At 69.9% G+C, this 57671-nt stretch carries 48 protein-coding genes, 1 tRNA gene, 2 pseudogenes and 1 riboswitch (2 of these 52 running past the window's edge); of the genes and pseudogenes, 31 read left to right on the forward strand and 20 right to left on the reverse strand.

Annotated elements, in window-relative coordinates; translation table 11 throughout:
• Positions 1 to 780, forward strand: partial view of an ABC transporter permease gene (locus OHA88_RS27490; protein WP_328627461.1) — the 3' portion only. The gene continues 1806 nt to the left of window position 1, outside the view; the window shows 780 of its 2586 coding nt (coding positions 1807–2586); its start codon lies off the left edge, out of view; the stop codon is at positions 778 to 780.
• Between the two features lie 406 nt (positions 781 to 1186).
• On the forward strand, positions 1187 to 4717 hold the full coding sequence (gene mfd / locus OHA88_RS27495; protein ID WP_328627462.1) for a transcription-repair coupling factor: 3531 nt from the start codon (positions 1187 to 1189) through the stop codon (positions 4715 to 4717).
• Here mfd and OHA88_RS27500 read toward each other — a convergent pair.
• Positions 4695 to 5270: a TetR/AcrR family transcriptional regulator gene (locus OHA88_RS27500; protein ID WP_328627463.1), complete on the reverse strand. Its 576-nt coding sequence runs from the start codon at positions 5268 to 5270 to the stop codon at positions 4695 to 4697. The two genes, mfd and OHA88_RS27500, sit on opposite strands and share 23 nt — an antisense overlap.
• 105 nt (positions 5271 to 5375) lie before the next feature.
• Here OHA88_RS27500 and OHA88_RS27505 point away from each other — a divergent pair, with 105 nt between their 5' ends.
• The 4 genes and pseudogenes from OHA88_RS27505 to OHA88_RS27520 all read left to right on the forward strand — a co-directional run bounded on the left by OHA88_RS27505 (position 5376) and on the right by OHA88_RS27520 (position 8774).
• Entirely contained in the window at positions 5376 to 6242 is an 867-nt protein-coding gene (locus OHA88_RS27505) for an SCO6745 family protein (RefSeq protein WP_328627464.1), read from the forward strand.
• A 157-nt stretch (positions 6243 to 6399) separates the two neighbouring features.
• Positions 6400 to 6726 (forward strand): annotated as a pseudogene (locus OHA88_RS27510) (HNH endonuclease); the annotation flags it as partial.
• Positions 6727 to 6808: 82 nt separating this feature from the next.
• Positions 6809 to 7582 (forward strand): HNH endonuclease family protein, encoded by a 774-nt coding sequence (locus tag OHA88_RS27515; protein WP_328627465.1) that lies wholly within the window; start codon positions 6809 to 6811, stop codon positions 7580 to 7582.
• Positions 7583 to 7628: 46 nt separating this feature from the next.
• On the forward strand, positions 7629 to 8774 hold the full coding sequence (locus OHA88_RS27520) for a DUF6183 family protein (RefSeq protein ID WP_443044297.1): 1146 nt from the start codon (positions 7629 to 7631) through the stop codon (positions 8772 to 8774).
• Positions 8775 to 8892: 118 nt separating this feature from the next.
• On the opposite strand, the gene OHA88_RS27525 is transcribed toward OHA88_RS27520, so the two are convergent.
• The 3 genes from OHA88_RS27525 to OHA88_RS27535 all read right to left on the reverse strand — a co-directional run bounded on the left by OHA88_RS27525 (position 8893) and on the right by OHA88_RS27535 (position 12808).
• The gene (locus OHA88_RS27525; RefSeq protein WP_328627467.1) at positions 8893 to 9492 is read right to left on the reverse strand and encodes a DUF6262 family protein; all 600 of its coding nucleotides are present in this window, start codon (positions 9490 to 9492) and stop codon (positions 8893 to 8895) included.
• Positions 9489 to 11249 (reverse strand): tyrosine-type recombinase/integrase, encoded by a 1761-nt coding sequence (locus OHA88_RS27530; protein WP_328627468.1) that lies wholly within the window; start codon positions 11247 to 11249, stop codon positions 9489 to 9491. The genes OHA88_RS27525 and OHA88_RS27530 overlap by 4 nt, the downstream gene beginning before the upstream one ends.
• Before the next feature lie 437 nt (positions 11250 to 11686).
• The gene (locus tag OHA88_RS27535; RefSeq protein ID WP_328627469.1) at positions 11687 to 12808 is read right to left on the reverse strand and encodes a tyrosine-type recombinase/integrase; all 1122 of its coding nucleotides are present in this window, start codon (positions 12806 to 12808) and stop codon (positions 11687 to 11689) included.
• Positions 12809 to 12931: 123 nt separating this feature from the next.
• Between OHA88_RS27535 and OHA88_RS27540 the strand changes: the two are divergent.
• Both OHA88_RS27540 and OHA88_RS27545 read left to right on the forward strand, forming a co-directional pair.
• Positions 12932 to 13354: pseudogene (locus tag OHA88_RS27540) on the forward strand (HNH endonuclease family protein); the annotation flags it as partial.
• 185 nt (positions 13355 to 13539) lie between these two features.
• Complete coding sequence (locus OHA88_RS27545; RefSeq protein ID WP_328627470.1) at positions 13540 to 14286, forward strand: N-acetyltransferase; 747 nt, start codon at positions 13540 to 13542, stop codon at positions 14284 to 14286.
• Positions 14287 to 14370: 84 nt separating this feature from the next.
• Here the strand turns inward: OHA88_RS27545 and OHA88_RS27550 are convergent, their stop codons facing one another.
• Positions 14371 to 15090, reverse strand: coding sequence for a hypothetical protein (locus OHA88_RS27550; RefSeq protein WP_328627471.1), 720 nt, complete (start codon positions 15088 to 15090; stop codon positions 14371 to 14373).
• Between the two features lie 38 nt (positions 15091 to 15128).
• Positions 15129 to 15980: a DUF4190 domain-containing protein gene (locus OHA88_RS27555; protein ID WP_328627472.1), complete on the reverse strand. Its 852-nt coding sequence runs from the start codon at positions 15978 to 15980 to the stop codon at positions 15129 to 15131.
• A 234-nt stretch (positions 15981 to 16214) separates the two neighbouring features.
• On the opposite strand from OHA88_RS27555, the gene OHA88_RS27560 reads away from it, so the two are divergent.
• From OHA88_RS27560 to OHA88_RS27575, 4 genes are all read left to right on the forward strand, one after another.
• Positions 16215 to 18389: an N-6 DNA methylase gene (locus tag OHA88_RS27560; RefSeq protein ID WP_328627473.1), complete on the forward strand. Its 2175-nt coding sequence runs from the start codon at positions 16215 to 16217 to the stop codon at positions 18387 to 18389.
• Positions 18390 to 18518: 129 nt separating this feature from the next.
• Positions 18519 to 19163, forward strand: coding sequence for a hypothetical protein (locus OHA88_RS27565; protein ID WP_328627474.1), 645 nt, complete (start codon positions 18519 to 18521; stop codon positions 19161 to 19163).
• Complete coding sequence (locus OHA88_RS27570; protein ID WP_267004776.1) at positions 19160 to 20692, forward strand: serine/threonine-protein kinase; 1533 nt, start codon at positions 19160 to 19162, stop codon at positions 20690 to 20692. The genes OHA88_RS27565 and OHA88_RS27570 overlap by 4 nt, the downstream gene beginning before the upstream one ends.
• 326 nt (positions 20693 to 21018) lie before the next feature.
• Positions 21019 to 21852: a glycoside hydrolase domain-containing protein gene (locus OHA88_RS27575; RefSeq protein ID WP_328627475.1), complete on the forward strand. Its 834-nt coding sequence runs from the start codon at positions 21019 to 21021 to the stop codon at positions 21850 to 21852.
• Positions 21853 to 21968: 116 nt separating this feature from the next.
• On the opposite strand, the gene OHA88_RS27580 is transcribed toward OHA88_RS27575, so the two are convergent.
• Complete coding sequence (locus tag OHA88_RS27580) at positions 21969 to 24503, reverse strand: YfhO family protein (RefSeq protein ID WP_328627476.1); 2535 nt, start codon at positions 24501 to 24503, stop codon at positions 21969 to 21971.
• 134 nt (positions 24504 to 24637) lie between these two features.
• Between OHA88_RS27580 and OHA88_RS27585 the strand changes: the two genes are divergently transcribed.
• The 13 genes from OHA88_RS27585 (at position 24638) to OHA88_RS27645 (ending at position 38734) form a co-directional block, all read left to right on the forward strand.
• A complete protein-coding gene (locus tag OHA88_RS27585) occupies positions 24638 to 25597 on the forward strand; it encodes a glycosyltransferase family 2 protein (RefSeq protein WP_328627477.1) in 960 nt (319 codons plus the stop codon).
• A complete protein-coding gene (locus tag OHA88_RS27590) occupies positions 25594 to 25995 on the forward strand; it encodes a GtrA family protein (RefSeq protein ID WP_328627478.1) in 402 nt (133 codons plus the stop codon). Before OHA88_RS27585 ends, OHA88_RS27590 begins: the two co-directional genes overlap by 4 nt.
• A gap of 138 nt (positions 25996 to 26133) precedes the next feature.
• Positions 26134 to 26790 carry a SurA N-terminal domain-containing protein gene (locus tag OHA88_RS27595; protein ID WP_328627479.1) on the forward strand — a complete coding sequence of 219 codons (657 nt, stop codon included), beginning with the start codon at positions 26134 to 26136 and terminating at the stop codon, positions 26788 to 26790.
• A 236-nt stretch (positions 26791 to 27026) separates the two neighbouring features.
• Complete coding sequence (locus tag OHA88_RS27600; protein ID WP_328627480.1) at positions 27027 to 27989, forward strand: nucleoside triphosphate pyrophosphohydrolase; 963 nt, start codon at positions 27027 to 27029, stop codon at positions 27987 to 27989.
• Between the two features lie 9 nt (positions 27990 to 27998).
• On the forward strand, positions 27999 to 29312 hold the full coding sequence (locus tag OHA88_RS27605) for a cytochrome P450 family protein (RefSeq protein WP_328627481.1): 1314 nt from the start codon (positions 27999 to 28001) through the stop codon (positions 29310 to 29312).
• Between the two features lie 105 nt (positions 29313 to 29417).
• Complete coding sequence (locus OHA88_RS27610; RefSeq protein ID WP_328627482.1) at positions 29418 to 30353, forward strand: transglycosylase family protein; 936 nt, start codon at positions 29418 to 29420, stop codon at positions 30351 to 30353.
• Positions 30354 to 30653: 300 nt separating this feature from the next.
• Positions 30654 to 30824, forward strand: a riboswitch (cyclic di-AMP (ydaO/yuaA leader).
• A gap of 3 nt (positions 30825 to 30827) precedes the next feature.
• A complete protein-coding gene (locus OHA88_RS27615) occupies positions 30828 to 31526 on the forward strand; it encodes a transglycosylase family protein (RefSeq protein ID WP_328627483.1) in 699 nt (232 codons plus the stop codon).
• A 282-nt stretch (positions 31527 to 31808) separates the two neighbouring features.
• Positions 31809 to 33089, forward strand: coding sequence for a phosphopyruvate hydratase (gene eno, locus OHA88_RS27620; RefSeq protein WP_267004786.1), 1281 nt, complete (start codon positions 31809 to 31811; stop codon positions 33087 to 33089).
• 102 nt (positions 33090 to 33191) lie between these two features.
• Positions 33192 to 33662 carry an FtsB family cell division protein gene (locus tag OHA88_RS27625; protein WP_328627484.1) on the forward strand — a complete coding sequence of 157 codons (471 nt, stop codon included), beginning with the start codon at positions 33192 to 33194 and terminating at the stop codon, positions 33660 to 33662.
• Positions 33663 to 33731: 69 nt separating this feature from the next.
• A complete protein-coding gene (locus OHA88_RS27630) occupies positions 33732 to 34346 on the forward strand; it encodes a DUF501 domain-containing protein (protein ID WP_328627485.1) in 615 nt (204 codons plus the stop codon).
• On the forward strand, positions 34343 to 35284 hold the full coding sequence (locus tag OHA88_RS27635) for a Ppx/GppA phosphatase family protein (RefSeq protein WP_328627486.1): 942 nt from the start codon (positions 34343 to 34345) through the stop codon (positions 35282 to 35284). The genes OHA88_RS27630 and OHA88_RS27635 overlap by 4 nt, the downstream gene beginning before the upstream one ends.
• Before the next feature lie 460 nt (positions 35285 to 35744).
• Positions 35745 to 37130, forward strand: a complete 1386-nt coding sequence (locus OHA88_RS27640; protein WP_328627487.1) for an NAD(P)/FAD-dependent oxidoreductase — start codon at positions 35745 to 35747, stop codon at positions 37128 to 37130.
• A gap of 299 nt (positions 37131 to 37429) precedes the next feature.
• A complete protein-coding gene (locus tag OHA88_RS27645; RefSeq protein WP_328627488.1) occupies positions 37430 to 38734 on the forward strand; it encodes a cyclopropane-fatty-acyl-phospholipid synthase family protein in 1305 nt (434 codons plus the stop codon).
• A gap of 93 nt (positions 38735 to 38827) precedes the next feature.
• Here OHA88_RS27645 and OHA88_RS27650 read toward each other — a convergent pair whose 3' ends face one another.
• Positions 38828 to 41353 (reverse strand): ABC transporter permease, encoded by a 2526-nt coding sequence (locus tag OHA88_RS27650; protein ID WP_328627489.1) that lies wholly within the window; start codon positions 41351 to 41353, stop codon positions 38828 to 38830.
• Between the two features lie 55 nt (positions 41354 to 41408).
• Positions 41409 to 42179 carry an ABC transporter ATP-binding protein gene (locus OHA88_RS27655; protein WP_267004794.1) on the reverse strand — a complete coding sequence of 257 codons (771 nt, stop codon included), beginning with the start codon at positions 42177 to 42179 and terminating at the stop codon, positions 41409 to 41411.
• Between the two features lie 117 nt (positions 42180 to 42296).
• Between OHA88_RS27655 and OHA88_RS44685 the strand changes: the two genes are divergently transcribed.
• The 3 genes from OHA88_RS44685 to OHA88_RS27670 all read left to right on the forward strand — a co-directional run bounded on the left by OHA88_RS44685 (position 42297) and on the right by OHA88_RS27670 (position 44219).
• Positions 42297 to 42845: a hypothetical protein gene (locus tag OHA88_RS44685; RefSeq protein WP_443044298.1), complete on the forward strand. Its 549-nt coding sequence runs from the start codon at positions 42297 to 42299 to the stop codon at positions 42843 to 42845.
• A gap of 252 nt (positions 42846 to 43097) precedes the next feature.
• Positions 43098 to 43183: transfer RNA gene (locus tag OHA88_RS27665), tRNA-Leu, on the forward strand.
• A gap of 148 nt (positions 43184 to 43331) precedes the next feature.
• The gene (locus OHA88_RS27670; RefSeq protein ID WP_326629734.1) at positions 43332 to 44219 is read left to right on the forward strand and encodes a Bax inhibitor-1/YccA family protein; all 888 of its coding nucleotides are present in this window, start codon (positions 43332 to 43334) and stop codon (positions 44217 to 44219) included.
• A gap of 77 nt (positions 44220 to 44296) precedes the next feature.
• Here OHA88_RS27670 and OHA88_RS27675 read toward each other — a convergent pair whose 3' ends face one another.
• Positions 44297 to 44524 (reverse strand): DUF4287 domain-containing protein, encoded by a 228-nt coding sequence (locus OHA88_RS27675; protein ID WP_030976961.1) that lies wholly within the window; start codon positions 44522 to 44524, stop codon positions 44297 to 44299.
• 100 nt (positions 44525 to 44624) lie between these two features.
• On the opposite strand from OHA88_RS27675, the gene OHA88_RS27680 reads away from it, so the two are divergent.
• Complete coding sequence (locus OHA88_RS27680; RefSeq protein WP_328627490.1) at positions 44625 to 44942, forward strand: hypothetical protein; 318 nt, start codon at positions 44625 to 44627, stop codon at positions 44940 to 44942.
• A gap of 94 nt (positions 44943 to 45036) precedes the next feature.
• Here OHA88_RS27680 and OHA88_RS27685 read toward each other — a convergent pair whose 3' ends face one another.
• The 3 genes from OHA88_RS27685 to OHA88_RS27695 form a co-directional block, all read right to left on the reverse strand.
• Positions 45037 to 45867: a hypothetical protein gene (locus OHA88_RS27685; protein WP_267008078.1), complete on the reverse strand. Its 831-nt coding sequence runs from the start codon at positions 45865 to 45867 to the stop codon at positions 45037 to 45039.
• 298 nt (positions 45868 to 46165) lie between these two features.
• Positions 46166 to 47386: an acetyl-CoA C-acetyltransferase gene (locus OHA88_RS27690; protein WP_328627491.1), complete on the reverse strand. Its 1221-nt coding sequence runs from the start codon at positions 47384 to 47386 to the stop codon at positions 46166 to 46168.
• Positions 47387 to 47584: 198 nt separating this feature from the next.
• Entirely contained in the window at positions 47585 to 48739 is a 1155-nt protein-coding gene (locus tag OHA88_RS27695) for an SGNH/GDSL hydrolase family protein (protein ID WP_328629810.1), read from the reverse strand.
• Between the two features lie 156 nt (positions 48740 to 48895).
• Here OHA88_RS27695 and OHA88_RS27700 point away from each other — a divergent pair, with 156 nt between their 5' ends.
• The gene (locus tag OHA88_RS27700; RefSeq protein WP_267004805.1) at positions 48896 to 50299 is read left to right on the forward strand and encodes a cystathionine beta-synthase; all 1404 of its coding nucleotides are present in this window, start codon (positions 48896 to 48898) and stop codon (positions 50297 to 50299) included.
• A 297-nt stretch (positions 50300 to 50596) separates the two neighbouring features.
• Here OHA88_RS27700 and OHA88_RS27705 read toward each other — a convergent pair whose 3' ends face one another.
• Positions 50597 to 51433, reverse strand: a complete 837-nt coding sequence (locus tag OHA88_RS27705) for a helix-turn-helix transcriptional regulator (protein ID WP_328627492.1) — start codon at positions 51431 to 51433, stop codon at positions 50597 to 50599.
• 151 nt (positions 51434 to 51584) lie between these two features.
• On the opposite strand from OHA88_RS27705, the gene OHA88_RS27710 reads away from it, so the two are divergent.
• Positions 51585 to 52346, forward strand: coding sequence for an SDR family oxidoreductase (locus OHA88_RS27710; RefSeq protein ID WP_328627493.1), 762 nt, complete (start codon positions 51585 to 51587; stop codon positions 52344 to 52346).
• A gap of 11 nt (positions 52347 to 52357) precedes the next feature.
• Here OHA88_RS27710 and OHA88_RS27715 read toward each other — a convergent pair whose 3' ends face one another.
• The 6 genes from OHA88_RS27715 to OHA88_RS27740 form a co-directional block, all read right to left on the reverse strand.
• A complete protein-coding gene (locus tag OHA88_RS27715) occupies positions 52358 to 52780 on the reverse strand; it encodes a hypothetical protein (RefSeq protein WP_267004808.1) in 423 nt (140 codons plus the stop codon).
• 194 nt (positions 52781 to 52974) lie between these two features.
• On the reverse strand, positions 52975 to 54381 hold the full coding sequence (locus OHA88_RS27720; protein WP_328627494.1) for a purine-cytosine permease family protein: 1407 nt from the start codon (positions 54379 to 54381) through the stop codon (positions 52975 to 52977).
• 18 nt (positions 54382 to 54399) lie between these two features.
• Positions 54400 to 55359, reverse strand: coding sequence for an ABC transporter substrate-binding protein (locus OHA88_RS27725; RefSeq protein ID WP_267004810.1), 960 nt, complete (start codon positions 55357 to 55359; stop codon positions 54400 to 54402).
• Between the two features lie 11 nt (positions 55360 to 55370).
• Positions 55371 to 56033 carry an ABC transporter permease gene (locus OHA88_RS27730; protein ID WP_267004811.1) on the reverse strand — a complete coding sequence of 221 codons (663 nt, stop codon included), beginning with the start codon at positions 56031 to 56033 and terminating at the stop codon, positions 55371 to 55373.
• 3 nt (positions 56034 to 56036) lie between these two features.
• Positions 56037 to 56681, reverse strand: coding sequence for an ABC transporter permease (locus tag OHA88_RS27735; RefSeq protein ID WP_030926916.1), 645 nt, complete (start codon positions 56679 to 56681; stop codon positions 56037 to 56039).
• Positions 56678 to 57671, reverse strand: partial view of an ABC transporter ATP-binding protein gene (locus OHA88_RS27740; protein ID WP_326814515.1) — the 3' portion only. It continues 137 nt past the right edge of the window; 994 of the gene's 1131 nt are visible here — the last part of the coding sequence; its start codon lies off the right edge, out of view — the gene reads right to left on this strand; it ends in the stop codon at positions 56678 to 56680. The genes OHA88_RS27735 and OHA88_RS27740 overlap by 4 nt, the downstream gene beginning before the upstream one ends.

Here is a 57671-nt window from a genome sequence, read left to right on the forward strand (position 1 = left end):
ACGGTCTCCGGGAACCTGGCCGACGCCTACGGCAAGGACGCCATGTCGGTCGGCGACGCGTACGCCACCCGGCACAAGGTCGAGGTCGGCGACCGGATCACCGTCGCGTTCAGGGACGGCGGGACGGCGAAGCTGAAGGTCGCCGCGATCACCTCGGACGACACGAACGTCGACAAGGGCGCGATGTACACCAACATCACGACCGCCGAGAAGTACGTCCCCGCCGACAAGATGCCGAAGAACATGCTCATGTTCGCCGAGGCGCAGGACGGCAAGGAGAAGGAGGCGTACGCCGCCCTCAAGGACGCCCTCGCCGCGTACCCGCAGTACACCGTGCAGAACCAGGCCGACTTCAAGCAGGACCTGAAGGACCAGATCGGCCAGCTGCTGAACATCGTCTACGGCCTGCTGGCGCTCGCGATCATCGTCGCGGTGCTCGGTGTGGTGAACACTCTGGCCCTGTCGGTGGTCGAGCGGACCAGGGAGATCGGCCTGATGCGTGCCATCGGCCTCTCCCGCCGCCAGCTGCGCCGCATGATCCGCCTGGAGTCGGTGGTCATCGCCCTCTTCGGTGCCCTGCTCGGCCTGGGCCTGGGCATGGGCTGGGGCACGGCCGCGCAGAAGCTGCTGGCCCTGGAAGGCCTCGGCGTGCTGGAGATTCCGTGGCCGACGATCCTCACGGTCTTCGTCGGCTCGGCCTTCGTCGGCCTGTTCGCGGCACTGGTCCCGGCGTTCCGGGCGGGCCGGATGAACGTGCTGAACGCGATCGCCACCGAATAGCGGCCGCGGAGATCCACGTAGGATGACTGGTCCGGCCCCGGGTGTTCCTCCAAACACCCGGGGCTGGATGCGTTGCCGCTGCTCCCGGTGCGGCGCCCCTGCGCGCCGGGAGAGAACGCGGGGAGAGGACGCGGGGAGAGGACGCCGGAGGACGTGGTCACCCTCAGGGGGACGGCCGGGGTGCGCAGCGGGTGCCGCCGGGGTACGACGTGCCGTCGGAGGTCGCCGGTCCGTGCCGGAGGGCGACCGGATCCGGCCCGCCGAACCGGATTGCGGGCGCGGGTGTCACAGGGGAGTCGTACGCTGGGAACCCCCGGCCCGTGAAACGTGTCGGGCCCTTCGCGTTGCCCCCTGGCAGCAGCCGGCTGCCGGAACCTCGCCCTCGTAACCCGGACGGAAGCCCTTCATGAGCCTGCACGGTCTGCTGGATGTCGTCGTACGTGACCCGGCACTCGCCGAAGCGGTGAAGGCCGCCACCGACGGCCACCGGATGCATGTCGACCTCGTCGGCCCTGCCGCTGCCCGCCCCTTCGCCGTGGCCGCACTGGCCCGCGAGGCCGGGCGGACGGTGCTTGCCGTCACCGCGACCGGACGGGAGGCGGAGGATCTGGCCGCCGCCCTGCGGACGCTGCTGCCCCCGGACAGCATCGCCGAGTTCCCGTCCTGGGAGACCCTGCCGCACGAGCGGCTCTCACCGCGCTCCGACACGGTGGGCCGCCGCCTCGCCGTGCTGCGCCGGCTCGCGCACCCGAGGGCCGACGACCCGGAGACCGGCCCGGTCAGCGTCGTCGTGGCACCGGTGCGTTCCGTACTGCAGCCGCAGGTCAAGGGGCTCGGCGACCTGGAGCCCGTGGCGCTGCGCATCGGCCAGAGCGCCGATCTCGGCAAGACCGTCGAGGCGCTCGCGGCGGCCGCGTACTCCCGGGTCGAACTGGTCGAGAAGCGCGGTGAGTTCGCCGTCCGTGGCGGCATTCTGGACGTTTTCCCGCCGACCGAGGAGCACCCCCTCCGGGTGGAGTTCTGGGGCGACGACGTCGAGGAGATCCGCTACTTCAAGATCGCCGATCAGCGGTCGCTGGAGATCGCCGAGCACGGGCTGTGGGCGCCGCCCTGCCGTGAGCTGCTGCTCACCGACGAGGTACGCGAACGGGCCGCCGCCCTCGCCGAACGCCACCCGGAGCTGGGCGAGCTGCTCGGCAAGATCGCCGAGGGGATCGCGGTGGAAGGCATGGAGTCCCTCGCCCCGGTCCTTGTCGACGACATGGAGCTGCTGCTCGACGTGCTGCCCAAGGGGTCGATGGCGCTGGTCTGCGACCCCGAGCGGGTCCGCACCAGGGCCGCGGACCTGGTCGCCACCAGCCAGGAGTTCCTCCAGGCGTCCTGGGCGGCGACGGCCGGTGGCGGCGAGGCCCCGATCGATGTCGACGCCGCCTCCTTGTGGGGCATCGCGGACGTCCGCGACCGGGCCCGCGAGCTGAACATGATGTGGTGGTCGGTCTCCCCGTTCGCCGCCGACGCCGAGCTCGACGAAGACACGCTGAAGCTCACGATGCACGCCCCGGAGTCGTACCGCGGCGACACCGCCCGGGCGCTCGCCGACACCAAGGGTTGGCTCGCCGAAGGCTGGCGCACGGTGTACGTCACCGAGGGCCAGGGGCTCGCCGCCCGTACCGTCGAGGTGCTCGGCGGCGAAGGCATCCCGGCCCGCCTCGACGCGGACCTGGCGGAGATCTCGCCGTCCGTCGTCCATGTCTCGTGCGGTGCGATCGACCACGGCTTCGTCGACCCGACGCTGAAGCTCGCCGTCCTCACCGAGACGGACCTGACCGGTCAGCGCACCGCCACCAAGGACCTGGGCCGGATGCCGGCCCGCCGCCGCAAGACCATCGACCCGCTGACGCTGGAGACGGGCGACTACATCGTCCACGAGCAGCACGGTGTGGGCCGCTACATCGAGATGGTGCAGCGCACGGTGCAGGGCGCCACCCGCGAGTACCTCCTCGTCGAGTACGCGCCCGCCAAGCGCGGCCAGCCCGGCGACCGCCTCTACATCCCGACCGATCAGCTGGAGCAGGTCACCAAGTACGTCGGCGGCGAGGCCCCCACCCTGCACCGGCTCGGCGGCGCCGACTGGACGAAGACCAAGGCGCGCGCCAAGAAGGCCGTCAAGGAGATCGCAGCCGACCTCATCAAGCTGTACTCGGCGCGGATGGCGGCGCCCGGCCATGTCTTCGGCCCCGACACCCCGTGGCAGCGCGAACTGGAGGACGCCTTCCCGTACGTGGAGACGCCGGACCAGCTCACCACGATCGCCGAGGTCAAGGAGGACATGGAGAAGTCGGTCCCGATGGACCGGCTGATCTGCGGCGACGTCGGCTACGGCAAGACGGAGATCGCGGTGCGCGCCGCGTTCAAGGCGGTGCAGGACGGCAAGCAGGTGGCCGTCCTCGTCCCCACGACGCTCCTGGTCCAGCAGCACTACGGCACGTTCACCGAGCGCTACTCCCAATTCCCGGTCAGCGTGCGGGCGCTGAGCCGCTTCCAGTCCGATTCCGAGTCGAAGACGACCCTTCAGGGTTTGCGCGAGGGCTCCGTGGACCTGGTCATCGGCACGCACCGCCTGTTCTCCTCGGAGACGAAGTTCAAGGACCTGGGGCTGGTCATCGTCGACGAGGAGCAGCGCTTCGGCGTCGAGCACAAGGAGCAGCTGAAGAAGCTACGGGCCAACGTCGACGTCCTCACCATGTCCGCGACGCCGATCCCCCGCACGCTCGAGATGGCTGTCACCGGCATCCGCGAGATGTCGACGATCACCACACCTCCCGAGGAGCGCCACCCGGTTCTGACCTTCGTCGGCCCGTACGAGGAGAAGCAGATCGGCGCGGCCATCCGTCGCGAACTGCTGCGTGAGGGGCAGGCGTTCTACATCCACAACCGTGTCGAGTCCATCGACCGTGCGGCCGCCCGCCTCCGCGAGATCGTCCCCGAGGCGCGGATCGCGACCGCACACGGGCAGATGTCGGAACAGGCCCTGGAGCAGGTCGTCGTCGACTTCTGGGAGAAGAAGTTCGACGTCCTGGTCTCCACGACGATCGTCGAGTCCGGCATCGACATCTCCAACGCCAACACGCTGATCGTGGAGCGCGGCGACAACTTCGGTCTCTCCCAGCTCCACCAGCTGCGCGGCCGTGTCGGCCGTGGCCGAGAGCGCGGTTACGCGTACTTCCTGTACCCGCCGGAGAAGCCGCTCACCGAGACGGCCCACGAGCGGCTGGCCACGATCGCCCAGCACACGGAGATGGGTGCGGGCATGTACGTGGCCATGAAGGACCTGGAGATCCGCGGCGCCGGAAACCTTCTGGGCGGCGAACAGTCCGGCCATATCGCGGGCGTCGGCTTCGACCTGTACGTACGCATGGTCGGCGAGGCCGTCGCCGACTACCGGGCCTCGCTCGAAGGCGGCGTCGAGGAGGAGCCGCCGCTGGAGGTCAAGATCGAGCTCCCGGTCGACGCGCACGTCCCGCACGAGTACGCGCCCGGCGAGCGGCTGCGCCTCCAGGCGTACCGCGCGATCGCGTCCGCCACCACGGAGGCCGACATCAAGGCGGTCCGCGAGGAGCTCACCGACCGGTACGGCAAGCTCCCGGAGCCGGTCGAGAACCTCCTGCTGGTCGCGGGCCTGCGGATGCTGGCCCGGGCCTGTGGCGTGGGCGACATCGTGCTCCAGGGGCCGAACATCCGGTTCGCCCCGGTGGAACTGCGTGAGTCGCAGGAACTGCGCCTGAAGCGCCTCTACCCGAAGACGGTGATCAAGCCGGCTCTCCACCAGATCCTGGTCCCGCGTCCGACCACCGGAAGGGTCGGCGGCAAGCCGGTCGTCGGCCGCGAACTGCTGGCCTGGACCGGCGAGTTCCTCACGACGATTCTGGGGTCGTGAACAACAGCCCGGTGAGCGACCGGAACACCTCCTCGGGGTTCCGGTCGCCCAGCGGGTCGTTCAGATTGCCGCTCAGGAGCAGGGTGGCGTAGCCGTGGGCCAGGGACCAGGCGGCGACTCCGGCGAGCCGCTGGTCGTCACCGCGTCCCTCGGCGGGGAGACCGGTGACCCCCGCGCGCAGCGCCTGTGCCGCGCGAGTCTTCGCCGCGAGGAGCTCCGGGTCGTCCGGGTGGTGGAGCTCCGGCTGGAACATCACCTGGAAGTGCGCGGGGTGGCCGGTCGCGAACCGTACGTACCGCACACCCCTCTCCCGTAGGTCCGGCGCGTCGGCGAGGGCGTCGGAGAAGAGCCCGTACCCCTCGGCGGCGATGGCGGTGAGCAGGCCCGTGCGGTCCTTGAAGTGGTGGGCGGGGGCGGCGTGGGAGACGCCGGCCCGGCGGGCCAGGTCGCGCAGGCTCAGGGCGCCGGGGCCCTCGGTGCGGATGACGTCGAGTGCGGCGGTGAGGACGGCCCGTCGCAGGTCGCCGTGGTGGTAGGTGCGATCGCTGCTCATGGTCAGCACATTACGCGGAATCTAGTCATTGACAAGTTCGAGTGGGGAGAGCATTCTCTGGAACTAGTCAGCGACAAGATGATGGATCGGCCGGAGGGTGGAGACATGTCCGAGGAGTTGGGTCGCGTACGTCAGATGTGGCACCTGCTGGAGCCTCTGCACGCGGTGCTCTATTACGCGCCGGAGGCGTTCGAGGAGGCCGCAGTGCTCGGCTACCGCACCGATGAGCGCTGGCCCAGCTACTTCGCCTGGCGCGCGGCGCCGCTGGGGGCGGTCGACGCGGAGCGGGTCGCCGAAACCTTCTACAGCTTCAGTCCGCGGATGGTGCGGGAGCACATTCCGGCCGCCTGGTCCGTCGCCTCTCCCGATGCGGTGGTCGCGGCCCGAACGAAGGCGGTCGACCGTACGTACCGGACGCTGTTCGGCGAACAGGCCACCGGCCCGGAGATCACCGAGGCCGCCACGCTGGCCCGGCGCGTCGCGGAGGCCGCGGACGTGGCCGGTCGTCCGCTGGCCGAGGCCAATGCCGCTCTGCCGTGGCCGGACGAACCGCATCAGGCGCTCTGGCACGCGGCGACGGTTCTGCGCGAACACCGCGGGGACGGGCACATCGCCGCGCTCGCCGAGGCGGGGCTCGACCCGGTCGAGTCGCTGGTCTCGTTCGCCGGTATCGGTGCCGCACGCCCGGAGGTGTTCGAGAGCCGGGCCTGGAGCGACGAGGAGTGGAGCGCGGCCCGTGGACGACTGGTGAAGCGAGGGCTGTTGGAGGAGGACGGTTCGGCGACGGAGGCGGGCCGGGCGCTGCGTACCGAAGTCGAGCGGCGCACCGACGAACAGGCGGCCGCACCCTGGCGGGCGCTCGGCGAGGGGGAGCGGGAGCGTCTCGTGGAGCTGCTGGGGCCGTTGTGGGTCGCGGCGATCGGGTCCGGGCTGCTGCCGTCCGAGACGACGCTCGGCATCGGGAAGGTGTGAGGCGGGAGGTATGAGGCGGGGAGTGTGATTCGGGCCGCATCCCTCGGGTGTCGCGGCCATGAACGTCCGTCAGCGGGGAAGACATCCGTAGGATTCCCGGGTTCTACTTTCCCCGTCAGGACGGCTTCGAGTGATATCTCCCCACGCGTACCGAGTGATGCTGCCTGCCCTGGGCGTGGCGGCGGTCCTGGCCCTGGCGGGCTGCGACCCCAATGACGTGGCCGCCGGTGGCAGCGGATCGGCGGGCGGCGGGCAGTCGACGGGCGGCTTCGGCGCCGGCCCGCTGAGCAACCCCGACGGCACGAAGCCCGGCCTCGCCCCTCTCACCTCCGACGCGGACCGGGCCGCCGCCCGGAAACTCATCGAGAAGGTGAGCACGAAGGGCCGCGGACCGAAGACCGGTTACGAGCGGGACAAGTTCGGCTACGCCTGGAAGGACTCGGTCGACGGCATTCCGCTGTCCCGCAATGGCTGCGACACCCGCATTATCTCTATGCTTCGCCGGGTGATTGAGGCATTTGCGCAGCTCATGCCGGGAGGGATGAGTTGTGCTTTCTGAGAGGCACATGAGCCACAAGGCGACAGAGAGCGCGCGCTTCTTCCGTGCGGTGGCGGTGGCGGCGACTGCCGTACTTCTCGTCTCGGGATGCGAGGGTCTCGGCGAAGACGGCTCCTCCCCGGGACCCGGTCCGGCTGCGTCGGACGGACGGGCGGTCAGCCCGCTCAAGAACCCGGACGGTACGAAGCCCGGCCTGGCGCCCGTGACGGCCGACGCGGACAAGGCGGCGGCCAGCCGACTCATCAAGGAGCTGTCCACGAAGGGGCGAGGGCCGAAGACGGGGTACGACCGTGAGAAGTTCGGCTACGCGTGGATGGACACGGCGGACGGTGTGCCGCTCGCGAGGAACGGGTGTGACACTCGAAACGATCTCATTCGCCGTGATGGCCAGAGCCTCCGCTTCCGAGCTGGCTCGGACTGCGTGGTCATCGCAATGACGCTGGATGACCCGTACACCGGGACGACCATCGAGTGGCGCAAGCAGCAGGCCTCCGAGGTGCAGATAGACCACGTGGTGCCGCTGTCGTACAGCTGGCAGATGGGTTCGTCGCGCTGGCCGAAGAGCAAGCGCGAGCAGCTCGCCAACGACGTGCTCAATCTGATCCCGGTCCAGGGCCGGGCCAACTCGGCCAAGGGCGATTCCGGACCCGCGTCCTGGCTGCCGCCCAACAAACAGATCAGGTGCGCCTACGCGGTCCGCTTCGCACAGGTTGCCCTCAAGTACGGCCTGGCGGTGACGATGGCGGACAAGGCGATGATGCTGAAGCAGTGCCAGGGCTGACAGCGTCCTGCGGCCTGAGGAAACGCGTTCGATCCAGGGCTGCCGGATGCGTACGCTCCATGCCGTGGCTGATCGCATAGAGAAGATCGTGACGAAGCTGCCGGATTTGAAGAGCGTCACCGACGTCTGGAAGGTGGCCGACCGTCGTCTCGCGCAGGGGGACGCTGCCTTCCTCGCGGACCTCGGCATCGCGCTCGCCGGGACCTACGGCTCCGACCCCAGGCCGATCTGGCAGTACAGGAGCGTTTTCGACCACCTGCTCCGGCTGCTGGCCACCACCCCCGGCCCCGGGAACGTCGTCCAGGTGCTGCGGTTGGTTTCCTCGGCGGAGGCCGCCGACAGGAAGCTGGACCGCTACGCAGCCTCGTTGCTGGCCTCCGGCCACCCGGCAGAGGAACTCGCCGCGGCGTTCACCGGGAACGCCTCCGAGGAACTGCGTGCCTGCCTGGTCCATGAGCTCGTGCTCAGGGGCGTCGCAGTCACGGAGACGCCGGGGATCGCAGGGTGGGTGACGTCGCCGCACTGGAAGCACCACCCGTTGGGATGGCTGCCGTTGGCGTTGTCGGACGTGGAGGGACAGCCGGATCTGCCGAGCTACAGTACCCGAGGCAGCAGCCACTCAATGCCGTACGGCCCGTCGGAGAACGGTCGCGTGGCAGTCGAACGCGGGGCGCATGTGCCGCCGGCCGAGGAGACGACGACCCCTGCCGTTGCCAAGGGCATCAGCGCGGCCGTGGTGAACTGGGCCGAGGAGTCGAACGGCCGGATCGAGGCACGAGTCTTCGACCTGGCGGCTCCTCTGAACGCCGAGTCGGTACCGAGCGCGTTGCTGGCGCTGGGGCTGGAGTGCCTGAAGGATGCGGGGAAGAAAACCGCCTTCTCGGTCGTGGCCTGTCCGCCGGACCAGGCATGGCGGGTGCTCTTCGCCGCCGCCTCCTCGGGAGGGGCGTACAACTCGGGTGCTCGCGGCGCCTACGGCCGACTGGCCGCGTGGCAGTCCATGGCCAGCCTCGCCGGGGCTGCGGAGGGTGTCCCTGCTGAGATGGTCGAGGCACGTGCACGGGAGTGTGCCTGGTACGGCTTCGACGCCGACACCAAGTGGTTCGAGCGCGTGGCCTGGGACATCGGCCTGGCCGCAGTGTCTCCAGAACGCCGACGGCTGGCGGCGTTGGCCGTGACGGACACCGACTGAGCATGCCCCGGCATTGCTTCGGTGAAGCTTGACCCCTGTGCAGACGTCCCTCGTGGCTGTCCAGCCGACGGCATGGGAGCCGGCCGGACAGCCACGAGCCGCGGTCGTGCGGAGCACGCTACGGGGACGGAACGGCCCGCATGGCACGGCGGAGACCGGCCCGTGCGGCGGTGAGATCGTCTTCCGCCTCACGCAGCCGGCCCTCCAGGGCGGCGATCCGGTTCCTGGCCTCTGACAGTTCTTCGTTCAGGGTGGCGTTCCGCTGCTCGAGTTGTTGCACCCGTTGGATCAGTTCGTTCTGGTCCACTCCGTCCAGCTCGGCACCGAGAGACAGCCGGACCCGGTTCAGGAGCCGGTCACGTTCCCTCTTGAGATCCTTGATCTCTTCGCGCGCCAGGGCGAGGTCCGTCCGCAGCCCGGCAGGAGACACCTGTCGAGCCGGCGGAACGGGGGAGTCCTGACGTACCTGCTCTCGCTGGGCGGTGATGCCCTCCTTGACAGCCTGGTGCACCTGGGGCTGGTTGTAGACGAACCACGTGGACACCGCCGCGTCCCGAGCCACCTGACTGACGGTGATACGCCTTCCGGAGCGGAGAAGGCCGTCCACTGCATCGAGCGCGCGCTTGGTCTTGTCCTCGCTGTCCTTGGCGCGGCTGGCGCGCAGGCGCTCGACCCGTGAGTTCCGGTCATTGCTGCCGGAAGCGGCGGGACTTTTCATTCGGGGCTCCGTGTCGTCAGTGCCTGCAGGGGGACGAAGGCCGCTGCGGAGCGGGCCTTGCGCAGCTCGCGCGAGGCGGATTCGACGACCGCGCGCTCCTCGGCGGGCAGCGCGTCGAGCTTCCTCCGCATCTCGTCGGCCGACTTCGAGTACGCGCGGATCTGGTCGTCGAGATTGCGAACAACCCAGTCCGCGGCTTCCATTGCCAGAGCGGCCTCCCTGTCGGCCCGCAGGTCCGCGATCTGCTGTTCCAGGGCCGGTAGGTAGGAGGGTTCGGGCCGGTAGAAGTCGCATCCAGCACACTGGAAGCGGATGCGGCAGTGCCCGCCTCCGGCCTTGACGTTGCTGGGTTCGGTACAGCCGCCGTATGGGACCCCGACGCTCTCCACTTCGTAGGCCAGTGGGTCGCTGAAGCCACGGGATTCCCCGTGCCGGTCGACGGCGAGCGCCGCGACCGTTCGCACGGCTTCCTGTTTCCGGCTCAGGGAGACCTTGTAGTACCCCATGGTGACGTCCAGCGACCGGTGGTCCATGAGTTCCCGGAGGACGTCCGGCCGGGTTCCGGCGTCCGCGTGGCGCTGGGCGTAGGCGTGGCGGAAGCCGTAGGGGACGATCTTGGTGCGGTCGTATGCCAGTGGTTCGCCGTTGTCGTCCAGGCGCTCGTCCCAGATGCCGGGGATGAGCTCGTCGACCCAGATGCGGAAGATGCGGCTGCAGAACTGCGCCGAGGTGAGGTGGCGACGGCGGGGGCGGTTGCGTTGACCGGGGGAGGGGAACAGCCACTGGGTGCAGGCCGGCACCGGAGGGAGAGTCTCCAACTCCCTCTGCCAGGCCACGATCTCCCGGGCGGTGCTCTCGGAGATCGGTAGGCGGCGGCCGTGGCGGCGACGTTTGTGATTGTCGTAGATCAGCGTCGGTTTGCCGTCGATCCACTCCAGGCAGTCCCGCCGCAGGCTGGTGACCTCGCCCGGTCGGCGACCTGTGTCCCTCAGGACTGTGTAGACCACCTGGTACATACGGGCGAAGTCAGCAGTGGTCCAACCGCCGCTCTCGTAGGCCGTGGAAGTGCCCAGAAGGTCGATGTGCGCATCGAGTTGGGCGATGACATGTTCGGGAACGGCTCGGCCGATGTCGTCCTCGGTCACGTCGATCGCCGCGATGGTGTGAAAGCGGGGATTGACGGCGAACCCGCCGGGGATGTGGTCCATCATTCCGGCTTGCCGAGCGAACTCCAGGAACGCACGCCAGCGTCGCAGCAGTGCTCGCCTGTGGCTTGTCGAGTGGTCGTGCCCGTCCTCGGGGCGTTTAGTGACGCGGAAGTGGTCCACTACGGCGTTCATGTCCGCCATCGACAGCCGCTCAGGGGTGTCTCCCTCGGAGCGGTGAGCCAGCGCGGCCGACGCGATGGTCGCGGCGTACACGGTCTGCCTCAGCTCCAGAACATCGGGACGCGTAGCGCGCCCGTACTCCTTGACGAGATCCCGCAGCCACGTCTGTCGCACGGGTCGGAAGTCGATCACGCCGTGGACGGCTTTGTACTTCCTTCCCCGCCCCGCCGTGAGGCCTACCAGCGCGCATTCCCAGACGTCGCCCGAGGTGGGGTCGGCGCCTTCGAATTCCGCCCGGGCACGTCGGATGTGAAGGAGGACGTCGTTGAGAACGCCTCTGGCGGCAGCGGGGAGTTCGGAGGAGAAGCCGGAGTCAAGACTCAAGAGGGAGTCGAGTTCCTGCGCGAGGCCGGCCACGATGCGGCGCATGCGTTGGGGGACGAGGCTGATTCCAGCGTCGTCGCGTTGCTGAAGCCCATATAGAATCTCGTGTCGCACGGCTGGGGAAACCTGTGCCAGAGAGAACTGGGAGACCCCTGGCTTCACTCCGTCCGTGACGTTCGGCCGTCGACGAGCCACCACCGGGGTGTACGTCGTGTCGAAGTCCACAGGATTTCCTCTGAGGAGACGGGCTTTGCGGCAGGCGTCGCAGCGACTGCCATTACTTCCGACGTGCGTGGAGCAAGCCGCAACTACGCAGGTGAACACGTGGGTCGTCGGATTGTCTGGATCAGCTGTGAACAGTGCCTTGGCCGGATCCCATTCGGTCGTTCGCCAACCGGAAGCGAGGCGTTCTGCGAGCCAGGCGGACCAGTCGGTGAGCGCGGTTGAGCGCCGGGGAACCGTGGCGAGCGCAGTGCTCGATGTCATCGCGCGATCTCCAGGGTGAGGCTGTCGACGGCCGATCGAAGGTCCTCGTCCTGAGCGTGGAGATAGACAGCCGTGCTGGCCGACGACGCATGCCCCAGCAAGGTCTGTACGACGTCGGGCGCCACGCCGCTGCGGATCCAGCGTGTTGCCGCTGTGTGCCGCATCATGTGCGGCCGGGCGCGCAGGCCGCAGCGGTCACCGATGCGCTCGATCACCTGTTTCGCGTTCGAGTACGACATCGGGCGTCCCGCCCAACTGCCGACGAGGTTCACGAATACGTAGTCACAGCCTGCCGCTCCGGAAACGTCTTCCCGCTCGGCCAGATACTCGCGGTACCGGTGAACGGCGTTCTGAGCGAGGGGCACCGCGCGGTGTCGGCCGGCCTTGGCGCGTGCCCCGTTCTCGTTGTTCTGGCGGGGGCGGACGTGCAGGTGGGCGCCGCGGGTCCGGCAGCCGAGGTGTGTGGAGTCCGGGAGTAGGTGCATGTCCTCACGCCGCAGCCCGAGGGCTTCACCGATACGGAGGCCCGCCTCTACCAGGACGGTCAGCAGCAGCCGGTCGCGCGCGGTGTGAGCGGCATCGAGAATCTGATCCATCTGGGCACCGGTGAGAGTCTGTGGTGCCTGCTCGATCTCCGGCGCCTTGAGGACACGGGCTTTGACCATCAGATGCTGGCCACCCTCGCCGGGGTCGAAGCCGGCCGGGGCATGGGTGAGGAAGCGCGGTTCGCTGAGACGCGCTGCGACCTCGTGATCCACATGGCCCTGGACCGCGCAGAAGCGGAGAAACTCGCACACCGCGGTGAGCGTGGCGTTGACCGTCTTGCCGGTCGGAGGCCCCCCATGTCGTGTCGGTGTCCGTTCGACGTGGAACTTGAACAGACTCATGTCCCCGAGCCGGACGGTCCTCCAGTCGGTGCCTCGCCCCGCGCACCAGCTGAGGAAGCGACCGATTCTGGGGATGTACGCGCGCTGTGTCTGTGGCGATCGACCGGCTCCGCGCAGATACAGGGAGAACTCGCGGGCCTCGGGATGAGGCGCGTACGTCTCCTCGTCGACCAGGAGCCAGGTGATCTCGCCGGTGGTAGGCGATACGGCCTTCTCTGTGCGTAACGTCATGGGATCTACTTCCTGTCTCCGATGTCACTCATGTGCCTCATGGCGTGACTGATAACGGCGAGGGACAGGAATGGGTTACGGCTGTGCCTCATGTGTATCGAGTTGAGAAGGGAGATAGAGATAACCCGCAACGACCTGTTGGCCCGGGACGGCAAGGATGTCGAACTCCGGTCGGGGTCGGACTGTGTCGTCGTCTCCATGACCCTCAAGGACCCGTACACCGGCTCGACCATCGAGTGGAGCAAGCAGCAGGCGACGAAGGTCCAGATCGACCACGTCATGCCGCTCTCGTACGACTGGCAGATGGGCGCCTCCCGCTGGCCCGAGGCCAAGCGCCAGCAGATCGCCAACGACCCGCTCAACCTCATCCCGGTCGACGGCCCGGCCAACAATGCCAAGCGTGACTCCGGCCCGGCTTCCTGGCTGCCGCCGTACAAGCGGATCCGCTGCTCGTACGCGGTGCGGTTCGCGCAGGTCTCGCTGAAGTACGCGCTGCCGGTGACCACCGCCGACAAGCGGGCGATGCTGGCGCAGTGCGGCGGTTGACGGCGTCGGGTCGCTGAGAAGGGGGCACGCACGGGGCCCTGGAGGCAGACGCCCTTCCTGGCGGCTCCGGCGCCGACGGGGCCGGACGGTGCCGGGCGTACGCACGGTCACGCGGCCGCCGCCGTGCAGCGGGGGCATCGGTAAACGCGTTGGCTTCGGGAGATCCGCTGCCTAGCGTGTGGTGGATGGAGCTGAAGATCACCACCCTCGCCGCGCGCCCCGAGCTCGCCGGACCCATGCAGGAGATGCCCGAGACCTGGCCGGAGTTCGTCCTGGAGGATCTCGTCGGGTGGGCCAACTACCCCAGGCTCGCCGTCGATTTCCCGGAATTCGCGCTCGTCGCGACGGACCCGGACGGTGGCGTGGCCGCGCGGGCGTACAGCGTGCCGTTTGCCCTGCATGCTCCGGGGCGCGGGGAGTTGCCCGAGGGCGGCTGGGACCAGTCGCTGCTGTGGGCCTTCTCCGACCTGCGGCATGGGCGTATGCCGGACACGGTCGGCGCGGTCGAGATCGCCGTCGCCAAGGGGCGGCAGGGGGAGGGGATTTCGGGGCGGATGGTCGCCGCGATGCGGGAGAACGCCGGGCGGCTCGGGTTCCGGGAGCTCGTCGCCCCGGTGCGGCCGAGCGCCAAGCACCTGGACGCCTCGGCGCCGATGGAGGAGTACGCCCGCCGGACCCGGGCGGAGGACGGGTTTCCGTACGACCCGTGGCTGCGCGTCCATGTGCGGGCGGGCGGTGTGATCGAGGCGGTGGCGCCGGTGTCCATGACGGTGTCGGGCTCCCTCGAGCGGTGGCGGTCCTGGACCGGGCTGCCGTTCGACGATGACGGTCCGGTGGAGGTCCCGGGGGCGTTGGTGCCGGTGCACTGTTCGGTGGTGCACGGATATGCGGTGTATGTGGAGCCCAATGTGTGGGTGCGGCACCGGGTGTGAAAACGAACGACCCGCCTGTACGTGTGTGTACAGGCGGGTCCGTTGTGTACAGGCGGGTCCGTTGTGTACAGGCGGGTCCGTGTGTCAGGTGGCCGGTCTCTTTACCGTGAACGGTTTGTCGAACTCGGTGAACTCGACGGCGAGCGGGGTCCCGGTGCTGAAGCGCAGCCTCAGGAGGTGGGGCCTGCCCTCTGCGGCGACCGCCGCCTGCCACGTCCCCCTGCCCGCCCGGCCGGTCAGGGACAGGGCGGGCGTGGAGCCGACAGCGGTTGCCCTCCCCTTGTGCGCGGTACTGCTGTTCTCCGCCAGGCGGTCGAGGAAACCCTTCCGGTCGCAGTAGCCGAGGGTCTGTGCCGTGGACCTGTCGGCGTGGCCCGCCTTCACCCAGCGGCCCGTGAGTTTCTTGACCTCGGCGTGCGGCCGGCCCGGGGACGCCGCCCGCAGCATCGCCTCGTCGGACTGGGTGTAGACCGTGCCGCCGGTCCTGACCAGGTCCATCGTGCCTGCCGCACCCATGGACAGGGTCACCGTGCACTCGCCCCTGATGTCGGTGGCCACGTACGCCTCGACCGGGGTGCCGTCGGGCGACTTCGTTTCCACGGTGATACGTACCGACTTGGCGGCCCGGGTCGCCGCCAGGGCCTTGTTCACGACTTCGGGTCCGGTCAGCCGGGCGAACGGCGCGGTGTCCTGCTGCTGGGCGAACACCGGGTTGCAGGCCGTGAGAGCCAGGACAGTGACGGCGCAGAGCGTCGCTGTCGCGGTGCGCAGAGCGGTGGCGGCGATGCGGGCGAGGAGGCGCATGATCGGGCTCCGGTCGGGGTGGCGAAGGGCGGGGCGCTCTAGAGCTTCAGGTCCCACTGGGTGGCGTCGTACGTGAAGCCGGGGTTGACCTCGACGGTCAGGTTCTTGGCGTCCGCCGGGGCGTCGAAGGCGAACTGGACGGTGACCTTCTTGCCCGGCAGGACCGTGCCGCTGAAGCCCTCGCCGACCTTGCCGTCGAAGATCTGCTCGGCGTTCACCCCGTCCTTGCCGGCCCGCGCCTCGACGTTGACGAGCGCCGAGTCGAACTTCTCCTTGCCCGCGTTCTCGATGACGACGGCGATCCGGTACGCCTTGTTGCCCTTCGTGTGACCGGCGGCGAACGAGTCGGGGGTGTACGAGGCTGCGTCGCCGACCGTGACCGTCAGATCGTCGTCGTAGACGGCCGAGTCACCGGCCTCCAGCGCCTTCCCGGCGTCCGGCTTCTCGTTGCCGCCGGAGCCCTTGCCCTTGTTCTTTCCGGAGCCCGTGTCGCCGGCCTTCGGCGCGGCGCTGGCAGTGGTGTCCGACACCGCCCTGTCGAGCTCGTCCACCGCGTCGCCCACCGCCTTGAACGTGATCACCGCACCGACCACCGAGAGGATCAGCGCGATCAGGCCGAGGACGGCACCGAACGTGGTCGCGCCCTTGTTGGTGGCCTCGCCGCGCTTGACCCGGCCCCGGCCGACCAGGCCGAGGATCAGGGCGATGACGCCGAGGATGCCCGCCAGCCAGAAGAGGAACGGGATCAGGCCCGAGACGGCGCCGATGATGCCGAGGATCAGCGCCGAGATGCCGAGCCCGTTGCGGGCCGGGCGCAGGCCCGGCGTCTGCGCCGGGGCGTACGGCTGCTGGGGCTGCGGGGACTGCGGCGGCTGCGTGAACTGGGACATGGCTGTGCCCTCCGGCAAGTACAGAGATGAGTGGTGAGCGGAATGCTGCGCCGCCTGGTGTAGCGACAGGTCAATAACAGCAGAGCTTGTGAACCGAGTCAACACCGTTCACGCGAAACTGATTCATGCACGGTGTGAATCGGTGTCGTGTGAACGGCTCGGTATGCTCGCCTACACAGAGCAGGCAGCGCGGACGGATCAGGACCAGGACGCCCAGGACCAGGGAGACAGTCAGTGCCGGAGAACTCGACAGAGGTGACCGCGGCCGGGATCGCCCGGCTCGCGGGGGTGGGCCGCGCCGCCGTCAGCAACTGGCGACGCCGCCACGCCGACTTCCCCAAGCCGGTCGGCGGCACCGAGACCAGCCCGTCCTTCGCCCTGCCCGAAGTCGAACAGTGGCTGCGTGACCAGGGGAAGCTCGCCGAGGTCCCGCTCCGTGAACGGGTCTGGCAGCAGCTGGCCGGGCACCCGGCCGGCGCCGTCCCAGCCCTCGTCCACGCGGGCTGCGCCCTGCTGCTCGTCCGGGACAGGCCCACCGCCTGGCTGGAGATCAGCGCCGTGTCGGACGGGCGGATGGCCAAGGTGCTGCACCTGGCCCTGAACGACCTGCTCACCGCACGCTTCGGTCCGGCCACCGAAGCAGGCGACGGAAGCGGAGGTGGAACGAATGGATGCGTACGCGCTGTTCACACCCCCACCGCCGACGAACTCCTTCCGTCCGTTCCCCTGCTGCGCGCCGCTGCCGAACTCGCCGCCGAGACCGGGGCCCGCCAGGCCTTCGAGTTCCTCCTCGGCCGCCAGCTCGACGCCAACCCGCGCCAGTTCACGCTCACCCCTCCGGGCCTCGCCGAGCTGATGGCCGCCCTCGTGGAGACGGGGAGCCGGCCCGCCCGTACGGTTCTCGACCCGGCGACGGGGACCGGCGCCCTGCTGCGCGCCCTCAGCCGTCCGACCGCCCTGTACGCGCAGGACGCCGACCCCGACCTTGCCGCGCTGACCGCGCTCCGCCTCGCCCTGAACTCCACCATCGAGAGCTGCACGGTCGCCGTGCGGACCGGCGACACCCTGCGCGCCGACGCGTTCCCGCAGCTCGCCGTCGACGCCGTGCTCTGCCACCCGCCGTTCAACGAGCGCAACTGGGGGCACGACGAGCTCGCCTACGACCCCCGCTGGGAGTACGGCTTTCCCGCCCGTACGGAGTCCGAACTCGCCTGGGTCCAGCACGCCCTGGCCCATCTGCGCGAGGGCGGCACCGCGGTTCTGCTGATGCCCCCGGCCGCCGCGTCGCGCCGTTCCGGCCGTCGGATCCGTGCCGATCTGCTGCGCCGCGGCGCCCTTCGTGCCGTCGTCGCCCTCCCGGCCGGCGCCGCACCCCCGTACGGCATTCCGCTCCACCTCTGGGTGCTGCGCAAGCCCGGCGCCGGTGTCCGCCCCTCGCCCGAGCTGCTGCTCGTGGACACCGCCGAACCCGCCGAACCGGCTGCGGCGACCGCCGGCGCCCCCGCGTCGGGCGGGCGGGACCGGCTCGACTGGCAGGCGGTGCGCAGCGCCGTGCTGGACGCCTGGGAGCCGTTCGAGCGGGCGGAGCGGACCGCTCCCGAGTCGGACGCCCCCCTCGACCGAACCGGCCAGGACCGGCCGGGTGTCAGCCGGGTCGTCCCCGTCATCGAACTCCTCGACGACGACGTGGACCTGGCCCCCGCCCGCCATCTGCCCCCGCCGACGGCCGGTGGCGGAGCCGCCGAACTCACCCGCGTACGGGACCGGCTGACCGAGACGCTGCGGCTGACCGCCACTCTCACGCCGCCGCTCGCGGACCTCTCCGACCCGGCCCGCTGGCCCCTCACCACCGTCGGTGAACTCGCCCGTGCCGGCGCCCTCCAGCTCCGTACCGGTGGCTCCGGCACCGGACCCGGGCCCGTCCTCACGGAATACGACGTCCTCGGCTCCACCGCCCCCTCCGGGACGCTTCCCGCCACCCCCGCGAGCACCGACGGGCCGCCCGAGGAGCCGGTCCTCGTCGAGCCCGGTGACGTCGTCGTTCCCGTGCTCGGCGGCGGCACCGTCGCCCGGGTGATCGACGAGGCCACGGCGGGCGCCGCACTCGGCCGCAACCTTCAGCTGCTGCGCCCCGATCCGGCCGCCCTCGACCCGTGGTTCCTCGCCGGTTTCCTGCGCGGCACCGCCAACAACCGGCAGGCCAGCAGTTACGCGTCCACCGCGACCCGGCTCGACGCCCGACGCCTCCAGCTCCCACGCCTGCCGCTCGCCGAACAGCAGCGGTACGGGGCGCAGTTCCGCGCCCTCGCCGCGTTCGAGGACGCGCTCCGGCTGGCCGGCCGGCTCGGTGGACAGCTGGTCCAGGGGATGTACGACGGGCTGACGGACGGTACGGTCGCGCCGAAGTGAGCTGAACCACAACAGTTCCGTACAACCCCGGGACCGTTGTCGGTGTCGCCCTTTACGCTCAGGTCTGCCAGATCTGCGCGCGCTGACAGGTGCGTTCAGCACTTCCCCGACCAGGTACCAGGAGCAGCCATGTACGGCCCGGGTCATCCGCCGCCGCCGACGCCGATGCCGCCGCGTCGGCTGCCCAGCCGAGCCTGGATCGTCTCGATGCGCGTGCTGTTCGTGGTGCTCTCGGTGGGCTCGATCGGTCTCCTGCTGTGGGCTCCGCTGCTGCGCCTCGCGATCGTGCGCCGCAGGACGTCCGACTGGTGGGTGACCGGGGCCGGCTTCGTGTTCGTCTGTGTCCTCCTGCCGATCATCGGCAGGGACGGCAGCAATGCCGACGCCAACGGCATCGACTTCGTTCTCATACCGATGCTGCTCCTGGCGATGCTGGGCGCCCCCGTGTACTACCTGGTCGCGGACATCCGCCACTACGAGCAGCTCGAAAAGCAGCCTTTCGGCGGCGGGTACCTGCCGCCGGGGTACGGGTACACGACCGTGCCCGTGCAGCAGCCGCGGCCCGCTCAGCCGCAGCAGCACCAGCCACAGCAGTACCAGCAGCATCAGCCGCCCCGGTACCAGCCCGCGCAACCCCAGAGCTCGCCGTCGCAGCCCGCGCATCCCCAGAGCTCGCCGCCCCAGCCCGCGTCCACCCCGCCCCACCGCATCGACCAGGTCCGCGCCGAGCTCGACGAGCTGAGCGACTACCTCCGTAAGGAGGAGGACCGTTGAACGGACGTGTCATCGCCGGGCGGTACGAGCTCGCGACCATCCTGGGCCAGGGCGGCATGGGCCAGGTCTGGACGGCGTACGACCAGCGCCTCGACCGCCGGGTCGCGGTGAAGCTGCTCCGGCCCGACCGGGTCGCCGGTCCCGGCGGCAGCGGCGCCGCCGACGAGCTGCGGCGCCGGTTCGTGCGCGAGTGCCGGGTCACGGCCCAGGTGGACCATCCGGGCCTGGTCACCGTCCATGACGCGGGCAGCGACGACGACGACCTGTTCCTCGTCATGCAGTACGTCGAGGGCTCCGACCTCGCCGACCATCTCGCCGAGCACGACCCGTATCCCTGGCAGTGGTCCGTCGCCGTGGCCGCCCAGCTCTGCGCCGCGCTCTCCGCCGTGCACGCCGTGCCGATCGTCCACCGCGACCTCAAGCCCCGGAATCTGATGGTGCGCCCGGACGGCACGATCACCGTCCTCGACCTGGGCGTGGCCTCCGTTCTGGACAACGACACCACCCGCCTCACCCACACCGGTACGCCGATCGGTTCCCCGGCCTACATGGCGCCCGAGCAGGCGATGGGCGGTGCCGTCGGCCCGTACACCGACCTGTACGCGCTCGGTGTGCTCCTGCACGAACTGCTCAGCGGGGACGTGCCGTTCGCCGGATCCACCGCCCTCGGTGTGCTGCACCGCCACCTCTACGAGCCGCCGCTCCCGGTCCGGCAGATCCGGCCCGAGATTCCGGAGCCCCTCGAAGCGCTCGTGCTGCGGCTGCTCGCCAAGGACCCGCAGCACCGTCCGGCGAGCGCCCAGGAGGTGTACGAACACCTCACCCCGCTCCTCCCGTCCCGCTCCACGGGGCTGCCGTCCGGCCCGCTCGACCCGACCCGCCCCTTTCTGCGGCCGCACGCCCCGTGGCCCGACCTCGTCACGACTCCGCCCGCCGCGCAGCCGGCGCCGGTGGCCGCCAAACCGGATGTCGCGGCCGCCGTCGACGAGGTGAAGCAACTGCTCGGGCAGGGCAGGATCACCCAGGCCGTGGACATCCTCGGTGGCATCCTCCCGGCCGCGGCCGAACAGCACGGTGAGGGTTCGCCGGTGGTCCGCATCCTGCGCAAGCAGTACGCGGCGACGCTCATGGACGACGGGCAGTACCGTCGCGCCCTGCCCGAACTGCGCCGCCTCGCCGACGACCGCGCGGCGGAGGCCGGCCCGGCCGACACCCAGACGCTGCAGTACCGCTACGACGCGGCGCAGTGCCTGGAGCAGCTGGGCGAACCGGCCGCCGCGCTCGCGGAGTACCGCGCGGTCCTGCCGTACTACGAGAACCAGTACGCGACGGGCAACGACCCGGCCCGTTCCTTCGAGATCCGTCAGCGCATCGGGTATCTGCTGCTCGCGGTCGGCGACCACGCGGCGGCGCGCGGGCAGCTCCAGGCACTGCTGTACGACACCGAGCGGATGTACGGGCCGCACCACCCGCTGCCGGTGGAGCTGCGCCGCCAGCTCGACCGTCAGATGCAGGTACGCGGCGGCTGAGCGGACCGGGCGGGGCCGGTCGGTCCGGTCCGCCGACGCGACGGGACGAGCCCGGTCGGACCGGTCCCGCCAGGGATTACGGGACAGCCCTTGGACGGGGGCGTCGGCGCAGGGCGACAGGCTGTGGCTCGCACGGGCATCGGCGTGGGCTGTGAAAGCAATGAGCACGCCAAATTTGTGCAATGGCTGCACGGAATGCCCTATTCGTCGGCGAACCGTCGATCACGGCGTGAGACGGTGATCTGCCGCCGGGGCGGCTGACGACTCGCCTGCCCGACGGCCTCTCTCTTCTTTCGATCCTTCTTCCGAGGACTGTCGAGGTCTCTGTGCCTTCTCACCGCATATCCAAGAAGCGTCGTCGCATCTCCATGGCCGTGGCGGGCGTCGCTGTTCTCGCCGGCGGTGCGTTCGCCGCCGAGGCCGCCACCGCCACCACGGCCGCCAGACCCGCGCCGAAGATCTACACCGGGCATGTCTTCGACACCTGCACCGCGCCGTCGCTGACCACCATGAAGGGCTGGTACAGCTCCTCCGTCTACCACGGTGCCGCCGTGTACGTCGGCGGTAAGAACCGCGGCTGTGCGCAGCCCAACCTCACCGCCTCCTGGGTGAAGGCCGTCAGTGCCACCGGCTGGAAGCTCGTCCCGCTGTACGTCGGCGCGCAGCCGCCGTGCCAGACGAGCGCCAACCCCGAGAAGATGACCGCCGCCAACGCCACCTCACTGGCCGTCACCGACGCCAACGACGCCGTGGCGAAGGAGGCCGCGCTCGGCATGAAGCCGGGCAGCCCGGTCTACCTCGACATGGAGTACTTCGACCCGAAGAGCACCTCCTGCGTGAACACGGTGCTTTCGTACATCCGGTCGTTCGACAAGACGGTCAAGGCCAAGGGGTACTGGTCCGGCTTCTACGGCTTCAGCAACTCCAGCGCCGCCGTCGTGGCCAACGCCACGAACCGCACGGACCTGCCGGAGATCCTCTGGTACGCCCGTTACGACGACGTGTACTCCACCACCACGGGCTTCCCGTACGCCTCGACGCTGTACACCGGGCATCGCCGCGGTCACCAGTACGCCGTCAACAAGAAGGTGACACACACCGGTGGCACGCTCACGATCGACCGGAACGCCTGGGACGCCCCGGTCGCGATCGTGGGCTGAGGCCGCCGGCCATGGCTGACTGATCGACCACCCCCAACTCCCCCACCGCCGCTCCCCCCGCGGACCGGTCCGACGGGGCGTGCCGTCGGACGGACCTGTCGCGGGCGGGGGCCGGGTCAGTCCGGTCCCGCCAGTACAAGGTCCTGCCGCCCGGCGCGTCGTCGCACCAGCGCACCCCACAACGCCGCCCCGGCCAGCACGAGCAGCGCGCCCGCTCCGACCGTCGAACCGGCCCGCAGGCCGGGGGGACGGAACGTGCAGTCGACGGATGTGCCGTCGGCGGGGACGGGCGCGGAGACCAGGCCCAGGTAGCTGTCGGCGGGGCGCCCCTGGCAGCTCCAGCCCGCGATCCGGGGCGCGGCGAGCACGACGGTTCCGCGGCTTCCGGGCGGCAGTTCGGCCCGGACGCCGTCGTCGGTGACGTGGACGGACGTCGCTCCGGTGCGCCGCAGCCCGGTCACGGCCGCGGCCAGCCGGTCCCGGTCCAGACAGCCGAGGGCCTCGCGCGGCACGGTCCCGGCGCGGACGGACTGCAGCGTGACCACGACCTGCCCGTCGGCGCCCACGATCCGTCCAAGTGGTTCCATCGCGGCGCGGCGGGCCGGCAGCAGGCCCCGGAGCTCGGTCTCCTGGCCCGCGCCCGGCCGATCGCTCACCTGCGCCGAGCCGAACACCCCGGGTGCCCACAGATACACCTCGCTGCCCGCCGGACAGCGGGCGGTCAGCCGGTATGTGCCGCGCCCCACCCGGTGGGTGCGGTCGTCCCGATCCTCGACCGGAGCACCGCTCACCGTCCGGAGCGTCGTCCGCGGCACGGTATAGACCCGTGAACCGAGCAGTGCCTCCTGGTTCCGGAACGGCGACGGGCCGAAGGACGGCGCCGCGCCCGGTTGCCGCACCGTCACCAGCGGCGGTACCTGCTGCCGCGCCACCGTCACCGGCCGGTCGTCCGGTGCGTTCCACCGCTGGTGCGGGTCGCGCGGCCCATGGACCCGAGCAGCGACCGAGAAGATCGCGTCGGTGACGGGGTTGTCCAGGCTCTGCACGGCCCGGCCGTGGGACGTCCAGCCGGCGCCGAGGGCGGCGAGCGTGCGGGTCAGCACGGCCGGCGTGTGGCTGCTGTAGTACGCGGCGCCCTGACCGCCCACGAGCAGTGGATCGTTGGCGGTGGTCCGCTCCCCACCGGGGTCGGTGCGGTAGCGCGGCCAGCCGTCCACCCGGGCCACCGCGTCGGCCTGTACACGCTGCCGCTCGCCCCAGGGCGCGTAGTGATCGAGCTGGGCCAGGCGCTGCCGGTCGGCGAACGCAGTGGTCGCCGCGGCCTGCCCCACCAGCGCACCGGTCAGCAGCAGCGCGGTGGCGAGACCCGCCCGACGGCCCCGGGCGGGCAGGGCGAGCGCGGCGGCCGTCGCCACCAGACCGGCCGCGAACAGCAGATACGACCGGTGCGTGGCCAGGTCGCTGAAGGCCGCCCCCGCCGCGATCAGCACCAGCACGGCGCCTCCGCCGACCAGGGCCCGGGGCCCCGGTCGTCCGTACGAGACCGAGATCCAGGCAGCGATCACCACCAGACCGGCGAGCACGAACGTCTGGCGGTACGGACTGCCGTTGGGCGTCGCGAACGCGTGCCAGAGGAGATGGGTCGGCCCCCACTGCAGCGACAGCCCGACTCCCGCCACCAGCCCGGCCCACGCCCACCGTTCGCGCCGCGGTACATCCCGCTGGAAGACGAGTGCGCAGGCCGGGAGCAGTGCGACGGCGCTCAGGAAGAGGGCGGGGGTGAAGAAGCCGTACGTGCCGGGGAACAGCCGGGCCAGCACATCGGGCCAGGCAGCGGGCTGGAACGTCCGGTCCCAGCCGGGGTAGGCGTGTTTCGTGCCCAGGTAGACGGGAATCAGGACGGGCGCCGCGAGCCCGATCCCCACGAGCACGCTCCCGGCCGCCCGCGCCAGCCCCCGTATCGCGGCCTTCGGCCTCCCGGCCCCCTTCTCACCCTCCGTCAGCAGACGTACCACCAGCACCAGGGCGGCCCCCAGGGTCGCCATGTACGCCGTGTAGAAGTTGGCGACCCACACCACCGCGACGAGCAGCGGAGCCACCATGCGATGGCGTCCCGTCCGGGCCCACTCGCCGACCAGACAGAGCAGCGGCAGTGCGATCAGACCGTCCAGCCACATCGGGTTGTACGACGCTTCGGCGACCGACCAGCCGCACAACGCGTACGAGCCGCCGAGCACCCCGGCCAGCCACCACCGCCCGCCCCGCAGGGTCAGCAGCAGGAATGCCATCGCGGCCGCGGCGGACGCCATCTTCACCACGGTCAGCACGTACACCGCGAGGTCGATGCGGTCCCGGGGGAAGACCCCGACGAGCAGTGCGAACGGGCTGGTCAGGTAGGTGCCGAGATCCGGCAGGAAGCTGGTGCCGTATCCGGACGACCAGTTCAGGAACAGTCCGCCGTCGCCGCGTCCGTGCAGCAGGTCCCAGAGCCGGGCGTGGAACGGCACGAACTGATTACCGAGATCATTGACGCTCCGGGTGTGCGGCCCGAACGGAAAGCTGCGGGCCCTGGCGTCGCCCGCGCACACGGTGGCCGTGGTGATCAATGCGGCGAGTGTGACCGCGGCCGTGCGGGGACGGAAAGTCGGCATACGGACGAATATCGCAGCCGTGAAGGTAATGAGCAGAGTGGAACCGCTCATTCAATAGTTCAATTCACGTAATGGTCGCTCATTGTCCATGTTCGCCCTCCATGTCTGACGCACCGACAGGGTGAGATGCTCCTGTGCTGATCTCGTTGGTAGTGCCTTGTTTCAACGAGGAGGAGATCCTCGAACGCTTCCATGCGCGTGCCACGGACGAAATGAGTCGGCTGGGGCACGACTTCCAGATCGTCTACGTCGACGACGGCAGTGCGGACAGCACGCTGCCGATCCTGGAGGAGCTGGCCGGAGCCGACCCGCGGATCCGCTATCTCTCCTTCAGCCGCAACTTCGGCAAGGAAGCCGCCATGCTCGCCGGCCTCCAGCACGCCGACGGCGATGCGGTCGTCATCATGGACGCGGATCTCCAGCACCCGCCCGAGCTCGTCGGCCGCATGCTGGCGGAGCACGCCCACGGCTACGACCAGGTGATCGCCCGCCGTAACCGCAAGGGCGACCGCGTCACCCGCACGCTCGGCGCCCGCGCCTACTACTCGCTGATCAACCGCCTGGTGGACGTGGAGCTGGTCGACGGGGTCGGTGACTTCCGGCTGCTGTCCCGGCGTACCGTCGACGCGGTCCTCGAACTCACCGAGTACAACCGCTTCTCCAAGGGCCTGTTCGCCTGGGTCGGATTCCGGACGACGACCTTCGGATACGAGAATGCGGTCCGTGAGAAGGGCAGCTCCGCCTGGACGATGGGGAAACTTCTCAACTACGGACTCGACGGACTGCTCTCCTTCAACAACAAGCCGCTGCGCGCCGCCCTGTACCTGGGGATGGTGCTGATGTCCGTCGCCTTCGCCTATGCCACCTGGATCGTCGGCGTCGCTCTCGTGAAAGGGGTGGACACGCCCGGCTATGTCACGCTGATCGTCGTGGTCACGGCCCTCGCCGGGGTCCAGATGGTGATAGTGGGTGTGGTCGGCGAGTACGTAGGCCGCATCTATTACGAGGTGAAGCGGCGCCCGCATTTCTTGGTGAAGGCATCCAATACCGGCGTACCGAATCAACAGCGGTCGCGGCAGTTCGTACGCCGATGACGGTCACGGCCCAGATGGCCCGCTTCGCCCTCGTCGGCGTCGTGAACACCGGTACGTACTACGGCTGCTACCTGGCCCTGCTGACCGTGCTGCCGTACCTGGCCGCGCATGTGATCGCGTTCGCGTTGAGCATGACCGGCTCGTTCCTGCTGAACTCGTACTTCACGTACCGGACCCGGCCCACCTGGCGGAAGTTCCTGCTCTTCCCGCTCACCAACGCCGCCAACTTCGTCATCACCACCGGCGGTGTCTGGCTGCTGGTCGACCGCGCCGGCTTCAGCAGCCGCTACGCACCGCTGGTCGCAGCGCTGGCGGCCATCCCGATCACCTTTGTGGTCTCCCGCGCGATCATGCTGCGGCCGGACGCGAGGCCGAAAGCGGTCGAACGCGCGCGCTGAGCGCACCTGATTCGGCCCACATCCCGAACTCCTGCCGAATCGTTGGTCGAACCAGTGGCCCGGATCACGCCCACTGCCTAACATCGATCACCGCAAGGTCTTGTGCACCGCCGCACAATCTCTCCCCGGGAGGCTCCTTTGCACCGCCGCCGTCGCACCGCGCTCGTCGTCTCCGCCGCCACGCTCGTCGCGGCGCCGCTGCTCTCCGCCTGCGGCAACCAGGCCCACCCAGGTGCTGCAGCCGTGGTCGGAGGGGACCGGATCGAGGTGTCCACCGTGCAGGCCCAGGTGGCGGAGGTACGCACCGCGCAGCGCGAGTCCGACCAGTCCGTCCAGCTCATCAACAAGTCGGGACAGCTCGGCCGGGCCAAGCTGCACGGACTGATCTTCGACCGGATCCTGGACAAGGCCGCCGCGGACGCGAACGTGACGGTCAGCCGCAAGGAGATCCAGGAGATGCTGCAGTCGGCGGCCACCCAGTCCGGGGGAGAGGCACAGCTGCGGACGACGATGCTCCAGCAGAGCTGGGTCGCCCCCGACCAGATCGAGGCCGTCCTGCGGGAGCAGGTCCAGCTGACGAAGCTGGCCCAGGCGCTCGGCGCCGACCTGCAGCAGCCCGCCGGACAGAAGGCCGTGGGCGACGCACTCACCGCGGCGTCGAAGTCGCTGCACATCGACGTCAACCCGCGCTTCGGTACCTGGGACGACAAGCAGACCCAGCTCGCCAACTACAAGGCCCCGTGGATCACCCAGGTCACCAAGCCCGCCCAGCAGGAGGCCGCAGCGGGCGCTTAGGGGGTGTCCGGTCGGTCAGGCCGGGCTCGCGTGCCCTGGCACGCACATCTGCCGCGTTGTCGCCGGTCCTCCCCGAGCTCTCGGCTTCGCTCGAGCAGGGGAGACCCCATGCGCTCCGCGTGGGCTCCTTCCTCCGCCTCGCAGCTGCACGCGCCACGGTGACATCAGCCGCTCCGCGGCGGGCCGCTCCCTGATCCGGCCCGACCGACCGGACGCCCCCTGGGTAGGTTGGGGGGGTGAACGCTGAAGATCCCGGTCGTATCGTCCTGCTCACCGCCAGCCACCGGGTCGCGCCGGGGTTGCTGTCCTGGCCGGCCTGGCAGACGCTGCACGCCGCCGACCGGGTGCTCTGCGCCGAGCAGGACCAACCGCAGCTGCCGTATCTGCGCGAGGCGGGCGTCACCGTCGAACACGCCGCGCCCACCGCGCAGGAGCTCGTCGACGCCTGCGCGGGCGGCCGGACCGTCGTGGTCGTCACCGGCGGTGAGGGAAACCAGCCGCTGACGGACGGGCTGGCCCGGCTCGCCGGATCGGGCCGGGTACAGATGCCGAACCTGGAGCTGCTGCCCGGTTCGTACGATCTGCCGGGCGCCCGTCTCCTCGATCTCGTCCAGGTCATGGACCGGATCAGGGCCGAGTGCCCCTGGACGTCGCAGAAGACCCATCAGGGGCTCGCCAAGTACGCCATCGAGGAGGCGTACGAACTGGTCGAGGCGATCGAGGACGGCGACCGCGACGAGCTGCGCGAGGAACTCGGGGACGTGCTCCTTCAGGTCGTCTTCCATGCCAGGATCGCGGAGGAGGACGAGGACCAGCCGTTCTCCGTCGACGATGTCGCGGCCACCCTCGTCGAGAAGCTGATCCATCGCCACCCGCATGTCTTCGGTGACGAGACCGCCGAGACCCCGGAGGACGTGCACGCGCACTGGCTGCGCACCAAGGCCATCGAGAAGCAGCGCGACTCGGTCACCGACGGCGTGCCGCTCGGCCAGCCCGGTCTGGCGCTGGCGGCGAAGCTCGCCGGCCGGGTCCGTACCGCCGGACTCGATGTGGCGCTCCCCGCGGGGGACGGCATCGGGTACGAGCTCCTCGCCCTCGCCGTACGCGCGGAACAGGACGGCACCGACCCCGAGGCCGCGCTGCGCGCCGCCGGTCGTGCCTACCGGGACGCGATCCTCGAGGCGGAGGGCAACGGATAACGTCAGGGGGTGAACGACAGCCCCGCCGACACCCCTGCCACCAGCCCCGCCGACGCTCCTGCGGACGGCCCCGAACTCTTCACATGGGAGTTCGCGACCGACCCGTACCCGGCCTACGCCTGGCTGCGCGAGCACAGCCCCGTGCACCGCACCGCGCTGCCCAGCGGGGTCGAGGCATGGCTGGTGACGAGGTACGCGGATGCCCGGCAGGCCCTCGCCGACACCCGGCTCTCCAAGAACCCGGCGCACCATGACGAGCCGGCGCACGCCAAGGGGAAGACCGGCATCCCGGGCGAGCGCAAGGCCGAGCTGATGACGCATCTGCTGAACATCGACCCGCCCGACCACACCCGGCTGCGCCGCCTCGTATCGAAGGCGTTCACGCCGCGCCGGGTCGCGGAGTTCGCGCCGCGTGTGCAGGAGCTGACGGACCGCCTCATCGACAACTTCATCGAGGAGGGGAGCGCGGACCTCATCCACGACTTCGCGTTCCCGCTCCCCATCTACGCGATCTGCGATCTGCTCGGCGTTCCGCGCGAGGACCAGGACGACTTCCGGGACTGGGCGGGCATGATGATCCGCCACGGCGGCGGGCCGCGCGGCGGGGTGGCGCGGTCGGTGAAGAAGATGCGCGGCTATCTCGCCGAACTCATCCACCGGAAGCGGGAGAACCCCGGGGACGATCTGATCTCGGGGCTGATCCGGGCCAGCGACCACGGCGAGCACCTCACCGAGAACGAGGCCGCCGCCATGGCCTTCATCCTCCTCTTCGCCGGCTTCGAGACGACGGTCAACCTGATCGGCAACGGGGTGTACGCCCTGCTGCGCAATCCCGAGCAGCGGGAGCGGCTGCAGCGCTCGCTCGACGCGGGGGAGACCGGGCTGCTGGAGACCGGCATCGAGGAACTGCTGCGGTACGACGGTCCGGTGGAGCTGGCGACCTGGCGGTTCGCCACCGAACCGCTGGTGCTCGGCGGCCGGCGGATCGCGGCGGGCGATCCCGTACTGGTGGTGCTCGCCGCCGCGGACCGGGATCCGGAACGGTTCGCCGACCCCGACATTCTCGACCTCTCCCGGCGTGACAATCAGCACCTCGGCTACGGGCACGGCATCCACTACTGCCTGGGGGCGCCGCTCGCCCGACTGGAGGGACAGGCCGCGCTGGCCACGCTGCTGAGGCGCCTCCCGGACCTGCGTCTTGCGGTGGAACCTACCGATTTGCGGTGGCGCGGAGGGCTCATCATGCGCGGACTGCGCACTCTTCCCGTGGAGTTCGATCCCGGACATCGCCCGGATGAAGGTGACGCTCTGTCAACTCCGTGACTTTCACGTGATCTGCGCTGCATCGACTTGTGACAAGCGTTCGACTGCCGCTACCTTCACCGTTCGACTCACCAGTCACTTGTCAGTCACACGGAAGGCAACCGCATGGGCTCCGCGAACGGCAGACACCGTCGCCCTCGTCAGGCACCCGCCATCGTCGTCGCCGCAGGCGTCACCGGCTCGGCCATCGCCATCCCGCTGCTCGGTGCGGCCGGTGTGCACGCGGCCGACGCCGCGACCTGGGACCGGGTCGCCGAGTGCGAGAGCGGCGGCATGTGGAGTGCCGACCTCGGCAACGGCTTCTACGGCGGTCTCCAGTTCTCGCAGGACACCTGGAAGTCGTACGGCGGCGAGGCGTACGCCTCGCGTGCCGACCTCGCCAGCCGCTCGCAGCAGATAGCGGTCGCCGAGAAGGTCCTCGACGACCAGGGGCCACGGGCGTGGCCCAGCTGTGCGGTGATCTCCGGGCTCACGGTGGACGGGACGCTGCCGGGTGTCGACCCGGGAGGCCTGCTGTCGGCCGACCCGACGCAGAGCGCGGACCCGTCCGACGAGGCGTCGGACGAGGCGAGCCCGTCGGGCGGGTCGAAGTCGGCGTCCGCCAAGTCGTCGGAGAAGGCGTCCGGCAAGGCGTCCGGCAAGGCGTCGGGCAAGGCGTCGAGCGAGTCGTCATCCGATGTGTCGGATACGTCCGGTTCGGCCGACTCGTCCCTCTCCTCCGGTTCTTCCGGCAGTGAGGCGGGCGGTAAGCACCGTGGCGCGCCCGCCCCGGAGGTGAGCCAGGGTGCGGGAACGGGCGGCGATCGCGACTCGGGTCGCCATGCTTCCCGCGGTAACAGTGACGGACGCGACACGCGCGGCTCGGCCGCTGACGGCACATACACCGTTCGGCCGGGCGACAACCTCTGGGCGATTGCTGATGCACAGAAGGTTCATGGCGGATGGCCGGCGCTCTACGAGGCCAACAAGAGTGCTGTCGGCGATGACCCGGATCTCATTCTCCCTGGCCAGAGCCTCGATCTCGGTGTGAAGGCGGAGTAGGACCAATCTGATCAACAGCTTAAATCACCCCAAAAATCGGGGTAGTTCAGAGGCCTATGTCCACTTATGCGTAAGTGAGACATGGGTCTCTTTGCGTCAATCGGCGTGTCTTGTCCGCCGGCTCCGTCCGCATCGCCCCCCACCTGCGAAAACGATGAACGGCTGGACGCGAGAAGGGGATGATTGTCTGTTATGTCCGTCTTTGAATATGGGGGTTGCGTGCGTTTACGGTCGGAACCGCTCGCACCGCGGGCCCCGTCGACCGTCACGCCGAATCCTGCCGTCGGTCGAAGGGAACAGACGCGTAAAGCGCCGTAGGCAGGAGCGGGGGACCCAGGTAAGCGCCGGGCCCGATGGTCGAAAGACCGTCAGGACCGGCTTGGGGTGAAGTCGCGTGCTAGGACGTGCGACCGGGCAACTCACTTGGCCCGAACCCGACAGCTCACCTCGTAGGCGTCGGTGAGGAGAAGTTCCATGCTGCTGAACAGCAAGGGCAAGCACCGCCGCCCGTCCAAGGCCGTCCGTGTGGCCACGCTCGCCGGTGTCGCCGGTGCCGCCATCGCCGCTCCCCTGATGGGTGCCACGGGCGCCTCCGCCGCCTCCGTCGCCACGTGGGACGCCGTCGCCCAGTGCGAGTCCGGTGGCAACTGGTCCATCAACACCGGCAACGGCTACTACGGCGGCCTGCAGTTCTCGCAGTCCAGCTGGGCCGCCGCCGGTGGCACGCAGTACGCCCCGCGGGCCGACCTGGCCACCAAGGCCCAGCAGATCGCCACCGCCGAGAAGCTCCTCGACATGCAGGGTCCGGGTGCCTGGGGCTGCGCCGGCGCCGGCAACCTGACCAACGACGGTGTCGACCCGGGTGTCGACACCGGCTCCGCCGCCGCGAAGCCGGCCGCGCCGAAGCCGGCCGAGCACACCGAGGCCCCCACCGCCTCCCGCTCGGACCGTGGCACCGCCCCCGCGGCCGCGAAGACCGTCACGACGCCGACCGGCCAGAAGGTCGCGAAGGGCGACGGCGAGTACAAGGTGAAGGCCGGTGACTCGCTCAGCAAGATCGCCGAGGCGCACGAGGTGAAGGGCGGCTGGCACCAGCTGTTCAAGCTGAACAAGAACATCGTCAAGGACGCCGACCTGATCTTCCCGGGTCAGCAGCTCCACCTGACGAAGTAGTACGAACCTCAGCAGAAAAGCTCTCTCCTCCCCTGAGCACCCCGACCCGGCGCGGATTCCCCCGTACGCGCCGGGTCGGGGTTTCTGCGCTCACCGTTCAACTGTTGTGGTTACCGCTCAGTAAGTTTTTGGACATTTGCCCGTCTAAGGGTGCCCTTGGGTCCTTTTTCGTCCCAGGAGGCGGGCGGTCGCCGAACACAGTGGGCCAAGGCGGTTAGGCTCTTGCCGCAAGGCCAAAGCGACCCTGCACAACCAGCGTCATATCCCAGAAGGAGATGCCTCGTGCCGTCCATCGACGTCGTCGTAGCCCGGGAAATCCTCGACTCCCGCGGAAACCCCACGGTCGAGGTCGAGGTTGGCCTCGACGACGGCAGCACCGGCCGTGCTGCCGTTCCGTCCGGCGCCTCCACCGGTGCGTTCGAGGCCATTGAGCTTCGCGACGGTGACCCCAACCGCTACCACGGCAAGGGCGTCGAGAAGGCCGTCCTCGCCGTGATCGAGCAGATCGGCCCGGAGCTCGTCGGCTACGACGCGACCGAGCAGCGGCTGATCGACCAGGCGATGTTCGACCTGGACGCCACCGAGAACAAGGGCTCGCTCGGCGCCAACGCCATCCTCGGCGTCTCGCTGGCCGTCGCGCACGCCGCCTCCGAGGCCTCGGACCTGCCGCTGTTCCGCTACCTCGGTGGCCCGAACGCGCACCTGCTGCCCGTCCCGATGATGAACATCCTCAACGGTGGGTCGCACGCCGACTCCAACGTGGACATCCAGGAGTTCATGATCGCCCCGATCGGCGCGGAGTCCTTCTCCGAGGCCCTGCGCTGGGGCGCCGAGGTCTACCACACGCTGAAGAAGGTCCTGAAGACGAAGGGCCTGTCGACCGGCCTCGGCGACGAGGGCGGCTTCGCGCCGAACCTGGAGTCGAACCGCGCCGCCCTGGACCTCATCATCGAGGCCATCAAGGAGGCCGGTTACGCCCCGGGCAAGGACATCGCGCTCGCGCTCGACGTCGCCGCCTCGGAGTTCTACAAGGACGGCAAGTACGAGTTCGAGGGCAAGTCCCGCTCGGCCGCCGAGATGACCGAGTACTACGAGGAGCTCGTCTCCGCGTACCCGCTGGTCTCCATCGAGGACCCGCTGTACGAGGACGACTGGGCCGGCTGGAACGTCATCACCCAGAAGCTCGGCGCCAAGGTGCAGATCGTCGGCGACGACCTGTTCGTCACCAACCCGGAGCGCCTGGCCCGTGGCATCGAGGAGGGCTCCGCCAACGCCCTGCTCGTCAAGGTCAACCAGATCGGCTCGCTGACCGAGACCCTGGACGCCGTCGAGCTGGCCCAGCGCAACGGCTTCAAGTGCATGATGTCCCACCGCTCCGGCGAGACCGAGGACGTCACCATCGCCGACCTCGCCGTCGCGGTGAACTGCGGTCAGATCAAGACCGGCGCCCCGGCCCGCTCGGACCGTGTCGCCAAGTACAACCAGCTGCTGCGCATCGAGGAGATCCTCGACGACGCGGCGGTGTATGCGGGCCGCTCCGCGTTCCCGCGCTTCAAGGGCTGAGCGCAGGCCCGTCACGGGCCGAAGGCACCGGCCTCCGTCCGTCCCCGCACTCGGTCCCGTACCGTGTGTGGGGACGGACGTGCGTAGTGGGGAGGCGGAGACATGGCCGCGAAGGACCGGGACCGGTTCTCCACCGCGACCCGGCTGCGGCTGCTCGGAGAGCAGACCGCCGCCCGTGTCTACCGGTCCCAGAACCGCCGCCAGGCCCGCCGCTCCCGGCTCACCGGCCGGGCCGCCTTCCTCGCCCTTGTCGTCTGCTCCCTGGTGGTGGCGCTCGCGTACCCGATGCGGCAGTACGTGTCGCAGCGCGACGAGATCGCCGACCAGGAGCGGCTGGCGCAGGAGGCGGAGGCGCGCACCGAGGAGCTGCGCGACGAGAAGGCGCGCCTCCAGGACGACGCGTACATCCGGCGGCTGGCCCGGGAGCACCTGCACTACGTCCTTCCCGGGGAGACCGGTTACACCGTGGTCGACCCGGACGCGGCCAGGGAGCGCGGCGGAGGGTCGGAGGAGACCGACCGGCCGTGGCACTCCAACCTGTGGGACGGCGTGGACTCCGCCGACCGCGACTGACCCCTTCTCCTTTTTCCTGATCCTCTGCGGAACCGCAGTCCAAGCATCCCGAGTAGAACCAAGGCAGGCATGGAAACGCCCCCTCCCCAGACCGAATCCACCACGCCCACCGAGGCGGACATCGCCGCGTTCCAGCAGCAGCTCGGCCGCCCGCCGCGCGGGCTGCGCGCGATCGCGCACCGCTGCCCGTGCGGCAACCCGGACGTGGTCGAGACGCAGCCCCGGCTGGAGGACGGTACGCCGTTCCCGACGACGTACTACCTGACGTGCCCGCGCGCGGCGTCCGCGATCGGAACGCTGGAGGCGAACGGCGTCATGAAGGAGATGACGGAGCGTCTGGCCACGGACCCGGAGCTGGCGGCGGCGTACCGCAATGCGCACGAGGACTACATCGCCCGGCGTGACGCGATCGAGGTGCTGGAGGGCTTCCCCAGTGCGGGAGGCATGCCGGACCGGGTGAAGTGCCTGCATGTGCTGGTCGGGCACTCGCTGGCGGCGGGGCCGGGCGTGAATCCGCTGGGGGACGAGGCGATTGCGATGCTGCCGGAGTGGTGGCGCAAGGGGCCGTGCGTGACGCCGTGCGTGGCTCCGAGCGAGAGCGACGGGTGGACGGTCGACGCGAACGACAGCGGCCACTTCGCCTCCCGGCCGGCCGACCGGCCCGGTGAGGGGGACGGCCGGTGACCCGCGTTGCCGCCATCGACTGCGGAACCAACTCCATCCGGCTGCTCGTCGCCGACGCCGACCCCGCCACCGGTGAGCTGACCGAGCTCGACCGGCGGATGGAGATCGTCCGGCTCGGGCAGGGCGTGGACCGCACCGGCAGGCTCGCCCCCGACGCTCTGGAGCGGACCTTCGCCGCCTGTCGCCGGTACGCGGACGTCATCAAGGCGCACGGCGCGGAGAAGCTCCGCTTCGTCGCCACCTCCGCCTCCCGCGACGCGGAGAACAGGGACGAGTTCGTCCGCGGCGTGCTGGACATCCTCGGCGTCGAGCCCGAGGTGATCAGCGGCGACCAGGAGGCGGAGTTCTCCTTCGAGGGTGCCACCAAGGAACTCGCGGGCCGGGACCATCTCGCCAAGCCGTATCTGGTGGTCGACATCGGCGGCGGCTCCACCGAGTTCGTCGTCGGCGACGACCGGGTCCTGGCCGCGCGGTCCGTGGACATCGGCTGCGTAAGGATGACGGAGCGCCACCTCGTACGCGACGGTGTCGTCACCGACCCGCCCACACCGGGTCAGATCACCGCGATCCGTGCGGACATCGACGCCGCCCTGGACCTTGCCGAGGAGAGCGTCCCGCTCACCGAGGCCGCCACGCTCGTCGGCCTCGCCGGCACCGTCACCACCGTGGCCGCGATCGCGCTGGGACTGCAGGAGTACGACTCCGAGGCGATCCACCACTCCCGGATCTCCTTCGAGCAGGTCCAGGAGATCACCGGGCGGCTCGTCACCTCGACCCACGCCGAGCGCGCCGCGATCCCCGCGATGCACCCGGGACGCGTCGATGTGATCACCTCCGGGGCGCTCGTCCTGCTGGCCGTGATGAAGCGGACCGGGGCCCGCGAGGTCGTCGTCAGCGAGCACGACATTCTGGACGGAATCGGCTGGTCGATCGCCTAGCCGAGGCCGGGCGGGAGTGCGTACGAGCGCGGCAGATATCGCGCTCATGCGCACTCCCGCCTGCACCTTTGAGCCTGCGTCGGCTCCTCGTGGACCCTTCGCGCACCCCCTGCGGAGACACGCCGCGACGAAGTTCGTGAACTTCTTCACAAGGAATTCGGCGCTCCGGGCCACACTTCTGCTCCGTACGGGCTTCCACGGCCGCCGACGGGTCCGCCCGCCGCGCATGCGGGACGGTTCCGGGTGTGGTTCGAGGCGGTGGAAGAAGAGGGTGGTTCACAGCGCTCACGGGGCTCAAGGGCCTGCTCACAAGCGGTGAACAACGTTCGCCGTGGCGCGGTGGTTCCCCCGCGCCCCCATGACCTCGGTCACGTGGGCGGCGAAGTGTAGCAGAGGGTGGGGGATACCTTGTGAAGGGGCTCACGAGCGTGCCCCCCAGGTGGGGTGGATACTCGATGGCATGAGCACCACGGAGCGTCCCAGGATCCTCGTAGTAGGCGGTGGGTACGTAGGCCTGTACGCAGCTCGGCGCATTCTGAAGAAGATGCGCTACGGCGAGGCGACCGTCACGGTCGTCGACCCCCGGTCGTACATGACCTACCAGCCCTTCCTCCCCGAAGCCGCCGCCGGCAGCATCTCGCCTCGGCACGTCGTCGTCCCGCTGCGACGCGTACTGCCGAAGGCCGAGGTTCTCACCGGCCGCGTCACGACCATCGATCAGGACCGCAAGGTCGCCACGGTCGCGCCGCTCGTCGGCGAGGCCTACGAGCTGCCCTTCGACTACCTGGTCATCGCGATGGGCGCGGTCTCCCGCACCTTCCCGATCCCCGGCCTGGCCGAACAGGGCATCGGTATGAAGGGCATCGAGGAGGCCATCGGCCTGCGCAACCACGTTCTCGAGCAGCTGGACAAGGCCGACTCGACGACCGATGAGGACGTCCGCCGCAGGGCGTTGACGTTCGTCTTCGTGGGTGGTGGCTTCGCCGGTGCGGAGACCATCGGCGAGGTCGAGGACATGGCCCGCGACGCGGCGAAGTACTACACGAACGTGAAGCGCGAGGACATGCGCTTCATCCTCGTCGACGCCGCCGACAAGATCCTTCCCGAGGTCGGCCCGAAGCTGGGCACCTGGGGCCGGGAGCACCTGGAGTCCCGTGGTGTCGAGGTCTTCCTCTCGACCTCCATGGACTCCTGCGTCGACGGTCACGTCGTTCTGAAGAACGGCCTCGAGGTCGACTCCAACACCATCGTGTGGACGGCCGGCGTGAAGCCGAACCCGGCGCTGGCACGCTTCGGCCTGCCGCTCGGTCCGCGCGGTCACGTGGACACCTCCGAGAAGCTTCAGGTGCAGGGCACCGACTACATCTGGGCCGCGGGCGACAACGCCCAGGTTCCGGACATGGTCGGCCGCAAGGCCGGCAACCCGAACGCCTGGTGCCCGCCGAACGCCCAGCACGCACTGCGTCAGGCCAAGGTCCTCGGCGACAACGTCATCTCCGGGATGCGCGGCTTCCCGCAGAAGGAGTACAGCCACGCCAACAAGGGTGCGGTCGCCGGTCTCGGCCTGCACAAGGGCGTCGCGATGATCGTCATGGGCAAGATGAAGATCAAGCTCAAGGGCCGTCTCGCCTGGTACATGCACCGTGGCTACCACGGCATGGCGATGCCGACCTGGAACCGTAAGATCCGGATCTTCGCCGACTGGACCCTTGCGATGTTCCTCAAGCGCGAGGTCGTCTCGCTCGGCGCCATGGAGACGCCGCGCGAGGAGTTCTACGAGGCCGCCAAGCCGGCTCCGGCTCCGGCCGCCGCCAAGGCCGAGGGCGAGAAGGCCAACGCCTCCTAGTCCACCCGCGGATGCTCGCATCCGCACAGCTCGTGCATGACGCCCGAAGGGGCCGCCCGCCATCCGTGGTGCGGGCGGCCCCTTCGGCGTACCCGGGGAGGGGCGGCCCTCCGACCCAATAAGTGCATGTGGGCTACAGGTATTTTGCCGATCCGTTGCGCTGCTGCGGGATGGCGTTGGCGCCGGAGAGTGTTGACGGGGGTGTACCTCGTCGTGGCACCACGGGTGCAGGGCGTGGTTCACGGCATGTTTGGGCATGTTCGGGCACGTTGGGAAACACCATCACGGAGGTGTACGCCATGGCAGACGCCGCGTTGCGGCTGACCGCTCTCGCCGAGGAGTTGCTGGGAGAACCCGTACCGGTCCGGATCCGGGCCTGGGACGGCAGTGAATCCGGACCGCCAGGTGCCCCCGTACTCGTCGTCCGGAACCGCCGCGCACTGCGCCGGCTGCTCTGGAAGCCGGGCGAACTGGGCCTGGCCCGCGCCTGGGTGGCGGGCGAACTCGACATCGAAGGCGATCTGTACGAGACCCTGGACCGTATGGCCGGGCTGCTCTGGGAGCGCGGGGCGGACGCGAAGGACACCGTCCACCCGATCCGGGACCCCAAGGTGCGGGCCGCCGCCCGCGGCCTGCTGCAGCTGGCCGGGCCCTGGCCGCCACCGCCCCCGCCCGCCGAGGAGGTCCGCCGCCGCACCGGCCCCCTCCACACCAGACGCCGCGACAAGGAGGCCATCAGCCACCACTACGACGTGGGCAATGACTTCTACGAACTGGTCCTCGGCCCGTCCATGGTCTACTCCTGCGCCTACTGGGAGGACGGCGGCAGCCTGGAGGACGCCCAGCGCGACAAGCTCGACCTGGTCTGCCGCAAGCTCGCCCTGAAGGAGGGCGACCGCCTCCTCGACGTCGGCTGCGGCTGGGGCTCCATGGCCATGCACGCAGCACGCGAGTACGGCGCCCAGGTCACCGGAGTGACCCTCTCCACCGAGCAGGCCGCGTTCGCCCGCAAGCGCATTGCCGAAGAGGGACTGACGGACCGGATCGAGATCCGGGTCCAGGACTACCGGGACGTCAGGGACGGCCCGTACGACGCCATCTCGTCGATCGGCATGGCCGAACACGTCGGTTCGGTCCGCTACCGCGAATACGCCGACAGCCTCTACGCACTGCTCAGGCCCGGCGGCCGGCTGCTCAACCACCAGATCGCCCGCCGCCCCGAGAAGGACGAGTCCGCTTACCACGTGGACGAGTTCATCGACGCGTACGTCTTCCCGGACGGCGAACTCGCGCCGGTGGGCCGGACCGTCGCAACACTGGAGGAAGCGGGCTTCGAAGCCCGCGACGTCGAGTCGATCCGCGAACACTACGCACTGACCCTGCGCCGCTGGGTCGCCAACCTGGAGAAGCACTGGGACCGTGCCGTCACCATGACCTCGCCCGGCCGGGCCAGGGTCTGGCGGCTCTACATGGCGGCCTCCGCGCTCTCCTTCGAGCACAACAAGATCGGCGTCAACCAGATCCTCGTGGTGCGTCCGATGGACGGCGGGGCTTCGCGGATGCCGTTGCGCGCCCGCGAATGGAAGGCCTCCGCGGCCGACTGAACGCGTACGAGTGCAGAGAGGGCCGGTACCCGCAGCTCCAGCTTGCGGGTACCGGCCCTCCGTATCAGGGGTTGGCCATCAGCGGCTCACTCGCTACTCCGTCTTGATCGCCGTCAGCATGTTCAGCCTCGCGGCGCTACGGGCCGGCCAGAGCGAGGCCAGCACGCCCACCAGCGCTGCCAGTACCAGGAAGACCGCGATCCGGTCCCACGGGATCACCAGGGCGTAGCCCGGGATGGCGGAGGCCAGCGTCCGGCCGATCGCCCAGCCGAGGAACGTACCGAGCGCGACCCCGATCACCGCACCGAAGACCGAGATGACCACGGCCTCCAGCCGGATCATGCGCTTGACCTTGCGCCGGTCCAGACCGATCGCCCGCAGCATGCCGATCTCCTGCTGACGCTCGAAGACCGACATCGCCAGGGTGTTGACGACCCCGAGCACCGCGATGATCAGGGCCATCGCCAGCAGCCCGTACATGATGTTCAGCGCCGTGTTGATGAAGCCGCCGAACATGTCCCGGATGTCCTGACGGTCCATCACGGACATCGCCGGGTTGTCACCCAGGGCGTCGACCACGGCCTGCTCGTTGGCCTTCGACGCGCCGCCGTCCGTCTTCAGCCAGATCTCGCGGATGTCCGGGCGGCTCTGGTGCGCGTCCAGGATGTTCTTCGGCATCAGGACGGGCGAGAGGAACTCGTTCTCCTCGTAGACCGCGCCGACCTTCAGGGTGCCCTTCTTGTCGTCGTCGTACGTCACCGGGAGCGAGGTGCCGGGCTTCCAGCCGTTGGACTTCGCGGTCTTGTCGCCGACGGCGATCTCGCCGTGGGCGAGCGAATCCAGCGAGCCGGAGACCGTCTTCACGGAGAAGACCTTCTGCACATCGCCCGGTGTCACCCCGGACGCCGCGTGGTAGGCGCCCTCGACCCTGATGGAGGCGGCCTGCTGGGGCGAGACCGCGGAGACGGCGTCGGACTTCTCCAGGGCGGTGAGTGCCGACTCGTCGAGCGAGTCGCCGCTCGCCATCGAGATCATGTAGTCGGCCTTGATGTTGTCCGTCGTCATCCGGTCGACGGCCTGGCCGAGCGTGACGCCGAGCACCGAGATGCCGGTGACCAGGGTGAGGCCGATCGCGAGCGCGGAGGCCGTTGCTCCGGTACGCCGGGGGTTACGGACCGCGTTCTGCGCAGCCAGCTTGCCCGAGACGCCGAACAGCTTCAGCAGCAGCGGCCGCACCAGCGCGATGACCGGCCGCGACAGCAGCGGGATCAGCACGATGACACCGATCAGCGCCACGAGGGCCCCGGCCCCGATGATCGTCCGGCCGTCCGAACCGGCCGCCGCACCCGCGACGATCCCGGCCGCACCGAGCAGGGTGAGCACCCCGCCGATCGAGTTCCGCACGACCAGCGACTTGGTGGTGGCCACCGCGTGGACACTGCTCATCGCGGCCACCGGCGCGATCTTCGCGGCGCGGCGGGCGGGCAGCCAGGCGGCCAGCACGGTGATCAGGACGCCGACGCCGAGCGCGGCACCGACCGCGAGGGGGGAGACCACCAGCGGACCGGCCGGGATCTTCCCGCCGATCAGGCTCATCGCCGAGCGCAGTCCGGTGGCGAGACCGATACCGAGCAGGAAGCCGATCACCGAGGCGAGCGCGCCGACCACGGCCGCTTCGAGGAGCACGGACCGCTTGACCTGGCGGCGGGAGGCGCCGACGGCGCGCAGCAGCGCCAGTTCCTTGGTGCGCTGGGCGACCAGCATGGTGAACGTGTTGGCGATCAGGAAGATGCCGACGAACAGGGCGATGGCCGCGAACGCGAGCAGCATCGTGTTGAGGTTGCCCAGGCCGTCCTCGATCTGCTTCGCCTGGTCATCGGCGAGGACCTTGCCGGTCCTGGCGGTGGCGTCCTTGGGCAGCAGCGGCTCCACCGCGTCCAGCAGCTTCTGGTCGGAGGCGCCGGCCGCTGCGGTGACGGTGATGTCCTGGAACCAGCCGGGCTTCAGGTAGAGCTGCTGGGCGACCGGGGTGTCGAAGAGGACCAGGCTGCCGCCCGCGTTGACCGCGCCGTCCTCGGTGGTGAAGATCCCGGCGAGGGTGTACTCCTTCACCGGTCCGTTCGTGGCGACCCTGACCCGGTCGCCGACCTCGTACGTGCCCTTCTTCGCGGTCTCCTTGTCGAGCGCGATCCGGCCGTCGCCGACCGGGCCCGTGCCGTCGACGAAGGTGTACGAGGCGTCCTTGCCGTTGGCGCCGGGGGAGAAGTTGCCGCCGGTGTTGGACCAGCCGTTGCCGATCAGCTTGCCGCCCGGGTCGGCGACCCCGGCGAAGCCGGAGACCCGGCCGGTGGCGGTGGCCACCCCGTCCAGGGACCGGATCTTCTTCAGCGTGGCGGCGTCGATGCCGGACGCCTTTTCGTCGCGCCGGTCGGCGTGGGTGGTGACGGCGACGGCGACGTCGTCGTAACTCTTCGCAGACTGGTTGCGGAAGGCGTTGCCGAGGGTGTCGGTGAAGACCAGGGTGCCGGAGACGAAGGCCACGCCGAGCATCACGGCGAGCACGGTCATCAGCAGCCTGGCCTTGTGCGCGAGCACATTGCGCAGGGCGGTACGGAACATGTCTGTCAGTCCTGGGATGGGGTCCGGAAGCGGGATCGGGGGAGGCGGTCCGTGCTCAGCTGGTACGGCCCTTGGAGTCGAACGCCTTCATCCGGTCCAGCACCCCGTCCGCGGTGGGACGCACCATCTGGTCGACGATCGCCCCGTCCGCGAGGAAGATCACCCGGTCCGCGTAGGAGGCGGCGACCGGGTCGTGCGTCACCATCACCACGGTCTGGCCCAGCTCGCGCACCGAGTTGCGCAGGAAGCCCAGGACCTCGGCGCCGGAGCGGGAGTCCAGGTTCCCGGTCGGCTCGTCACCGAAGATGATCTCCGGCCGGGAGGCCAGGGCGCGGGCCACCGCGACACGCTGCTGCTGGCCGCCGGAGAGTTCGGTCGGCCGGTGCTTCAGCCGGTCGGACAGGCCCACCATGTCGATCACCCCGCGCAGCCATTCGGCGTCCGGCTTACGGCCTGCGATGTCCATCGGCAGGGTGATGTTCTCCAGTGCGGTCAGCGTCGGCAGCAGGTTGAACGCCTGGAAGATGAAGCCGATCTTGTCCCGGCGCAGCTGGGTGAGCTGCTTGTCCTTGAGGGAGCCGAGCTCCGTCTCACCGAGCCGTACCGAACCGCTGCTGAAGCTGTCGAGGCCGGCCACGCAGTGCATGAGCGTGGACTTGCCGGAGCCCGACGGGCCCATGATCGCGGTGAACTCGCCCTGCGGGAAGTCCACGGTGACCCGGTCCAGGGCGGTCACCTTGGTCTCGCCCTCTCCGTAGATCTTCGACAGTTCCGTGGCGCGGGCGGCCACCGCGGTGGCGCGGTGAGCGGTGGACATGGTGGTCACGGGAGACTCCTGGGTCGGGACTCGGTTCAGGTACGGGGCCTTCTGCAAGGCACCGCTCCATCGTCTCCTTCGATTCGCCGCCGGTCGTCAGCCCCGGTGCCCGTTCCGGAGGCCCTCTTGAGTCGCATCGGCGGGGTACGCGCGTCCTCCTGCGGTATGACGGCGACCCTGATGGCGTACCGCGCTTGTCACATCCGGCACGTCACATCCGGCACGTCGCACCGGCCGCCCCGCACCCGGCGCTCAGCGCGGCGGCGCCGTGGAGCCGCGCGGGACGAGGCGGGCGGCGGAGTCCTCGAATCCGGCTGCGCTGCCCTCCGTGACCAGCGCCATGAGCTGGTGGCGCGGCTGGGCGAGGTGCGGACAGTCGAGTTCTACGAGGAGGACACCCGGCTGGCTCTGCCGCCCGCCTGCTACGACGTGAGGGTCACCCGGAGTGACGGCGACGCGTCCGCATACCGTGTCGAGCTGACCGCCCGCACACTGCTGCGGGATCTCGCTCTCTTCCCCGACCGGCTCGATCCGGCGGCCGCGGTGGACGAGATGCTCGTCACCCTGCTGCCGGGGGAGAGCGCTGTCTTCCGGGTGACCGGCGCGGTGATCGAGGACCCGGGGGCACTGGGGACCCGCCCGGTGCTGAGGTGTGTAAATGACACCATTGCCTAGCCGGGTGGCGGACCCATGGCGAGCCATGGCGCACCCATGGCGCACTGGGCCGTCCGGGTGCGGCGAGTTTCCGTCAATCCCAATTGTGGGTCTTGGTACCCACTACCCCGGCCAGGCATGTGCCGATGCCCTCTCAGCTATGCTGACGGACCCTCAAACGGTCAATAAAATAAGACAACATCGAGCCACAGTTCCGCTGATCGGGGGACGTCCACGGATAGGGTCATGTGCCAACGCGGAGCCGCGCGCCAGGCCCGGATGGTGGAATGCAGACACGGCGAGCTTAAACCTCGCTGCCCCTCGGGGGCGTGCCGGTTCGAGTCCGGCTCCGGGCACCACTGCGACATTCGGTGACCGTGCCGGTGCGGACGGGCGTTAGTTCAGCGATCAACCTTCATAAAGATCCTCCCCTGGCACTAGGGTGATTCTTTTGCCTACCCATTACTCTTGTGGGAAGGCCACGCAGGGTGGCCATGGAGGAGAGCAATGAGGAGCAGCAACCCGGTCTTCTCGCGACGGGGGTTCAGCCGCGACAACGGCTACGCGGGCTTCAACGCGGCGCCGCAGGCCGGGGCCCCTGTGACGGGTGCCGACCCGTACGCGCAGGGCACCGCCGCGAACCCGTACGCCACCAACCCCTACGCCCAGCAGGACACCCGGTACGGCGCCCCGCAGGCGCCCGCGCGCACCGGTGCGATGACGATCGACGACGTCGTCACGCGTACCGCGATCACGCTGGGCACCGTGGTGCTCGGCGCGGCCCTCGCCTGGGCCCTGCTGCCGGTCGACGAGGCCAACCTCGGCAAGTCCTACGGCATCGCGATCGGCGCTGCCCTGGTGGCATTCGTCCTGTCGCTCATCCAGTCGTTCAAGCGCAAGCCGGTCCCGGCGCTGATCGTCTCCTACGCGGCCTTCGAGGGTGTCTTCCTCGGGGTGATCTCCAGCGCGGTCTCCACGTACATCGGTCCCGGCGTGGTGATGCAGGCGGTGCTGGGCACCATGTGTGTCTTCGCCGGTGTGCTTTTCGCGTACAAGATGCGCTGGATCCGCGTCACCCGCCGGTTCTACGGCTTCGTGATGGCCGCCGCCATGGGCTTCATGCTCCTGATGGTGGTCAACCTGCTGTTCGCCGTCTTCGGCGGGGGTGACGGCCTGGGCTTCCGCAGCGGCGGTCTCGGCATCCTCTTCGGCGTCATCGGGATCATCCTCGGTGCGTGCTTCCTGGCCCTGGACTTCAAGCAGGTCGAGGACGGCATCGCGTACGGCGCGCCGCGCGAGGAGTCCTGGCTGGCGGCCTTCGGTCTCACCATGACCCTGGTGTGGATCTACCTGGAGATGCTGCGTCTGTTCTCCATCCTCAGCGGCGACGACTGACCGCACAGCCCCGCACGACGGAACGGCCCGCAGGCACACCGCCTGCGGGCCGTTCCGCTTGTCCGGATCTCGTACGCCTAAAGCAGCTTCCGCGCCGCCCGTCTCAGGTCGTACTCGTGGATGAGTGCCTTCGCGTGTCCATAGGCGAGGTCGTGTTCGCTCCGCAGCCAGCTGACCTTCTCGTCGAACCGGAGGGCGGGGCCTTCGTCGACGGTGCGGAGCCAGTCGGAGACTTCACGACCGGTGCAGCGGGGGATTCGGGAGAGCAGATTGCGATGGGTCTCTTCGGAGAAGACATGGTTCATCGGCGCCTCCGACGCATTGCGCGTTGCTGGTCCTTCCCGACACCGTGCCTGAGCGTCGGCCCGTTGGCAACCATCACGGACCGGCGCGTAGGGTCACTGAGTGCTCGATACGACCCCGCTGATCACCGCCGTGGACCGATTTGCCGACCGGCTGCGTGCCGCCCCGCAGAGCAGGCTGCAGCGCGGAGCCGCCGCCGAAGGGCTGGCCACGGCCAGGGAATTGGCCGTACGGGCCCAGCGCATCGAAGCGCCGGACCGTGCGCCGCGCATCCTGCCGGACGTCGGGATGTTCGCAATCGGCGACCAGCTCGCGGTCGTGGGGCGGGACTTGGCGGCGGCACTGGAAACGGCCCCGTCCGTGGAGCTGGACGAGGCCGTGCGATTCGTGGAGGAAGCGACCGCCCGGGCATTCGCGTAGCGGCCTTGGGCAGCGGCCGGGAGCCGCTGCGGGGAACCCGGGCTTCCCGGAAGGTTCCCGGGGGCTCCAGGGTTCCGGGAGTGCTTCCGGTGGCTCAGAACGAGGCGATGACCCGGTCGGCGAGAATGTAGACGTTCTCCTTGCCGCAGGAGAACGTCAGTGCGTACGCGCCGGAGACACCGGAGCCGCCCAGCAGCACCGGGTGCTCACCGGCCAGCAGCGCTCGGCCGAGCTGCTCGGCCGTCTCGCGGTGGCCGGGGGTCATGCAGAGCGTGGTGCCGTCGGCGAAGACATAGACATCGAGGGTGCCGAGCGGGCCGGGCCGGACATCGGCGAGCTCGGTACGGCGGTCGGCGAGCTCCTCCAGCCGGCTCACGGTGCGCTCGTGGTCGGTGACGACCGGGGTCTGCACCGGCACGAAGTCGGGGTGCGAGGGGTGACGGCGACGGGCCGCGGCCAGCTCGGGGGAGTCCTCGGCGAACTCCACCGTCTCGGGCAGCTCGGTTATCTCCGCCAGCTCGGCCAGCTCCGTCAGCTCTTCGAGCGCCTCGGTGGCGTCGAGGTCCATGGCCTCCAGGCCCGCGAAGTCGGCCTGGCGCGGCAGGAAGAACGGCGCGTCCTCGCCGATCCCGGAGAGGCCGCCCAACAGGGACGGGGCGTCGGCGGCGTCGCGCGCCTCCTGGGAGGCCCAGAAGGCACGGGCCTCGGCGAGCTCGCGCTCACGCTCCTCGGCGAGTGCTTCGGCCACAGCAGCGCGTATCTCGGCGGCGGGGGTAGCCGTGGCGCGACTCTGCGGCGGCACCGAGGCGGTACGGGCGTGGCCCGCGGCCAGCTCGATGCGCAGGGCCGTGACCTGCTTGCGCAGCCCGTGAGCAGCGTGCAGCGCGGCAGCGCCCACAGCCGTCGCAGCGGCGGTGGTCAGCAACAGGGCAAGAGGCATGATGCTCACTGACATACTCCCGGTTTCAATTGATCCCACGACTTCCTACATCAGCTTGGCCTGCACCTGCGCCCATTGTCAGTGCATTACGTCACGAATTGGACAGGTCTTTGGGTCGCGTGTTTACCCCTGATGCGGGTGTGACCTGCAAAAACACCTCTCCCCCAGGAGATAGGTCACATCCTGGGGGAGATTCGGTCACGGTCGGGGCTCGGAACCGGCCACGTCGTGGGTGGGTGAGCCGCCGGGAGAGGTCTGCTCGGCGGTTCCGGAAGCGATCAGCTCAGCTCAGCCGCTCGATGACCATCGCCATGCCCTGGCCGCCGCCCACGCACATGGTCTCCAGCCCGAACTGCTTGTCGTGGAACTGCAGGCTGTTGATCAGCGTGCCGGTGATCCGGGCGCCGGTCATGCCGAAGGGGTGGCCGACGGCGATCGCACCACCGTTGACGTTGACCTTCTCCAGCGGCAGGCCGAGGTCGCGGTAGGAGGGGATCACCTGGGCGGCGAACGCCTCGTTGATCTCGGCCAGGTCGATGTCGTCGATGGTGAGCCCGGCGCGCTTCAGCGCCTGCTTGCTGGCCTCCACCGGTCCGTACCCCATGATCTCGGGGGAGAGCCCGGAGACGCCGGTCGAGACGATCCGGGCCAGCGGGGTCAGACCCAGCTCGCGCGCCTTCGTGTCGGACATGATCACGAGCGCGGCGGCGCCGTCGTTGAGCGGGCAGCAGTTGGCGGCGGTGACCAGGCCGTCAGGGCGGAAGACCGGCTTCAGGCCCTGTACGCCCTCCAGCGTGACGCCCGCGCGCGGGCCGTCGTCCTGGGAGACGACCGTGCCGTCGGGGGTCGTGACCGGGGTGATCTCACGCGCCCAGAAGCCGTTCTTGATGGCTTCCTCGGCGAGGTTCTGCGACCGTACGCCGAACTCGTCCATGTCCTGACGGGTGACGCCCTTGAGCCGGGCCAGGTTCTCGGCGGTCTGCCCCATCGCGATGTACGCGTCCGGGACGAGACCGTCCTCGCGCGGGTCGTGCCAGCTCGCACCGGTCTCCGCGGCGCGCGCGGCGGTGCGGGCCTCGGCCTCGGCGAAGAGCGGGTTGTGCGTGTCCGGCAGGCTGTCGGAGTTGCCCTTCACGAAGCGGGACACCATCTCGACACCGGCCGAGATGAAGACGTCGCCCTCGCCGGCCTTGATGGCGTGCAGCGCCATGCGGCTCGTCTGCAGGGAGGACGAGCAGTAACGGGTGACCGTACAGCCGGGAAGGTGGTCCATTCCCATCTGCACGGCGATGATGCGGCCCAGATTGTTGCCCTGCTCGCCGCCGGGGAGGCCGCAGCCGAGCATCAGGTCGTCGATGTCCTTCGGGTCCAGCTCGGGGACCTTGGCCAGCGCGGTCTGGATGATCGTGGCGGTCAGGTCGTCCGCCCGCAGGTCCTTCAGCGAACCCTTGAAGGCCCGGCCGATGGGGGAACGGGCAGCAGAGACGATCACGGCTTCAGGCATCACGCGGCTCCATGAGGGCTGGAAGGCTGGCTGTCCGGCAGGACTGACCGGCAGACCTGACGGGCAGGACTGTCTTGGAAGTTACCCGGCCGTATCGCTGAGGTCACCCGGCAGGCCATGTGATGCGGACCTCTTTTCTAAGCGACCGCTCAGTCGAGTGGATGGGGTCGGTGGACGGGGTCGAGTGCATGCGGATGTTCAGGCATGCCGGGGCGCGGGATCAGTGCCCGCGTCCCCGCCCGGGTGCACGTCGGGGTGGTTGCCGGCGGGGTGCTGCCCGTCCGGCAACGCTGCGTCGGGGTACTGCCCGTCCGGATGCTGCCCGTCCGGATACGGATGGGACCGCGCCAGGGGCTCCGACTTCGACTTCGACTGCGGCTGAGGCTCCGGCTGCGGCTCCGTGGCCGTCGGCAGACGCCGCCGCCTGCGGTGCTTGAGCAGGGCCCAGGGCGCCCGCGCCCCCGTGACCTCCGTACCGGCCTCCCGGGCCGCCTGGGACGCCGCCTTGGCCACCGGCAGCATGTCCTCGCGGCGCGAGCCGTCGAGGCGGTCGGACTCCGGCCACAACCCCAGCACGGCGCACAGGGTCGGCAGCAGAGCCATCGCCGCCGTCGCGTACCCCTCGGCCGACGGGTGGTAGTTGTCCGGGCCGAACAGTTCGCGCGGGTTCGCCTCGAACTCCGGCCCCAGCAGGTCGCCCAGCGACACCGTGCGCCCGCCCTGCTCCACCGAACCGATCGTCTGGGCGGCGGCCAGTTGGCGGCTCGCCCGCCGGGCCAGCCAGCGCAACGGCTGGTAGACCGGCTCGATCGTGCCGAGATCAGGGCACGTGCCGACAACCACCTCCGCGCCCGTCGTGCGCAGCCTGCGCACAGCGGTGGTCAGGCACCGCACCGAATGGGTGGCGGGCATCCGGTGTGTCACATCGTTCGCCCCGATCATGATCACGCAGACGTCCGGCGTACGGGACGTGTCGGCCAGCAGCACCGACACCTGCCGCTCCAGATCGTCCGACCGGGCCCCCGGCTGCGCGACATTCCGCAGATCCACCGGACGCTCGGAGACCGCCGCGAGACCCGAGGCGAGCAGCGCCCCGGGGGTCTGTCCGGCCCTGCGCACGCCCTGGCCGGCCGCGGTGGAGTCGCCGAGCAGACCGAGCAGCAAAGGCTCTGCCGGACCGGTGAAGGCCACCCCGTACCGCCCGTCGGCACTCGGCGGGACGGGTGCGATACCGCCACCCACCTGCCGCTTCGCCAGCTGGACCTCCGCCAGCACCACGCCCACCGCCGCCGCACCGAGCAGTCCGATACTGCCGCCGCCGTAGGCGGCCCCTGCCGCGATCCGCCGTGCCACCCTTGCTCTTGACACAGTCCGGTCCACCTCCTCGTCGCCGTACCGCCGTACATAGAGCTAACTGCCCCGTAACGACCGTCGCCCAATCGCTTCGCCCAATCTCATCCCCTTACGCATACGCTGGCCGCACCATCTCGGAGACCCCGGAGTAACACGGTGCAATTTCACGATTCGATGATCAGTCTCGTTGGCAATACCCCGCTGGTGAGGCTGCGCAGTGTGACGGCCGGCATCGAGGCGACGGTGCTGGCCAAGGTCGAGTACTTCAACCCCGGCGGTTCGGTCAAGGACCGCATCGCCCTGCGCATGATCGAGGCGGCCGAGGAGAGCGGCGCGCTGCAGCCCGGCGGCACGATCGTCGAGCCGACGAGCGGCAACACGGGCGTCGGCCTGGCGATCGTCGCGCAGCAGAAGGGCTACAAGTGCATCTTCGTCTGCCCGGACAAGGTGTCCACGGACAAGATCAATGTGCTGCGCGCGTACGGTGCCGAGGTCGTCGTCTGCCCGACGGCCGTCGACCCCGAGCACCCGGACTCGTACTACAACGTGTCCGACCGGCTGGTCCGTGAGACGCCGGGCGCCTGGAAGCCCGACCAGTACTCGAACCCGAACAACCCGCGCTCGCACTACGAGACCACCGGTCCCGAGCTGTGGGAGCAGACGGACGGGAAGATCACCCACTTCGTGGCGGGCGTGGGCACCGGTGGCACGATCACCGGCACCGGCCGCTATCTGAAGGAGGTCAGCGGCGGCTCGGTCAAGATCGTCGGTGCGGACCCGGAGGGCTCGGTCTACTCCGGCGGCTCCGGACGCCCCTATCTGGTCGAGGGCGTCGGCGAGGACTTCTGGCCGAGCGCGTACGACAGCACGGTCACGGACGAGATCGTCGCGGTGTCCGACAAGGACTCCTTCCAGATGACCCGCCGGCTCGCCAAGGAGGAGGGCCTGCTCGTCGGCGGTTCCTGCGGCATGGCGGTCGTGGCGGCCCTGGAGGTCGCGCAGCGCCTCGGCCCGGACGACGTGGTCGTCGTACTCCTGCCGGACAGCGGCCGCGGCTACCTGAGCAAGATCTTCAACGACGAGTGGATGGCCGACTACGGCTTCCTGGAGGACACCGGCCCGTCGGCGCGGGTCGGGGACGTACTCGCCCACAAGGAAGGCGCGATCCCGACGCTCGTCCACATGCACCCGGAGGAGACCGTCGGCGAGGCGATCGACGTCCTGCGCGAGTACGGCGTCTCGCAGATGCCGATCGTGAAGCCGGGCGCCGGGCACCCGGACGTGATGGCCGCAGAGGTCATCGGTTCGGTGGTGGAGCGGGAGCTGCTGAACGCGCTGTTCGCGCAGCGCGCCTCGCTCACCGACCCGCTGGAGAAGCACATGTCGCCGCCGCTGCCGCAGGTCGGCTCGGGCGAACCGGTCGAGGACCTGATGTCGGTGCTCAGCGGTGCGGACGCCGCGGACGCGGCGATCGTCCTGGTGGAGGGCAAGCCGAAGGGTGTCGTGAGCAGGCAGGACCTGCTGTCGTTCCTGGCGAAGGACGCCGGTCCGAAGCAGTAGAGCGGGAATCGGGGCTTCGTGAAAACGGTACGAGCACGACACGTACCCGCAGCACCGGCTTAACACGGCTCCGGCACATTAGTGGGTGTCGGCAGGGAAACCCGCCGACACCCGAGACGGCGACACGGACTACGGAGCGGCTCCCGGACCTCCACTGTCGCCAGGACGCGATCAGCCGGCCCTGACCCGGACCCGCGTCCCTCGCGGGGACCGCCGTCGTCCCGCCCCCTGGGAAACCGGGGGTGCGGCGGTCCCTGCGACATACTCCACGCGCGTCCACCAGCGGCCGATGGCCGCTCATCCGGCGGGCGCGGCCGCCCAGCTCGCGAGGAGCGCGATCCGCTCGGCAGTCTCGGTGTCCGGCTCCGGCGTATAGACGACCAGTGACTGGTCGGGGTCGCCGGGCAGCGCCAGCGTCTCGTACGGAAGCGTCAGTTCGCCCGCCACGGGATGCTGGATGCGCTTGACCCCGTACGTCTTCGCCTTGACCTGGTGGTCCGCCCACAGCCGCCGGAAGTCCTCACTCCGCAACGACAGCTCGCCGACCAGCGTGGCGAGCTGTCTGTCCGTCGGGTGCAGCCCGGCATCCAGCCGCAGATGCGAGACCGTCTCCGCCGCCACTGCCGCCCACTCCGGGTACAGCTCGCGCGCCGCCGGTTCCAGGAACACCTGGCGCGGCATGTTGCGCGCGGCGGCGGGCATCCGGGAGAAACCGACGACGGCGTCGCCCAGGGTGTTCCAGGCCAGCACGTCCATGCGGCGGCCCAGGATGAACGCGGGGGCCCGGTCGATGGTGTCCAGCAACAGCCGCAGCCCGGGCCGTACCCGCTGCGCGGCAGCCGGCCGATCGCCGCGTGCCTTCGTGCTCGGCCGGGCCACGGTGTGCAGATACGCCAGCTCCGTCTCGTCCAGCCGCAGCACCCGGGCGATCGCGTCGAGCACCGCGTCCGAGACGCTCGGTCCGCGTCCCTGTTCCAGCCGGATGTAGTAGTCGACGCTCACGCCCGCGAGCTGTGCGACCTCCTCGCGGCGCAGCCCCGGGACCCGGCGTCGGCCGTATGCCTGCAGTCCTACGTCCTCGGGCTGAATCCGTGCGCGTCGCGAGCGGAGAAAGTCTCCGAGGTCCCCATCCATGCGTTCGATCCTAGGAGACGGGCCGGAGCGGAGCCTGGTACTGCCGGACCCAGGAAAGACGCATCCCTGGGTAACGGGTGCCGGGCGGCGAAGAGTGGAGCCTGCCACCGGGGGACGCCCGGCGGACACCACGGAACGCAAGGAGCACGCCATGTCGTACGAGACCCTCGCCGGCCGCACCGCTGTCGTCACCGGAGCCGCCAGCGGCATGGGCGCCTCCATCGCCCTCCTGCTCGCCGCCCGGGGAGCCAGGGTGGCGCTGCTGGCCCGGCGGGCGGACCGATTGGAAGAAGTGGCCGCCAAGGTCACCGCGGAGGGCGGCGAAGCCCTCGTCGTGGCGGCGGACGTCACCGACCAGACATCCGTCGACGCGGCTGCCGAGCGTGTCCACAACGCCTACGGCGAGGTCGACCTGGTGGTCAACGCGGCCGGAGTGATGCTGCCGAACCCGGTGGACGAGGGCCGCACGGACGAGTGGAAGCGGATGCTCGACACCAATGTGGCGGGCGCGCTGCGGATCATCCGTGCCTTCACCCCCGACCTGGTGGCGGCCGCCTCCGAGGGCCGCACCGCCGACCTGGTGAACATCTCGTCGATCGGCGCGCACATCGCGTTCCCCAACTACGCCGTGTACGGGGCGACGAAGGCGGCACTCAGCTACCTGTCGGCGTCCCTGCGCACGGAGTTCGGCCCGCGCGACGTCCGTGTCACGAACATCGAGCCGGGCCTCACCGACACGGAGCTGGGGAGCCACATCGACAACGCGGAGCTGTCCGGCCAGCTGGACGGCATGTTCGACGCGCTGGGCTCCCTGTCCGGGGACGACATCGCCGACCTGGTCGCCTACACCACCAGTCGCCCGCGCCACGTCAACCTGCGCCAGCTGATCGTGCTCCCCACACGCCAGGCGTAACAGGCGGCCGCTCAGTCCTCCCAGTCGGACTTCGCGCGTTCCTCCGAGCGCCGGAACAGCGGCCGACTGCGGACCACCTGGGCGACATTCACCCCGACGATCCCGAGCCAGGCCACGACGAGCCCCTCGATACCGGCGTTCGCGACCCCGATCGCGGACAGCGGGATGGCCAGGACCAGCGAGACGATCCCGAACCCGAACCGTTCACCGAAGTTCGCCAGCGGCTCCTGGGGCGCCCGGGCCCCTCGGGCGATCGTGATCTGCTGCTCGGCGAGATGACGCCGGACGCGACGGTCGAGCGTCTCGTCGAGACGCCGGTCGACCTTCTCCAGGAACGAGTCGATGAGCGCTGACTCGTACTCGGGCCCCAGCTCGCTGCGGGCCTGCAGGGTGGCATTGAGCTCTTTCTCGAGCTCGGAGTCACGGGCTTCCATGGCCCAACGGTACGGAGCGAAGGAGTCCGGCGCAGTGGGGCTAGCCCCCCTGTCGGGGGTCGGGGGCGTACCGGGGACGGCCCTCGGTGGCGATGGTCCGCTCGCCGATGGTGACGTCCTCGCTCCTGACGCCGTGGGCGACCGCGCCGGGGCCCACCGGGTCGTGGATGGCCGCGACCCGGTGGGGACCGGGTTCAGCCGGCCGGAACCCGGTCCGGCGAGGTGATCGTGGCCGTCGGGATGTGTGCCGTGTCGCGGCGGGCGAGCAGCCAGTACAGCAGGGCCGGTACGAGCAGGCCGATCACCCAGGAGATGTCCGCGCCGCCCAGCGGCTCCACCAGCGGTCCGGTGTAGAAGGTCGTCGCCAGGAAGGGGAGCTGGGCGACGATGCCCACCGCGTACACCGACAGTGCGTCCCAGCGCCAGGCGCCGTAGCGGCCGTTGGGGTCGGACAGGGCCGGGATGTCGTACCGCTCGCGCGAAATCAGGTAGTAGTCGACGAGGTTGATCGCCGACCACGGGGTGAAGAAGGTCAGCAGGAACAGCAGGAAGTCCTTGAACGAGGTGAGGAAGGTGTCCTTGCCGAGCAGGGCGACCGCCGTGCCCGCGATCATGATGACGGCGATGTACGCCGAGCGGCCGCGCTGCGAGAGCGCCCGCTGCCCGCGGAAGCCGCTGATGCCGGTCACCATCGACATGAACCCGCCGTAGGTGTTCAGCACGTTGATGGTCAGCTTGCCGAGCGCGATCACGAAGTAGAGCAGTGAGGCGATCAGGCCGGTGCCGCCCAGCGAGACCACGTAGCTGACCTGGTCGTCGAGGAACGCCTCGCCCGCGGATGCCGCGACCAGCACGCCGAAGGCCATGGACCACTGGGAGCCGAGCGTCGTGCCGGCCAGCGTCCACCAGAAGGTGGCGCGGGCGCTCGTGTGGCGCGGCAGGTAGCGCGAGTAGTCCGCGACGTAGGGCCCGAACGCCAGTTGCCAGGACGCCGCGATCGACACCGCGAGCAGGAACATCGGCAGGTCGAAGGCGCGGTCGGCAAGGGCGGCGCCGAGATCGATCCGGTCCAGCAGCCGGATACCGAGATAGACGAAGGCCAGTGCACAGACCACGCTGGCGACCCGGCCGAGGACGTGCACGACCCGGTAGCCGATCGCCGCCATCAGCGCGGTGACCACGGCGAAGACGAGGATGCCGGGGGTCTGCCCGAGGTGGGTGAGCTCGCCGACCGCCTGGCCGGCCAGCACGCTGCCGCTGGCGAAGAAGCCGACGTACATCACGACGACGAGGAGCAGCGGCACGACCGCGCCCCGCACCCCGAACTGTGCCCGGCTGGAGATCATCTGGGGCAGGCCCAGCCGGGGGCCTTGCGCCGAGTGCAGCGACATCACCGCTCCGCCGAGCACATTGCCCACCAGCAGGCCGATCAGGGACCAGAAGGCGCCGCCGCCGAAGATGACCGCGAGCGCGCCGCTGACCACTGCGGTGATCTGGAGGTTCGCACCGAGCCAGAGGGTGAACTGGGAGAACGCTTTGCCGTGCCGTTCGTCGTCCGGTACGACGTCGATCGAGCGGCGCTCCACGAGAGAGTCGGCCATGGGGGTGCTCCTTTTCGCTTACTTCTGTATCAGGCCGTGCGCCGCGGCCCAGTCGTGCGCCACGTCCTCCGGGTCCTTCTTGTCCTTGTCCACCAGGCGGTTCAGCTCCGTGAGGTCCTTCGTCGTGAGCGTCGCGCCCAATCGGGCCAGTGCCTTGCGGACCGTGGAGTCCGCCGCGCGGTCCGCGATCAGGGGAACCACGTGCTGGCCGGGGATCAGGTTCTTGGGGTCGGTGAGGACCACCCAGCCCTCGGCGGCGATGTCCGTGTCGGTGGTGAAGAGGTTGGCGACGTCGACGTCGCCCTTCTTCAGGGCCCCCTTGACCAGTGGTCCGGAGGAGTCGAGCGACTTGAACTCCTTGAACTCGACTCCGTACACGTCCTTCAGGCCGACCGCCCCGACCGTCCGCTTCTTCACCTCGGGGGCCGCGCCGATGACGAGCTTTCCGTTCTGCTTCGCCAGGTCGGCGAGGGAGGACAGGCCGTATTTCCTGGCGGTCCTCGGGGTGACCACGAAGGCGTCCGAGTCCTCGGCCATGCCGTACGGCAGGATCTGGAGGCCCTTGGGGAGGGCGATGGCCAGGGCGTTCTGCATCTCGCCCTCCTCGGTCGCCTTCGCCTTCGGGTCGAGGTAGTGCAGGAGGGCGCCCTGGTACTCGGGGAGGAGATCGATGTCCCCGCCCTCGAGGGCGGGGATGAGGATCTCGCGGGTACCCAGGTTGGCGCGGACCTTTGTCTTGACTCCGGCGGCCTGCAGGGCTTCGGCGTACAGGTAGCCGAGCACCTGGTTCTCGGTGAAGTTGGCCGTGCCGATGGTGATGCCGCCGGCGCTGGAGCCGGCGCCGCTGCTGCTGCCTCCGCCCTGGCCGTCGAGCGAGGTGATGCCGCTGCTGCAGGCCGCGAGTGCGGGTACGGCGGCCGCGGCGAGGAGGCCGCCCAGCAGGGAGCGGCGGGTGGTGCTGTGGGGCTGGTGGGTCATGAGTGGTCTCCTCAGGCGGTGCGGTGGCGGAAGAGGATGCGCTGCAGTCCGGACAGGGCCAGGTCCAGGGCGACGGCCACGACCGCCACCAGGACCGCGCCGCCCAGTACCTGGACGAGGTCGCGCTGGGCCAGGCCGTCGAAGACGTACCGGCCGAGGCCGCCGAAGCTGACGTACGCGGCGACCGTGGCGGTGGCGACGACCTGGATCAGGGCGAGGCGCAGGCCGGTCATGATCAGGGGGAGGGCGAGGGGGAGTTCCACCTGCCACAGGATCTGGTGGCCACGCATGCCCTGGCCGCGGGCGGCGTCCTTCACCTCCGGGTCGACGGCGGTCATCCCGGCGTAGGTGTTGGTGACGATCGACGGGACGGCGAGGGCGACCAGCGCCACGTACACCGGGGTCATCGACAGGCCGCTGGCCAGGAAGACCAGCACCACCAGGCCGACCGTGGGGAGCGCCCGGCCGAACGACGAGAGGTTGATGGCGAGGAACGCGCCGCGCCCCGTGTGGCCGATGAGCAGGCCGATCGGGAGCGCGATCACCGTCGCGATCAAGGTGGCGAGGAGCGAGTACTGGAGGTGCTCGGCAAGACGGTGCGCGATGCCGTCCGGGCCCTGCCACTGTTCGGCGTCGGTCAGCCAGGTGCCGAGGTTCGCGAAGAGTTCGTACATCGGTCAGGCCCTCTGCTTCCGCTTCCAGGGGGTGAGCACGTATTGCACGGCCACCAGCGCCGCGTCCGCGACCAGCGCGAGCAGCAGGGTCAGGGCGATGCCGACGACCACCGGGGTCGGGAAGTTGCGCTGGAACCCGTCGGTGAAGAGCTGGCCGAGGCCGCCGTCGCCGATGTACGTGGCCACGCTGACCAGCGAGATCGACATGACCGTGGCGATCCGTACGCCCGCCATGATCACGGGGAGGGCGAGGGGGAGTTCGACGGTGAGCAGGATGCGCAACGGGCGGGTGCCCATCGCTTTGGCGGCCTCCCTGGTGCGCGCCGGGACCGAGTCCAGGCCCTCGACCGTGTTTCGGAGGAGCACGACCAGTGTGTAGACGGTCAGGCCGATCACCGTGGTGGTGCGGGTCAGGCCCGACACCGGCAGGAGAAGGACGAAGACCGCGATGGACGGGATCGTGAAGAGGATGTTCGACAGGCCCAGGAGGAAGCCGCGCAGGGGCCGTACCCGGTGGGCCAGGACGGCCAGCGGGAGCGAGATCAGCAGGCCGAGGAGCACGGCGGTCAGGGCGGCCTGGAGGTGGGAGACGGTGAGGGTGACGAGGTCGCTCGCGTGGTCGGAGATCCACGACCAGTCGATGGTCATGCGCTGCCCTTTCCGGCCGGAGCCGTCATGGGCCGAGGGGCCGCGACCGCTGCGGTGTGGGCGTCCCCCGCCCGTGCGTGGACGGCCTCGCGCGCGGTGACCCCGGTCAGTACGCCCGTGTCGTCGACCCGGGCTATCAGGCCGGCCGGGGAGGCGACCGACTCGTTCAGCGCGGAGAGCAGCGAGTCGGTGTCGCGCAGCGGCCGTACGGGGAGGAGCGGGGCGTCGCCCGCCGGGCCCGACGGAGCGGCTGCCGGGTCCAGCCAGCCGAGGGGTTCTCCCTTGGCGGAGACGACCAGCTGCCAGTCGGCACGCCCGGCGGGGGCGGGTTCGTCGGCCCGTACCGTCGTCGCCGGCTGTCGGGGGAGATCCGCGAGCGTGCTCAACGAGAGCAGCTTCAGGCCGCGTTCGGCGCCGAGGAAGTCGGCGACGAAGTCGTCTGCCGGGCGCGCGAGGAGTTCGGCGGGCGGTGCGCACTGCACGAGATGACCGCCGGTACGGAAGACGGCGATCCGGTCGCCGAGCCGCACCGCCTCGTCGATGTCATGGGTGACGAAGACGATGGTCTTGTTCAGCTCCTGCTGGAGGCGGAGCAGCTCGTCCTGGAGCTGGGTCCGGACGACGGGGTCGACCGCGCCGAACGGCTCGTCCATCAGCAGCACCGGCGGATCGGCGGCGAGCGCACGCGCGACACCGACGCGCTGCTGCTGGCCGCCGGAGAGCTGGTGCGGGTAGCGCTTGGCGGCGTCTGCCGGAAGTCCGACCGTCTCCAGCAGCTCGGCCGCGCGGGCCCGGGCGCGCTTGCGTCCGTGGCCCAGCAGCAGCGGGACCGTGGCGATGTTGTCGAGGATCGTGCGGTGCGGAAAGAGCCCGGCCTGCTGGATGACGTATCCGATGCCCCGGCGGAGCTCGGCGGCGTCCGCTTCGAGGATGTTCCGGCCGCCGAGCGTGATCGTGCCGGAGCTCGGATCGACCATACGGTTGATCATG

The organism is Streptomyces sp. NBC_00353 (assembly GCF_036108815.1).
Taxonomy (GTDB): domain Bacteria; phylum Actinomycetota; class Actinomycetes; order Streptomycetales; family Streptomycetaceae; genus Streptomyces.

Excerpts from the sequence above, each read along its gene's own strand:
- OHA88_RS27535 (WP_328627469.1), bottom strand. The coding sequence starts at position 12,808 with ATGACGTTACGCACAGAGAAGGCCGTATCGCCTACCACCGGCGAGATC.
- OHA88_RS27580 (WP_328627476.1), bottom strand. The coding sequence starts at position 24,503 with ATGCCGACTTTCCGTCCCCGCACGGCCGCGGTCACACTCGCCGCATTG.
- OHA88_RS27545 (WP_328627470.1), top strand. The coding sequence starts at position 13,540 with ATGGAGCTGAAGATCACCACCCTCGCCGCGCGCCCCGAGCTCGCCGGA.
- OHA88_RS27630 (WP_328627485.1), top strand. The coding sequence starts at position 33,732 with ATGGAAACGCCCCCTCCCCAGACCGAATCCACCACGCCCACCGAGGCG.
- OHA88_RS27530 (WP_328627468.1), bottom strand. The coding sequence starts at position 11,249 with ATGCGCCGCATCGTGGCCGGCCTCGCGCAGGAACTCGACTCCCTCTTG.
- OHA88_RS27705 (WP_328627492.1), bottom strand. The coding sequence starts at position 51,433 with ATGGATGGGGACCTCGGAGACTTTCTCCGCTCGCGACGCGCACGGATT.
- OHA88_RS27720 (WP_328627494.1), bottom strand. The coding sequence starts at position 54,381 with ATGGCCGACTCTCTCGTGGAGCGCCGCTCGATCGACGTCGTACCGGAC.
- OHA88_RS27590 (WP_328627478.1), top strand. The coding sequence starts at position 25,594 with ATGACGGTCACGGCCCAGATGGCCCGCTTCGCCCTCGTCGGCGTCGTG.
- OHA88_RS27710 (WP_328627493.1), top strand. The coding sequence starts at position 51,585 with ATGTCGTACGAGACCCTCGCCGGCCGCACCGCTGTCGTCACCGGAGCC.
- OHA88_RS27500 (WP_328627463.1), bottom strand. The coding sequence starts at position 5,270 with ATGAGCAGCGATCGCACCTACCACCACGGCGACCTGCGACGGGCCGTC.
- OHA88_RS27520 (WP_443044297.1), top strand. The coding sequence starts at position 7,629 with ATGCGTACGCTCCATGCCGTGGCTGATCGCATAGAGAAGATCGTGACG.
- OHA88_RS27715 (WP_267004808.1), bottom strand. The coding sequence starts at position 52,780 with ATGGAAGCCCGTGACTCCGAGCTCGAGAAAGAGCTCAATGCCACCCTG.
- OHA88_RS27650 (WP_328627489.1), bottom strand. The coding sequence starts at position 41,353 with ATGTTCCGTACCGCCCTGCGCAATGTGCTCGCGCACAAGGCCAGGCTG.
- OHA88_RS27645 (WP_328627488.1), top strand. The coding sequence starts at position 37,430 with ATGGCAGACGCCGCGTTGCGGCTGACCGCTCTCGCCGAGGAGTTGCTG.
- OHA88_RS27525 (WP_328627467.1), bottom strand. The coding sequence starts at position 9,492 with ATGAAAAGTCCCGCCGCTTCCGGCAGCAATGACCGGAACTCACGGGTC.
- OHA88_RS27640 (WP_328627487.1), top strand. The coding sequence starts at position 35,745 with ATGAGCACCACGGAGCGTCCCAGGATCCTCGTAGTAGGCGGTGGGTAC.
- OHA88_RS27730 (WP_267004811.1), bottom strand. The coding sequence starts at position 56,033 with ATGTACGAACTCTTCGCGAACCTCGGCACCTGGCTGACCGACGCCGAA.
- OHA88_RS27610 (WP_328627482.1), top strand. The coding sequence starts at position 29,418 with ATGGGCTCCGCGAACGGCAGACACCGTCGCCCTCGTCAGGCACCCGCC.
- OHA88_RS27615 (WP_328627483.1), top strand. The coding sequence starts at position 30,828 with ATGCTGCTGAACAGCAAGGGCAAGCACCGCCGCCCGTCCAAGGCCGTC.
- OHA88_RS27515 (WP_328627465.1), top strand. The coding sequence starts at position 6,809 with ATGAGCCACAAGGCGACAGAGAGCGCGCGCTTCTTCCGTGCGGTGGCG.
- OHA88_RS27725 (WP_267004810.1), bottom strand. The coding sequence starts at position 55,359 with ATGACCCACCAGCCCCACAGCACCACCCGCCGCTCCCTGCTGGGCGGC.
- OHA88_RS27625 (WP_328627484.1), top strand. The coding sequence starts at position 33,192 with ATGGCCGCGAAGGACCGGGACCGGTTCTCCACCGCGACCCGGCTGCGG.
- mfd (WP_328627462.1), top strand. The coding sequence starts at position 1,187 with ATGAGCCTGCACGGTCTGCTGGATGTCGTCGTACGTGACCCGGCACTC.
- OHA88_RS27565 (WP_328627474.1), top strand. The coding sequence starts at position 18,519 with ATGTACGGCCCGGGTCATCCGCCGCCGCCGACGCCGATGCCGCCGCGT.
- OHA88_RS27550 (WP_328627471.1), bottom strand. The coding sequence starts at position 15,090 with ATGCGCCTCCTCGCCCGCATCGCCGCCACCGCTCTGCGCACCGCGACA.
- OHA88_RS27555 (WP_328627472.1), bottom strand. The coding sequence starts at position 15,980 with ATGTCCCAGTTCACGCAGCCGCCGCAGTCCCCGCAGCCCCAGCAGCCG.
- OHA88_RS27505 (WP_328627464.1), top strand. The coding sequence starts at position 5,376 with ATGTCCGAGGAGTTGGGTCGCGTACGTCAGATGTGGCACCTGCTGGAG.
- OHA88_RS27675 (WP_030976961.1), bottom strand. The coding sequence starts at position 44,524 with ATGAACCATGTCTTCTCCGAAGAGACCCATCGCAATCTGCTCTCCCGA.
- OHA88_RS27735 (WP_030926916.1), bottom strand. The coding sequence starts at position 56,681 with ATGACCATCGACTGGTCGTGGATCTCCGACCACGCGAGCGACCTCGTC.
- OHA88_RS27670 (WP_326629734.1), top strand. The coding sequence starts at position 43,332 with ATGAGGAGCAGCAACCCGGTCTTCTCGCGACGGGGGTTCAGCCGCGAC.
- OHA88_RS27690 (WP_328627491.1), bottom strand. The coding sequence starts at position 47,386 with ATGCCTGAAGCCGTGATCGTCTCTGCTGCCCGTTCCCCCATCGGCCGG.